This is a genomic window from Pseudarthrobacter sp. NPDC059871, from assembly GCF_042731175.1.
Taxonomy (GTDB): Bacteria; Actinomycetota; Actinomycetes; order Actinomycetales; family Micrococcaceae; genus Arthrobacter.
In genome coordinates this window covers 55,588-113,258 of sequence record NZ_JBHWJV010000011.1, presented here as the reverse complement: position 1 = coordinate 113,258, position 57,671 = coordinate 55,588, and the positions used below count along the sequence as shown (strand labels likewise).

General features: G+C 63.9%; 45 protein-coding genes, 1 tRNA gene and 1 pseudogene (1 of these 47 running past the window's edge). 21 read left to right on the top strand and 26 right to left on the bottom strand.

All coding sequences use genetic code 11. The annotated features are described in order from the left end of the window. Positions 1-209 precede the first annotated feature (209 nt). From ACFV4R_RS15565 to ACFV4R_RS15540, 6 genes are all read left to right on the top strand, one after another. Complete coding sequence (locus ACFV4R_RS15565; RefSeq protein WP_377203269.1) at positions 210-1,913, top strand: PucR family transcriptional regulator; 1,704 nt, start codon at positions 210-212, stop codon at positions 1,911-1,913. A 317-nt stretch (positions 1,914-2,230) separates the two neighbouring features. Beyond that, positions 2,231-3,097, top strand: coding sequence for a S1C family serine protease (locus ACFV4R_RS15560; protein ID WP_377203268.1), 867 nt, complete (start codon positions 2,231-2,233; stop codon positions 3,095-3,097). 74 nt (positions 3,098-3,171) lie between these two features. Then, a complete protein-coding gene (locus ACFV4R_RS15555) occupies positions 3,172-3,744 on the top strand; it encodes an HdeD family acid-resistance protein (RefSeq protein ID WP_377203267.1) in 573 nt (190 codons plus the stop codon). 34 nt (positions 3,745-3,778) lie between these two features. Next, positions 3,779-4,087, top strand: a complete 309-nt coding sequence (locus ACFV4R_RS15550) for a UBP-type zinc finger domain-containing protein (protein WP_377203266.1) — start codon at positions 3,779-3,781, stop codon at positions 4,085-4,087. Between the two features lie 24 nt (positions 4,088-4,111). After that, positions 4,112-5,842: an FAD-dependent oxidoreductase gene (locus ACFV4R_RS15545; protein WP_377203265.1), complete on the top strand. Its 1,731-nt coding sequence runs from the start codon at positions 4,112-4,114 to the stop codon at positions 5,840-5,842. Between the two features lie 101 nt (positions 5,843-5,943). Then, positions 5,944-7,053, top strand: coding sequence for a hypothetical protein (locus tag ACFV4R_RS15540; RefSeq protein ID WP_377203264.1), 1,110 nt, complete (start codon positions 5,944-5,946; stop codon positions 7,051-7,053). Positions 7,054-7,374: 321 nt separating this feature from the next. Here ACFV4R_RS15540 and ACFV4R_RS15535 read toward each other — a convergent pair whose 3' ends face one another. Then, positions 7,375-7,686 (bottom strand): putative quinol monooxygenase, encoded by a 312-nt coding sequence (locus ACFV4R_RS15535; RefSeq protein ID WP_377203263.1) that lies wholly within the window; start codon positions 7,684-7,686, stop codon positions 7,375-7,377. Between the two features lie 605 nt (positions 7,687-8,291). Between ACFV4R_RS15535 and ACFV4R_RS15530 the strand changes: the two genes are divergently transcribed. Beyond that, a complete protein-coding gene (locus tag ACFV4R_RS15530) occupies positions 8,292-9,455 on the top strand; it encodes a low temperature requirement protein A (RefSeq protein ID WP_377203262.1) in 1,164 nt (387 codons plus the stop codon). 1,022 nt (positions 9,456-10,477) lie between these two features. Here ACFV4R_RS15530 and ACFV4R_RS15525 read toward each other — a convergent pair. After that, a complete protein-coding gene (locus tag ACFV4R_RS15525; protein ID WP_377203261.1) occupies positions 10,478-11,383 on the bottom strand; it encodes a helix-turn-helix transcriptional regulator in 906 nt (301 codons plus the stop codon). A 148-nt stretch (positions 11,384-11,531) separates the two neighbouring features. Here ACFV4R_RS15525 and ACFV4R_RS15520 point away from each other — a divergent pair, with 148 nt between their 5' ends. From ACFV4R_RS15520 to ACFV4R_RS15510, 3 genes are all read left to right on the top strand, one after another. Further along, a complete protein-coding gene (locus ACFV4R_RS15520) occupies positions 11,532-12,371 on the top strand; it encodes an SDR family NAD(P)-dependent oxidoreductase (RefSeq protein ID WP_377203260.1) in 840 nt (279 codons plus the stop codon). A gap of 6 nt (positions 12,372-12,377) precedes the next feature. Further along, entirely contained in the window at positions 12,378-12,896 is a 519-nt protein-coding gene (locus ACFV4R_RS15515) for a cyclophilin-like fold protein (RefSeq protein WP_377203259.1), read from the top strand. Positions 12,897-13,047: 151 nt separating this feature from the next. Further along, positions 13,048-14,028 carry an aldo/keto reductase gene (locus tag ACFV4R_RS15510; protein WP_377203258.1) on the top strand — a complete coding sequence of 327 codons (981 nt, stop codon included), beginning with the start codon at positions 13,048-13,050 and terminating at the stop codon, positions 14,026-14,028. Positions 14,029-14,137: 109 nt separating this feature from the next. On the opposite strand, the gene ACFV4R_RS15505 is transcribed toward ACFV4R_RS15510, so the two are convergent. Further along, positions 14,138-15,022 carry a helix-turn-helix transcriptional regulator gene (locus ACFV4R_RS15505; RefSeq protein ID WP_377203257.1) on the bottom strand — a complete coding sequence of 295 codons (885 nt, stop codon included), beginning with the start codon at positions 15,020-15,022 and terminating at the stop codon, positions 14,138-14,140. A 151-nt stretch (positions 15,023-15,173) separates the two neighbouring features. Between ACFV4R_RS15505 and ACFV4R_RS15500 the strand changes: the two genes are divergently transcribed. The 5 genes and pseudogenes from ACFV4R_RS15500 to ACFV4R_RS15480 form a co-directional block, all read left to right on the top strand. Further along, a complete protein-coding gene (locus tag ACFV4R_RS15500; protein WP_377203256.1) occupies positions 15,174-16,676 on the top strand; it encodes an MFS transporter in 1,503 nt (500 codons plus the stop codon). 23 nt (positions 16,677-16,699) lie between these two features. Then, positions 16,700-17,095, top strand: a complete 396-nt coding sequence (locus ACFV4R_RS15495) for a nuclear transport factor 2 family protein (RefSeq protein ID WP_377203255.1) — start codon at positions 16,700-16,702, stop codon at positions 17,093-17,095. Between the two features lie 95 nt (positions 17,096-17,190). After that, complete coding sequence (locus tag ACFV4R_RS15490; protein ID WP_377203254.1) at positions 17,191-18,015, top strand: SDR family oxidoreductase; 825 nt, start codon at positions 17,191-17,193, stop codon at positions 18,013-18,015. 152 nt (positions 18,016-18,167) lie between these two features. Continuing rightward, the gene (locus ACFV4R_RS15485; protein WP_377203372.1) at positions 18,168-19,004 is read left to right on the top strand and encodes an aldo/keto reductase; all 837 of its coding nucleotides are present in this window, start codon (positions 18,168-18,170) and stop codon (positions 19,002-19,004) included. Positions 19,005-19,024: 20 nt separating this feature from the next. Next, positions 19,025-19,192, top strand: a pseudogene (locus ACFV4R_RS15480) (aldo/keto reductase); the annotation flags it as partial. A gap of 6 nt (positions 19,193-19,198) precedes the next feature. On the opposite strand, the gene ACFV4R_RS15475 reads toward ACFV4R_RS15480, so the two are convergent. The 3 genes from ACFV4R_RS15475 to ACFV4R_RS15465 form a co-directional block, all read right to left on the bottom strand. After that, positions 19,199-20,014, bottom strand: coding sequence for an alpha/beta fold hydrolase (locus tag ACFV4R_RS15475; RefSeq protein ID WP_377203253.1), 816 nt, complete (start codon positions 20,012-20,014; stop codon positions 19,199-19,201). A gap of 745 nt (positions 20,015-20,759) precedes the next feature. Continuing rightward, positions 20,760-20,897 carry a hypothetical protein gene (locus ACFV4R_RS15470; protein ID WP_377203252.1) on the bottom strand — a complete coding sequence of 46 codons (138 nt, stop codon included), beginning with the start codon at positions 20,895-20,897 and terminating at the stop codon, positions 20,760-20,762. Positions 20,898-20,972: 75 nt separating this feature from the next. Next, the gene (locus tag ACFV4R_RS15465; protein WP_377203251.1) at positions 20,973-21,227 is read right to left on the bottom strand and encodes a hypothetical protein; all 255 of its coding nucleotides are present in this window, start codon (positions 21,225-21,227) and stop codon (positions 20,973-20,975) included. Positions 21,228-21,642: 415 nt separating this feature from the next. Between ACFV4R_RS15465 and ACFV4R_RS15460 the strand changes: the two genes are divergently transcribed. Both ACFV4R_RS15460 and ACFV4R_RS15455 read left to right on the top strand, forming a co-directional pair. Further along, positions 21,643-22,353 carry a TetR/AcrR family transcriptional regulator C-terminal domain-containing protein gene (locus ACFV4R_RS15460; protein ID WP_377203250.1) on the top strand — a complete coding sequence of 237 codons (711 nt, stop codon included), beginning with the start codon at positions 21,643-21,645 and terminating at the stop codon, positions 22,351-22,353. A 1,479-nt stretch (positions 22,354-23,832) separates the two neighbouring features. Further along, positions 23,833-24,807: a DUF4192 domain-containing protein gene (locus ACFV4R_RS15455; protein WP_377203249.1), complete on the top strand. Its 975-nt coding sequence runs from the start codon at positions 23,833-23,835 to the stop codon at positions 24,805-24,807. Here the strand turns inward: ACFV4R_RS15455 and ACFV4R_RS15450 are convergent. Continuing rightward, positions 24,776-26,365 carry an aromatic amino acid ammonia-lyase gene (locus ACFV4R_RS15450; protein WP_377203248.1) on the bottom strand — a complete coding sequence of 530 codons (1,590 nt, stop codon included), beginning with the start codon at positions 26,363-26,365 and terminating at the stop codon, positions 24,776-24,778. The genes ACFV4R_RS15455 and ACFV4R_RS15450 overlap by 32 nt on opposite strands. A 2-nt stretch (positions 26,366-26,367) precedes the next feature. Beyond that, complete coding sequence (locus ACFV4R_RS15445; RefSeq protein WP_377203247.1) at positions 26,368-27,663, bottom strand: NtaA/DmoA family FMN-dependent monooxygenase; 1,296 nt, start codon at positions 27,661-27,663, stop codon at positions 26,368-26,370. Positions 27,664-27,875: 212 nt separating this feature from the next. Between ACFV4R_RS15445 and ACFV4R_RS15440 the strand changes: the two genes are divergently transcribed. After that, positions 27,876-28,898 (top strand): PLP-dependent cysteine synthase family protein, encoded by a 1,023-nt coding sequence (locus tag ACFV4R_RS15440; protein WP_377203246.1) that lies wholly within the window; start codon positions 27,876-27,878, stop codon positions 28,896-28,898. Between the two features lie 5 nt (positions 28,899-28,903). Here ACFV4R_RS15440 and ACFV4R_RS15435 read toward each other — a convergent pair whose 3' ends face one another. From ACFV4R_RS15435 to ACFV4R_RS15405, 7 genes are all read right to left on the bottom strand, one after another. Next, positions 28,904-29,149 carry a hypothetical protein gene (locus ACFV4R_RS15435; RefSeq protein WP_377203245.1) on the bottom strand — a complete coding sequence of 82 codons (246 nt, stop codon included), beginning with the start codon at positions 29,147-29,149 and terminating at the stop codon, positions 28,904-28,906. Between the two features lie 1,268 nt (positions 29,150-30,417). Next, positions 30,418-31,776 (bottom strand): LLM class flavin-dependent oxidoreductase, encoded by a 1,359-nt coding sequence (locus tag ACFV4R_RS15430; protein ID WP_377203244.1) that lies wholly within the window; start codon positions 31,774-31,776, stop codon positions 30,418-30,420. Beyond that, positions 31,773-32,531, bottom strand: a complete 759-nt coding sequence (locus ACFV4R_RS15425) for a class II aldolase/adducin family protein (protein WP_377203243.1) — start codon at positions 32,529-32,531, stop codon at positions 31,773-31,775. The genes ACFV4R_RS15430 and ACFV4R_RS15425 overlap by 4 nt, the downstream gene beginning before the upstream one ends. A 55-nt stretch (positions 32,532-32,586) precedes the next feature. After that, positions 32,587-34,128, bottom strand: coding sequence for an ABC transporter substrate-binding protein (locus ACFV4R_RS15420; RefSeq protein ID WP_377203242.1), 1,542 nt, complete (start codon positions 34,126-34,128; stop codon positions 32,587-32,589). Further along, positions 34,125-35,855 (bottom strand): dipeptide ABC transporter ATP-binding protein, encoded by a 1,731-nt coding sequence (locus ACFV4R_RS15415; protein WP_377203241.1) that lies wholly within the window; start codon positions 35,853-35,855, stop codon positions 34,125-34,127. Before ACFV4R_RS15415 ends, ACFV4R_RS15420 begins: the two co-directional genes overlap by 4 nt. Further along, the gene (locus ACFV4R_RS15410; protein WP_377203240.1) at positions 35,852-36,652 is read right to left on the bottom strand and encodes an ABC transporter permease; all 801 of its coding nucleotides are present in this window, start codon (positions 36,650-36,652) and stop codon (positions 35,852-35,854) included. Before ACFV4R_RS15410 ends, ACFV4R_RS15415 begins: the two co-directional genes overlap by 4 nt. 98 nt (positions 36,653-36,750) lie before the next feature. After that, complete coding sequence (locus ACFV4R_RS15405) at positions 36,751-37,737, bottom strand: ABC transporter permease (protein WP_377203239.1); 987 nt, start codon at positions 37,735-37,737, stop codon at positions 36,751-36,753. Positions 37,738-38,147: 410 nt separating this feature from the next. Between ACFV4R_RS15405 and ACFV4R_RS15400 the strand changes: the two genes are divergently transcribed. Both ACFV4R_RS15400 and ACFV4R_RS15395 read left to right on the top strand, forming a co-directional pair. Continuing rightward, positions 38,148-40,442 carry a molybdopterin-dependent oxidoreductase gene (locus tag ACFV4R_RS15400; protein ID WP_377203238.1) on the top strand — a complete coding sequence of 765 codons (2,295 nt, stop codon included), beginning with the start codon at positions 38,148-38,150 and terminating at the stop codon, positions 40,440-40,442. 95 nt (positions 40,443-40,537) lie between these two features. Further along, positions 40,538-41,362 carry an NADPH-dependent oxidoreductase gene (locus tag ACFV4R_RS15395; protein WP_377203237.1) on the top strand — a complete coding sequence of 275 codons (825 nt, stop codon included), beginning with the start codon at positions 40,538-40,540 and terminating at the stop codon, positions 41,360-41,362. A gap of 594 nt (positions 41,363-41,956) precedes the next feature. Here ACFV4R_RS15395 and ACFV4R_RS15390 read toward each other — a convergent pair. Next, positions 41,957-42,038 (bottom strand) — tRNA-Leu (locus ACFV4R_RS15390). Positions 42,039-42,242: 204 nt separating this feature from the next. Here ACFV4R_RS15390 and ACFV4R_RS15385 point away from each other — a divergent pair. Next, complete coding sequence (locus ACFV4R_RS15385; RefSeq protein WP_015936896.1) at positions 42,243-42,848, top strand: ANTAR domain-containing response regulator; 606 nt, start codon at positions 42,243-42,245, stop codon at positions 42,846-42,848. Between the two features lie 93 nt (positions 42,849-42,941). Here the strand turns inward: ACFV4R_RS15385 and pyk are convergent, their stop codons facing one another. The 10 genes from pyk to ACFV4R_RS15335 all read right to left on the bottom strand — a co-directional run. Then, positions 42,942-44,432, bottom strand: a complete 1,491-nt coding sequence (pyk, locus tag ACFV4R_RS15380; RefSeq protein ID WP_377203236.1) for a pyruvate kinase — start codon at positions 44,430-44,432, stop codon at positions 42,942-42,944. A 78-nt stretch (positions 44,433-44,510) separates the two neighbouring features. Further along, on the bottom strand, positions 44,511-45,968 hold the full coding sequence (locus tag ACFV4R_RS15375; RefSeq protein WP_091719669.1) for a glutamate synthase subunit beta: 1,458 nt from the start codon (positions 45,966-45,968) through the stop codon (positions 44,511-44,513). Then, the gene (gene gltB / locus ACFV4R_RS15370) at positions 45,961-50,574 is read right to left on the bottom strand and encodes a glutamate synthase large subunit (RefSeq protein WP_377203235.1); all 4,614 of its coding nucleotides are present in this window, start codon (positions 50,572-50,574) and stop codon (positions 45,961-45,963) included. Before gltB ends, ACFV4R_RS15375 begins: the two co-directional genes overlap by 8 nt. 263 nt (positions 50,575-50,837) lie before the next feature. After that, complete coding sequence (lgt, locus tag ACFV4R_RS15365) at positions 50,838-52,028, bottom strand: prolipoprotein diacylglyceryl transferase (RefSeq protein ID WP_377203234.1); 1,191 nt, start codon at positions 52,026-52,028, stop codon at positions 50,838-50,840. Positions 52,029-52,032: 4 nt separating this feature from the next. Continuing rightward, a complete protein-coding gene (trpA, locus tag ACFV4R_RS15360) occupies positions 52,033-52,878 on the bottom strand; it encodes a tryptophan synthase subunit alpha (protein WP_377203233.1) in 846 nt (281 codons plus the stop codon). Beyond that, positions 52,875-54,203, bottom strand: coding sequence for a tryptophan synthase subunit beta (gene trpB / locus ACFV4R_RS15355; protein WP_377203232.1), 1,329 nt, complete (start codon positions 54,201-54,203; stop codon positions 52,875-52,877). Before trpB ends, trpA begins: the two co-directional genes overlap by 4 nt. Before the next feature lie 122 nt (positions 54,204-54,325). Continuing rightward, positions 54,326-55,147 carry an indole-3-glycerol phosphate synthase TrpC gene (trpC, locus tag ACFV4R_RS15350; protein WP_377203231.1) on the bottom strand — a complete coding sequence of 274 codons (822 nt, stop codon included), beginning with the start codon at positions 55,145-55,147 and terminating at the stop codon, positions 54,326-54,328. Beyond that, the gene (locus ACFV4R_RS15345; protein ID WP_015936888.1) at positions 55,147-55,434 is read right to left on the bottom strand and encodes an HGxxPAAW family protein; all 288 of its coding nucleotides are present in this window, start codon (positions 55,432-55,434) and stop codon (positions 55,147-55,149) included. The genes trpC and ACFV4R_RS15345 overlap by 1 nt, the downstream gene beginning before the upstream one ends. Positions 55,435-55,540: 106 nt before the next feature. Beyond that, positions 55,541-56,170, bottom strand: coding sequence for a Trp biosynthesis-associated membrane protein (locus ACFV4R_RS15340; RefSeq protein ID WP_377203230.1), 630 nt, complete (start codon positions 56,168-56,170; stop codon positions 55,541-55,543). Continuing rightward, positions 56,170-57,671, bottom strand: partial view of an anthranilate synthase component I gene (locus tag ACFV4R_RS15335; protein WP_377203229.1) — the 3' portion only. It continues 58 nt past the right edge of the window; 1,502 of the gene's 1,560 nt are visible here — the last part of the coding sequence; its start codon lies off the right edge, out of view — the gene reads right to left on this strand; the stop codon is at positions 56,170-56,172. The genes ACFV4R_RS15340 and ACFV4R_RS15335 overlap by 1 nt, the downstream gene beginning before the upstream one ends.

The following is a 57,671-nucleotide window of genomic DNA, read 5'->3' as shown; positions in this document are numbered from 1 at the left end:
TTTAGTCATGTGGCCTTATAGGTCGAGTCTGCCCTGTAGAGGGAAACGGCGGCATGACCTCCCGGGTCCAATCTGCTCCAGGAAACTGACCTACCAGAATAGACTTCACAGGCGTAGTGTCGAAGATATCGGGATCGTAGTGGCGTCTGTTGCCACGCATCTCGGCACGGACGAGTCATAGCTGTGTGCAGAGGCGGCGGGTCAACTGAATGTTCGATCGAGGAGGGGCCGAGGAGATCCTCGGTAATGCCGTACGATCTGTTTCTGCTCTGGAATTCTGCTTCATAGCAGCCGCCTATCTCGTGGTGGACGGTCACCTGATCCCGAGCCCCAACCGGGCACCCACGATCCGCGACCATGATGCCAACCAACTCCAGGACGCGGATGACGCACCCTCCACCGCAGGGCCGGTGTGGCGATACGCGCTTTCTGTCTTTGGCGACAGCGGAGAACTGAACGGATGCCTCGTCCTACATGCGGGCGCTGTTCCAAGCCCGGCCCAGATGATCAAGCTCCGTGCAACGGCCCGGAGAACAGTCCCCGATCCAGATGAAGAAACGGCAGGAACACACCTGCAGGAGGACACGGCCCGGCTCTCCAATGCTCATGACGTTGCCAAACGATTGCGACTCCTCTCGGCAACGGTTATGCAACTCGAAACCCGAACGTCGGTCCAGAACGCCCTGGATGGAACACTTACCGCTTCCCTCGGACAAATGAAGTCGCGGAACTCCCTCTTGGCGGAAGTGCTGTCAGTAGTGACGGGGCGCTCCGTTTGTGTCGAGGACGGGTTCGGCAATATCCGGGCCGCGGCCGGGACCACACCCGGGCGCCCCTATCCCCGGCCCAGCGCTGCCGACAGGTCTCGCACGGCGCAACTCTGGGTCGCCTCCCGCTTACCGGTCCAGGAACCCCTAAGGCTCGTGGCTCTGGTGCTTCCGGACAGGGACGTGCTCGGGGCAATGTGCTTGCTGGAGAACGGCGTGCCCTACACCGCCGAAGACGTCTTCGCCTTGCAGTATGCAACACGGCTCCTGCAGGTCGAGTTGTCGCATCGGCACAGAATTGCACAGCTGGAACTGGAGTTGGGGCGCGACCTTGTGTATGAACTGGTGTCAGGAATGGATGAAGACGCCGCAGCCGCGCGTGCCGGGGCGTTGGGATACGACATCAGGGGTCCGCATCACGTGGTCGTCGCTCAGTGGCAGCCGCCAAGAACGGACGATACTGTGGTGATCGCCTTGCGCAGGGCACTGCGCGAACTCCAGATCCCTGCTCTCGTCTCGCGACGCGCGGACATAGCACTTGCCGTGGTTGCGGGAGATCCGCTGGATACAGAGCTCTTTACCGTTGTGGCAAGGACTCTGCGCAGCGCCACCGGAGCCGTGGGCATCGGGGGGCCGAGCCGAGACGTCACCCAACTCCCGCGCTCCTACGCGGAGGCAATGCGTGCGCTGCACATCAGCGTACACTCCATCGACCCCTACGGGTCCACGCGCTACGACCAGTTGGGGATCTACCGCATCCTTGACATGCCGGGCAGCGAAATCGACCTCTCGGGCTACGTCGCGGAGTGGCTGGGTGCGCTGCAGTACAATGACTCCCGGCGGGGATCAGATCTGGTGCATACGTTGGCCCAATATCTGGATCATGGCGGCAACTACGACGACACAGCGGACAGCCTGGCAATTCACCGGAGCACGCTGAGATACCGGCTCAAGTCCATCCGGCAAATCACCGGTTTTGACCTTGCTGACCCCGAAATTCGCCTCAATCTGCACGTTGCCACCCGAGCTTGGCGCCTACGTCCCCACGAACGCGCGGGACTATCTCACGGCTCAGGTCAAGTGCGACACGGGAACGCGCAGGTGCCTCGGGTTGACCTGGGGGACCCAAAACGGGACGCTTTTTAGGCGTCTCGGGGCCATGCGGCGGAGGTGACGGCGGAGGAGACTCGGACTGGTACATGTCGGCATAGACATCCATACGAGGCAACGGGGATCCAATGAGTGTGAGCAGACCAAGGGCCACCGAGTGCGAGGCCCCGCTCCAGTTGCCGGGACGCAGGAAGGCGTGGACCGCGGTTCTCGGAGCGGGCTTACTCATATTCGGGTCAGCATGCACAGGGTCGCCACCGGCTCCGGGATCACAATCACCCAGCACATCGGATTCCAGGGCAACAGGGGATCTTTCGACCGTTCCTGGAGTTGTCAGGGAAGTTGAGCCCTCGGTGGTCACGATCCGGACATCAGCCGGTATCGGCAGCGGAGTGGTCTACCGCAGCGACGGCACCATCGTTACGGACGCCCACGTGGTGGAGGACCAGCAGAAGGCGCCGTTCAAGAGCGTCAGCATCCACTTCGCGGACGGATCTCAGGCGGCGGCCACCGTCGTCGGGGTTGACGATCCAACCGACGTGGCAGTGCTGAAGGCGGACCGTGGCAACCTTCCGGCCGCCAAGTTCTCGACGGCTCTTCCGGAAGTTGGGCAACTGGCAGTTGTTATTGGCAGTCCTCTGGGGCTGGAACAGACCGTCACCGCGGGCATCGTTTCGGCGCTTCACCGCAACATGCCGCCGTCAGAGGGATCACCGCAAGGGCTCATCGACCTTATCCAGACGGACGCGCCCATCTCCCCGGGCAATTCAGGTGGAGCAGTGGTCAACAGCAATTCAGAGATCATCGGGCTCTCAGAAGCCTACTTGCCACCCAGCTCAGGGGCCGTGTCGATCGGGTTCGTAACTCCCGCGGCGACCGTGATCGACGTAGCGGAACAGATACTGACGAGCGGTGTGGCCGCGCACGCTGTCCTCGGTGTTATTCCGACCGATATCTCCCCTGAGATCGCAAGCCGTTTCGGCCTTCCCGGAACGTCAGGCGCGCTGATCATTGAAGTTGTCCAACGAGGACCAGCAGTCAAAGCGGGGCTGCAGCCGGGAGACATCATCACCCAGTTCGACGGGCAGAAGATCGCGGGCGTGACGGACCTTCTGGCCGCTCTACGTAAGAAGCAGCCGGGACAGCAGTCTGATGTGGAGTTCCGGAGAGGGCAAGATACAAAGTCAGTGAAAGTCACGCTGGAGAGCACTGCGAAGTAACAGTGCCGCCCGGATCAAATGCCCACGCCAGCAAGTATCCAATTGCACCACCTTCCAGAAACAGAGGTTTGGCTATGTCTGACGCACTGGGACAACAATTGGTCAAGGGATCAGGAACTGCGTTGATTGTCCGTGGCATTGCGGCCGTTCTCTTCGGCATCTTGGTTGTCGTCTGGCCCGGCGTATCCGTACTCGCACTGGTGATCCTCTTTGGAACTTTCGCGATTTTTGACGGCATGACGAACATCGTGCACTACGTAACGCGCAAGGGGCGCCGGTCCGGCTGGCAATTAGTTGGCGGCGTCATCTCCGTACTCGCGGGTCTTGCCGCGTTTACCTGGCCTGGAATCACGGCTCTTTCGTTGGCGCTGGTCATCGGCCTGTGGGCGGTTATTCTCGGTGTCTCTCAAATAGCACTCGCCTTCGAAGTAAAGAAGACTGTCCGCCAATGGTGGCTCTGGCTGATCACAGGTATCGTCACCACTGTTTTCGGCTTCTTCGTCGCCGTTCTTCCCGGTCCAGGCATCCTTAGTCTTCTAGGTCTGCTCTCGTCCTTCGCAATTCTCTTCGGGATACTCCTGATCGCCTCCGGAGCCGGACTTCGCAGACTGGGCGAAAGTCCCAATACACGGCTCTCGATGGGCTAAAGCCTGGCAACCCAGGGCATGACTCCGGGCTTGCATGAGGGCCCGAGCCCAGACGGACCGGACAGACATAGGAGCCATTATGATTTCCCCGATTCTAGATCCGCATCTGGCATGGGTTCGTCCGGTGCGGGCGCGAACACCACAGGGCTGCGAGGAGTGCCTGGTTTTGGGCACTCCGTGGGTTCACTTGCGTTTATGTCTCACCTGCGGCCACGTCGGGTGTTGTGACTCCTCCCCTATGCGGCACGCCAGAGCTCACGCCACCGAGTTGCACCCGATCGTTCGTTCCCTGGAGCCCGGCGAAGACTGGCGCTGGTGCTACCCCCATGAGGCATTTGTCTAGGACGCGGAGGGGTGCAGCCGACTGATGGAACCTGTCACAGACTCGACTCTGATCGAAACGCCGGATATCTCGGGCGCATATCCACGGCTCGGCCAGGCCCAGATCGAGATGCTTAGCCGTGCCGGCACCAGGCGGTCTGCCTCCGCCGGGGAGGTCCTCATACACGAGGGAAACATCGACGCTGACTTCTTCGTGATTCTGCAGGGTAAGGTACTGGTCGTGGAGGGGCCGCACGCCGCCGGTGAAGGACAGCCGGCTGGGCCGGGCCGCGGCACACGGATCCTCGAAGTTCACGGACCCGGGCGCTTCCTCGGCGAGCTGGGCCTGGTCGAGGGACAGCCTGCCTTTGTCAGCGCAGTGGTCGCCGAGGCCGGAGAAGTGCTCCACATCAGCGGCGACAATCTACGCCGAAATGTTTTCACGGACGCCACGGTGGGTGAGACCATCCTGCGGGCATATCTTCAGCGCCGGATCCTCCTGATCAGCGCAGGCGCGGGCGTCCGCATCGTAGGGTCCCGTTTCAGCCGTGACACGCTCCGGTTGTTGGATTTTACAGCTGCCAACCGCCTGCCCCACCGCCTTGTCGATCTGGAAGATGACGAGCAGGCACAGGCGATTCTGGACCGCGCGGGAATCCTCGCCAGTGACATGCCCGCCGTGGTGCTGAACGCTTCGAAGGTCCTCAAAAACCCGTCCAACGCGGAACTGGCCCTTGCCCTGGGCCTGCGGGCGGTGAAAGAGCATTCTGCCCCGTACGATCTCATGGTGATCGGTGCCGGTCCGGCCGGTCTGGCGGCCGCTGTGTACGCGGCGTCCGACGGTTTGTCGGTGGTCCTCAAGGAAGGCCATGCGATAGGTGGGCAGGCCGGCACGTCACCACGGATTGAGAACTTTCTCGGCTTTCCCTCCGGAATCTCGGGTGGGGAACTCACTGAAAGGGCGATCATGCAGGCCCGAAAATTCAAAGTCCAGGTCAACGTCGGGTGCCAGGCAAGCTCCATCACAGTGCGCGACGGTGAGTTCCGTGCCGATTTCGACGAGAGCGGCCCCGCCTTATCACGTGCCGCGCTCCTCGCCACCGGGGTTCACTACCGCCGCCTGCCAGTCCCCCGGCTGGAGGAATACGAGGGAATCAGCGTCTTCTACGCCGCCACTGTCCATGAGGCCAGGCTTTGTGGAACGCAACCAGTGGCCGTCGTCGGTGGCGGGAACTCCGCGGGCCAGGCCGCCCTTTTCCTGTCTGGTATGGGAACACAGGTGCGGCTGGTGGTGCGCGGGGAAATCCTTCGGGCGGACATGTCCGGCTACCTCGCGGATCGAATAGAAGAGCACCACGGCATAGAGGTACTGCTGGGGGCCAACATCGTGGGACTCGTTGGTTCAGGAGCCCTCGAACATATCGTCGTAGACCTGGAGGCCACGGGCGAACAACGCATTTTCCCCTCGCGATACCTCTTCGTTTTCATCGGAGCCAAGCCGCACACAGAATGGCTGCAGAATACCCTGGCCCTGGATGACCACGGCTTTATTCTCACAGGGGCTGACCTCGAAGACCTTCCTCCCGAGTTCAACCACCTGGGGCGGAGACGACTGCCCCTGGAAACCAGCGTGCCCGGCATCTTCGCAGCCGGCGATGTTCGGCATGGATCGGTGAAACGCGTAACGGCAGCCGCCGGGGAAGGCTCAACGGCAGTGGCAATGATCCACGAGCACCTGCGCCTCATCCGGGAAGGACCTTCCAGTGCGCGTCAGTGAGGGACAGCGTAGCCAGGCCCTGACCGGCCGAAAAGTTCAAATCGACGACGACATCCAGATTGCTGACAGAGAACCACGACACCGAACCATAGGAGGCCCGGGTGCTGGACAGTCCAGGTGATGCGAGCCCTTCCAGTGACCGAAAGTTAGGTGTGCTCGCAGAGCCGGAGGTCACCGCCGAGTTTGCCGAACGTAACGGCCGGGAGGTGGGCCATCTTCTGAACCTTGCCGATGAACGCCACAACTGGTCCGTGTCCATCGAGTACCGGGACTTTACGGCAGGCAACGGGTTGACCCCAATGTTGGATTCCTTGGCGAAACATCGGACCCACCGAGCATGGGATGTCATGGTCTGCCTGACCGATCTTCCGATTCGTCTTGAGGGCCGGACTGTTGTCGCGGAAGTCGCGCTCGGGGAGCCTATCTCCCTGGTTTCTTTGCCCGCGCTCGGCGCCGTCAACATTGATCGCCGAGTCCGCTCTGCCGTCACCGACCTCGGGTGGGCGATGCATCGCCATTTCGATCCCGAGGATGACTACGGGGATTTCGGTCCACCATCGCTGCACCAATCGCGGCGTATTGAGAGAGCAGTCCTTGGCGAGGGGCCGATCGGGTTCCGCTACCTTTCAGCAACCCGTCTCGGGCGGGGACGGTTGCTGGCGGGTATGCTGCGGGCGAACCGTCCTTGGCGTCTGGTCTTCGGATTGAGAAGCGCAATGGCTGCCGCCATTGCCACAGGTGCTTTCGCACTTGTCACGAACACCATCTGGCAACTCGCAGACTTGCTAGGGGCGCCGAGGTTGATTTTACTGATGATCCTTTCGATCAGTTCGATGGTGTTTTGGATCATCACCCAACACGACCTATGGGAAAGCCCCCGGCGAGACCATCCCCTCGAACGCTACAAGGCTTCCTTGTACAACACCTCCACGGTGTGGTCACTGGTGATCGGGGTCGTCATCAGCTACGTCCTTTTGTTCGTCGCCGTACTGCTGGCGGCGGCGTTCACCATCGACGGAGATCTCTTGGCGCAGACCCTGCAACATCCAGTGACGGTCTGGGACTTTGCCGAAGTCGCGTGGATGACGACGTCGGCGGCGCTCATCGGTGGGGCATTGGGCTCGGGATTCGAGTCAAAGGATGACATTCTTCGGGCGGCGTACGGCCAACGGGAGCGTCATCGTCGCCAGTCGGCCGAGGAAAGCGAATGATGCGTCGCGGGTGAAGCCCATCTGGCCGTGCGGGCTAGGGCGGGCGGCGGCTCACCCTGGCCGGGACCAGCATCTCGGCCTGGCGCAATTCGACGTATCATGAAACGACGATGGCGATAACAGGGTCACCGAACGCCTCGGGACGGCCGGTGCCTGCTCGTGTTGACTTCTGCTCCTATGCCTGAGGATAGTTGGGGCTCTCCTGCTGGTGCTTTAGCTGCCGGGCGACATCTGATGAAAGCGGTCACCGAATCTCGCTCCTGAGCCAAGGGCCATGGATGTGGGGAAACAGCCTCGCGTTGCTGTGACGCGGGAAGGCCTCTATCCGTCTTCCAACGGCAGCTTGTATGCGAGCACGTCGATGTTCTGTATGTTGGGTTCCGCGCTGAACAGCTCTGCTCCCTGAGCGGCAAGTGCTTGCCCGACTCCCCCTGCTAAGTGGGCCTGTCGGGCCTCGTCATCGGGGAATACGTCGAAGACGCCGAAGGTCGATTCGTCAAACTGGAGGGCGAACCAAGCGCGCGTATCTGGCTCCTCTTCGACGACGGCGCGGGCGGACCGAAGGAAATCCGCGACCTCCTTCTCCTTGCCAGGTATGGCCTTTAGGATCACCGACAACGCAACCTCAATCATGCTGACTCACCCAGCCCGAGCCCGTTGATTCCAGTCTGCATGACAGTTTTCATGGCGAGTCTCCTTGGAACGGAACTGCGTTGGGATGATGCGGACCGTAAAGGCCTCGTGGCACCTCCTCAACCTATCGAGGGAGCGGCGCGACGCCCTGCCCAGTCTCCCAGTGATCGCCAACCACCACAAGAGACGATTCCTTCTGCCAACGCACCCGTTGAAGGCGACAGTACGGACGTGCGGCAGAAGTGGGTAGCCGGATCTTCCATGTTTCGCGAATTCTCATGAAGCAGTCGACGCCGTTCCCTCCGGGCTACGTCCGATGAAACCACTGCAGCGCTTTCAATTTGCATCAGCTGCGTATTGTTGAGGTGGACGTTGCCATCGGCCTGCTCCCCATTGGGTGACCCGCCGGGTGGCGACAGCTTTTTTGCGTATTTTTCGGTGGGGTGAACTCAAAACAGTCACCGATGACCAGCGCGTAGCGCCTGCGGACGCTGCACCGTTCCACCTCTCCGGAAAGTTTTCCCTTGACTTCCTTGCTGACTGTCGTCAGTCTTTCCGTCAACAGGAGGGGCGTCCGTCTGCTCCTAGCCCAGTGGAGGATACCCATGATCCGTGCCAGGTCGCTGATGCGTTCCGCGACTTCCGGAGACCGGGTTACGCGCCTTGAGCTATTCTTCGATCTAGTCTTTGTTTTTGCGCTATCACAGCTGTCTCATCATCTGTTGGAGCACCCTTCGTGGGTGGGCGCCGGTGAGACATTCGTGCTTCTCCTTGCGGTCTATAAGGTGTGGGTGTACACAACCTGGGCAGCGTCACTGCTGGACACTTCGCGACTTGCAGTGCAGTGGATGCTGCTGGGCGTCATGTTGGTCACTCTATTCATGAACGCCTCAATCGACACAGCGTTTGGGGCCTTCGGCTGGCTCTTTGCCACGAGCTATCTCTTGGTCCAGTTGGGCCGGGGAGCGTGGATGCTCACTGTCGGACTCGACCGGACCACTCACAACCACTTCGTGCGCACGCTGATCTGGGGCTGTATGAGTGCGCCGTTTTGGATTGCCGGCGTCTTCTTCGGTCCGGGACAGCGTTTGATGTTCTGGGGCGTCGCTGCAGCGATCGATCTGGGCGGACATATGCTGGCGCACCGGTTGCCTGGCCGGAGTACGGAGGGAAGCCAGGTCCCGCTCCCGGGAGAAAGGATCTTTGAACGGTTCGGGTTGTTCTACCTCATTGCCCTCGGCGAGACGATCCTTTCGACCGGCTTGGCGATTGCGGGCAATCTGGACGACCCCATGATTTTCGTGACCGGGACCGTAGGTTTGGCCGGAAGTGTCGCGATCTGGTGGTGCTACTTCCATGGCCTCGAACGGGAGATTCTGGAAAAGCTTGCTTCTGTTGATGACCAGTTTCGGCCCGGCATTTTGGCGGGCAACACCTTGGTGGTGTTGCTGGCGGGGCTAATTCTGGTAGCGGTTGGTGATCAGCTCGTTATCAGTGATCCGGCAGTCCGGCCCGATTTGGCCACCGTTCTGCTTCTATTTGCTGGGCCGACTCTTTTTCTTGCTGGTCGAGGCCTCTTTGTTCGACGCGTACTGGGCCAACGCCAATCATCTGATCTCATGGGCATCGTTGCCTTGGTGCTGCTGGCCAATTTGAGCTTTCTCCTTCCCACTTTCGTGGCCGCTATGGGTGCCGTTCTTCCCCTTGTAGGCGTAGCAGTTTCCGACGCCGTACACCGCCGCCGCCGAATGCAACTGGGAAACCGCTGAAGGCGTAGTGAACCCGAGGGCCGAAGGCTACGCCGTCTCGTCGCATCCAACAGCAGCGAGGCCTTGCACCGGGCCACAGCCAATCCCCCGGATGCCCCTCGTCGTCGACCTCGGACTCCCTGACATCGACGGGGCAGACGTCATCCGGGGCATCCGCGGCTGGACCGAACTGCCGATCGTTGTGCTCTTAGCCCGGCGAGGATTAACAGACAAGGTCGATGCGCTCGACGCCGGCGCAGGCGATTACGGTACGCCACAAGAATCAAGCTCCGCGAATTCGGCGTCTCAATGATGAACAGCGACGCGGATGCTGCGACCCAGGTGCCGAGGCCCGCTACTTTCGACGAAAAATCAATCCTGGATGTCCAAGTGACTGAAACGGGAGGGATCAGCATTCTGGTAGGACGCGGTACCTCTATGTGGACCCCCGAGGAGTGGATCATCTGTGATGGGCTGGCTGTGGCATATGCCCAACGGTTGGTCTTCTGGACAAGCACTCTCAGTGAACGCTATGGATACCGCTCCCTGTGGACTCTCGGCCTGCGGATGAATGGCCTCAAGGGTCTACGCTCCCACATGACGACGGATGACTCGAGCAGTTTCGAACGTCGTAAATCCGTGCACAGTGATGTGTACACAAGCACGACCACGGTCAGTGCCGAGGCACTGGCCAGCTCACCCGAGGATGCAGTCGAGTCACTGGTCGGCCGTCTACTTAAGATGCTTGGAACCACTCAACATCATCTAGGCAACGTGCGTTAGGGACGCAGCCGCCGAGGTTCTGCTGGTGACAGGTGGCGCTTGTGACACCGCGTGGCTTGCCTTAGACAAAAACCAGGCGGACACACCTGCCCCAGCCGCCAAATCTGATTCCATGTGTCTCATAACCTCAGTGCCTTGAATCCCAAGGGGTGTGAGACGGCAAAACCTTCCGTCGACGGGATCTTTGGGCAAGTTCCGCCGCGCAAAAATGCTGGGGTTCGGCCGACCGTCGCTTGGGATGAAATTCTAGGATCTCAGCATCAATTTCCAGGGAGGTGGTTGGTGGCTGCTTCGTCTTTAACTTTCAGTTCGACGCTGTTTGTAGCTGCCCAGTTAGCCAGCAGCTGCAGTCCCTCCTGGGACGCGGAGCCTGGTTCCGCGGAAAACACGAGCATCTGGAGAGCCCTGTCGGAGGCCAGGTCCAGCCCGAGGTAGTTCAGGTCAAGGTCGCCGACGATGGGGTGGTGAACACTTTTGATGCCGCCGCGGTGTTCGCGGACATCGTGGGCTCCCCAGAGTTTCCGGAAGAGGTCGCTGCGGGTTGAGAGTTCGCCGACGAGGTCGCTGAGTTGACGGTCGTAGGGGGAACGGCCCGCTTCGACCCGGAGGAGGGCGACGATCTGGCGGGTGTTGGATTCCCAGTCCCGGTAGAAAGTCTGTGCCCTGGGATCGAGGAACACGAAGCGTGCCGCGTTCACCGGCTGCCGGGAGTCCTCGAGCATTTCCGAAAAGAGAGCCCGGCCAAGGCTGTTGGTGGTGACTGCGTCCAGCCGTCCGTTCTGTACGAACACCGGGACGGTGGACATCGCGTCGATGGTTTGCTGCAGGGCCAGGTTGATCTGCGTTTTGCGGGTCGGGCGCCTCCGCGTCGGGTGGGCGCTGGCGTTAGCTGAGCGGATGAGCTCGTAGAGATGTGAGTGCTCGGCCTCGTCCAGTTGCAGGGCGCGGCTGATCCCATCAATCACTGCCTCCGACGCCCCTTTGGCGTTGCCGCGTTCCAAGCGTTTGTAGTACTCGGAACTCATCCCGGCCAGGAGGGCGACTTCTTCCCGCCGCAGGCCAGGAACACGGCGCCGTCCGCCGAAGTCCGGCAGGCCCGCTTGCTGCAGGGTCAGCTTGGCCCGACGCGAGCTGAGGAACTGGCTGAGGTCGTCCTGGTTGTCCATGAAATCGAACGTACCCCGAATCGGGCGCCCTAGAGGGGCCCTGATGGGGAACCTCTACGTAGGGTCTCGCACGGTCCAGCGCTGGCCTGTTGACTTGAAACATTAGCCGCCCCGAACGGGCCGGCCAGGACTTTTGAAAGGCATCATCATGACCAACGTTTGGTTCATCACCGGAGCCGCCCGCGGCATGGGCATCGACCTGGCCAGGGCCGCCCTCGACGCCGGCCACCGCGTCGTCGGCACCGCCCGCGACGCCGCCAACGTCACCGCAGCCCTCGGCGAACACGAAAACCTCCTCGCTCTGTCCTTGGACATCACCGATGCCGCAGCTTCCGCTGCTGCCGCCGAAGCCGCCGTCGGACACTTCGGAAGCATTGACGTTCTGGTCAACAACGCCGGCAACTTCTACGCCGGCTACTTCGAAGAGATCAGTGACGCCCAGTTCCGGGCGCAGATGGAGACGAACTTTTTCGGCCCGCTGAACGTCACCCGTGCGATCCTGCCGGTGATGCGCAAGCAGCGCAGCGGCCACGTAATCACCATCAGCTCCGCCGCCGGCATCATCGGCCAGGAGTTCTGCGCCGCCTACGCCGCATCGAAGTTTGCCCTTGAGGGCTGGATGGAATCCCTCCAATACGACCTCGCGCCCTACGGGATCCACACCACGATCGTCGAACCCGGGTTCTTCCGCACCGAACTCCTCGTCGAGGGTGCGTCCTCCATCTGGCCTGCACTTTCCATCGAGGACTATGCCGAGCGCACCAGCCAAACTATCGCCGCGTGGAAGGCCATGAACGGCCAGCAGGGCGGAGACCCCGCCAAGCTCGGCGCAGCGCTCGTCACCATCGCCGCCCTGGAAACCCCGCCGCTGCGGTTCGTCGCCGGAGCAGACGTCGTCGCCGGCGTCGAACACAAGGCCCAACTGCTCCTGGACCAGGTCGACGCGCACCGCGAGCTGTCCTCCTCCATGGCGCTCGAAACCGATTAGGAACCAATGCAAAAGCCCCTGTCCCTCATTGCCATCGCCTTATCGGCCACGATCGCCCTCGCAGCCTGCTCGGCACCGGAAGCCGGGAACACCACCACCACGACCTCCCCCGCCCCGGCGACTACCGCGTCCGCCGCCGCCGAATCCTCCGCCCCGACCGATGCTCACGCGGTTGGGACGCCAATCATCATCACCGTCGGCGACGTGGTGATGACCGCGACCCTCAATGACACCCAAGTCGCCCAAGACTTCGCCGCCACCCTCCCGGTCACGCTGCCCTGGTTCCGGAACGCCGGCATCGAGTACATCACCGAGCTCTCCGCCCCGATGACCGAAACCGGTCCTTTCTACACGGACGTAAAACCAGGGGACATCGTCTACTACAACCCCCTTGATAGCATCACCATCATCTACGAGGAAACCAGCTCGGTCCCGACCCTCACCAAGATGGGAGAGATTACCTCGGACCTCAGCGTCTTCGGGAATTTCCCCAACGATGTGGACATGCGCATCGAGCGCGGCTAACACTCGGCCCGCCTGATTCAGCCTGCAGGCGTTCCATGCCTCAGGCAGCGCCTGCCCAAAAATCGACACCGCCCTGGCCGATCCTTCACAACGGTGCTTCTCAAACCACGCCCACGCAGCTGGAAAGCCATACCGAAAAGGAAATACAACCATGAAGAACGCACGCCTTGGAGACCTCGAAGTCTCCGCCATCGGACTGGGCGCCATGACCATGGCCGGCACCTACACCAGCGAAGGCGCCCTGGATCACGACGAGTCGATCCGCACCATCCGCCGCGCACTCGATCTCGGGGTCACCCACATCGACACGGCAGAAATCTATGGGCCGTTCCTGAGCGAAGAAATCGTCGGCCAGGCCATCAACGGACGCCGCGACCAAGTCAAGATCGCAACAAAGTTCGGGCTGGTCTCCCATTCCGGCGGCGGCCCCGGCGTGGTCGACAGCAGCGCGGCGAACGTGAAGGCCGCCGTCGAAGGTTCGCTTCAGCGCCTGGGCACTGACCACATTGACCTGTACTACCAGCACCGGGTGGACCCCAAAACTCCAATCGAGGAAACCGCCGGTGCCGTCGCGGACCTGATAGCTGAGGGCAAAGTACTGCACTTCGGACTCTCCGAGGCCTCCCCGGAGACGATCCGTCGCGCACATGCAGTACAGCCAGTCACCGCCCTGCAGACCGAGTACTCTCTCTGGACCCGAGACGTCGAGGAGGAGATCCTTCCGCTCCTGCGAGGACTCGGCATCGGCTTCGTCCCGTACTCACCGCTCGGACACGGTCTGCTTACCGGTCAAATCCGCACCATGGATGACTTCGCCGACGACGACTGGCGCAAGACCAACCCGCGGTTCACTGGCGAGAAATTCCGCCGGAACCTCGCGATCGTCGACGAGGTAAAGGCGATCGGCGCCGAGATCGGCGCGACTCCCGCACAGACAGCCCTCGCCTGGTTGTTGACCCGTGGGAACGACATCGCCCCGATCCCCGGCACCCGCCGAGTCTCCCGCGTTGAGGAGAATACAGCTGCGAGCGGCATCCAACTCACCGTCGACCAACTGGACCGGCTTAACACCCTGCAGCCGGCAGCGGGTGAACGCCACGACGAAGCCAACATGGCATCAATCGACCGCTGATCCCTGGCTGTGGTGTCCCGCCTAGCACGTCCCGGTTCCACAAAAGGGGACAAACAATGCTCATTCAATGAGACGCCGTGTATCTCAAGGGTTGCAAGACACAGTTGTTTCAGGCGTTGTAGTCGACGGCACTGAGTTTGGCCTCGTTGCGGAGTGTCGCGGCCCAGGTGGCGAGGAGGTTGAGCGCGTCGTGACCGGGAGTGCCCGGCTCGGCGCTGTAGGCGATGAGCGTGAGGCCTTCGTCGCCGGGGAGCTGCATGGCCTGGTAGTTGAGCTCGAAGTCGCCGACCACGGGGTGGTGGAACTGTTTCATCCCGGTGCGGTGGAGTTTGACGTTCTGTGCGGCCCACATCGTGCGGAAGTCTTCGCTCTGAGTGGACAGCTCGCCGACGAGGTCTGAGAGATCCCGGTTGTGGGCGTCCCGGGCGGCCTCCTGCCGGAGGATGGCGACGACATCGTGGGCCATTGCTTCCCAGTCGGGCAGCTGATCCCGTGCCCCTGGGTCCAGGAAGACGAAACGCGCGAAATTTCCCTCCCGGGCGGAGTCCTGCCCGTCGGGGTAGTAGAGCGCGCGGGCGAGGTCGTTCATGCCGAGGACGTCGAGGCGTCCGTTTTGAACGAAGGCGGGGATGCCTGACATGCCGTCGAGCAGATGCTGGAGGCTGGGGTTGAGCTTCTGCGGCCCGCGCCGGCGTTGCCGGGGGCGCTTTACGTTCGCTGCGCGGGCAAGATCAAACAAGTAGGTGCGTTCGGCTTCATCGAGTTTAAGGGCCCGCACTAACGATTCGAGGATGCTGTCGGAGACGCCGGTGAGGTTCCCGCGCTCGAGCCTGTTGTAGTAGTCAACGCTCATCCCGGAGACTGCCGCGAGTTCTTCACGGCGGAGACCCGGCACGCGGCGCAGCCCTCCGTAGACCGGAAGCCCTGCCATCTCCGGGGTGATCCTGGCGCGGCGGGACTTCAGGAAGTCGCTCACTTCGCGGTTGTTCGTCATGATCTCCACCGTACGCGCGGGTCCATGCCTGGTGGGAGGTACTGCTATTACATGGAACAGCAGCCACTACCTCACGTTCCTTCAGGACGGTTGACTTGATGAAGAAGAAAGGCCCACGGGCCTCAAGACAAGACTTTTTCGGAGAACCTGAATGATTGAATCATCCCCCATGCAGGCAACGGACCCCGCGAGCAGGCGCCGTTGGATCGCGCTGGCCTTCATCTCGATCGCTCAGCTCATGGTGATTTTTGATGCATCCATCATGAATATTGCCCTGCCCAAGGCCCAGCTCGATCTCGCGTTCAGCGACGCGGACCGCCAGTGGGTTATCACCGCCTACAGCCTCGCATTCGGTGCCCTGCTTCTGCTGGGAGGACGTATTTCTGACCAGTGGGGCCGGAAGCGCGCGTTCATTACCGGTCTCGTGGGATTCAGCCTCGCCTCGGTGCTGGGAGGTGTCGCGGCCAACATTGAGATGCTCTTGGCCGCACGCGTCCTGCAGGGAGTATTCGCCGCTCTTCTCGCGCCGGCCGCGATGTCGCTTCTCTCGGTAACTTTCCCCAGCGGCACGGAACGGGCGACCGCGTTCGGCGTGTTCAGCGCCGTCGCAGGTGCCGGCGGGGCGATCGGTCTGCTGCTCGGAGGTGTCCTCACCGAGTTCGCGAGCTGGCGGTGGACCCTGCTGGTAAACATTGTCTTCGGGGCGGTCGCCGTCATCGGTGCACTTGCTTATGTCGGCGAGGAAAGCAATGGCCGGCACCGGGAACGGCTCGACGTCCTGGGCACCCTGCTCGCCTCGGCCGGGCTGGCAACCCTGGTGTTCGGGCTCAACCGGGCCGAAACCGGGGGATGGGGCGCCCCGGCAACGATCACGTCGCTGGTGGCCGCCGTCGTACTTTTGGCCCTGTTTATCCTCGTTGAGACCCGCGCCGGGGCCCCGTTGCTGCCCCTGCGCGTGATCCTGCACCGGAACCGTGGAGGCGCTTATCTCAGCGCGGCACTCGCCATGGCCGGGAACTTCACCCAGTTCCTCTTCCTGACCTACTACATGCAGACAATCCTCGGCTTCTCGCCTCTGCTGACCGGCGTCGCCTTCCTGCCCCTCGTGGCCTGTCTGATTGTGGGCTCTACGCAGCTCGGAACCCGTCTGATCGCACGGTTCCCGGCACGCTGGCTGATGGGCGCCGGCTACCTGGTCGGCGCTACCGGGATGTTCTGGCTCACCCGTCTCACCATCGAGAACGCCTACTGGCCCGTCGTGTTCCCCGCCAGCATCGTGATGGGCCTGGGACTGGGAACCGCGTTCATATGCTCGATGGTGGTTGCCACCTCCGGCCTCCAGCCGGACGATACAGGAGTGGCCTCAGCGATGGTAAACACCTCACAGCAAGTCGGCGGTGCCGTCGGCACAGCCCTGATGAGCACCATCGCCGCCGGAGCAACCGCCACCCGGATGGCCTCGGCACGGGAAACCGATACAGCGCTGGCCATGCAGCAGGCCGCCGTCGAGGGCTACGTCACCGCGTTCTGGTGGGCTGCCGGGAGCATCGTCCTTGCCGCCCTTGTCTCCCTGGGCCTCATCCGCTCCGGCGGTGTCGGCGATGCCGAACCCGCAGCCGCCGGCGCTGATGCCGCCCCGGCCCTCATCCACTAAGAATCCAGCCAAGGAGCCACACTATGCCCGCCCACAATCACAGCCACAGCGACCGCGAATCTGCCGTCCTGAAGGTCGAGAGGGAACGGAGCCATCTGCTCCTGGAGCAGCGGACCGATGAACTCAATGAACTGCTCCATCCCGACTTCATTGCCGTCCACATCACCGGCTATGAACAAACGAAAGCCGAGTGGCTGGCCCAGATCCGTTCCGGGCAGATGGCCTACCACGACGTCCAGGAGCTCTCCGCCACCGTCACCCTCGGGAGCGAGAACACCACGGCCGTGGTGGTCACCAAAAACCTGGTGACCGCCACCATCTACGGTGCCCGCGGAACCTGGCCGCTGGAATCGACCACGACTTACACCTATGACGGCGGCGCCTGGAACGACATTCGCTCCACGGCGACCACCTTCTAGTAACCGCACCAACCGCGCCCGGGTCCCGGCGAAACCCGGCGTAAAGGCCTTCTGGCACACCTGATGAACCACAACGAAAGTAAAAGGAACGAACCATGGCAACAACAGAAGTAGCAGTCATCATCGGCTCCGGCAGCATCGGCGTCGCTATCGGCCGCGTCGCCGGCATCGGGCGGTCCGTCCTGCTCGCGGACTACAACGAGGAAACCATGAACGCCGTCGCCGCGCAGCTCCGAGGCGAAGGCTACGACGTCACCACCCACCCGGTCGACATCTCCGACCACGCCGCCGTCGCCGCGCTGGCCAACAAGGCAGCCACCATGGGCGAGGTCACCCGCGTCGTTATCGCCGCCGGAGTATCTCCGGTTCAGGCACCCACCGAACGGGTGCACCACGTCGATCTGCTTGGCACCGCCTACGTGCTTGAAGAATTCGGCCGCGTCATCGCCGCGGGCGGTTCCGGGATCGTCATCTCCAGCATGGCCGGCCACATGGGCGAGGGCTTCCCGCGCGAGGTTGAACACGCACTGGCCTACACCCCCACCGCTGAGCTTCTGGACCTGCCGTTCCTCGCCACCGACAAGGTCGGCGACTCAGGCGCCGCCTACACCCTGGCCAAGCGCGCCAACGCCCTGCGCGTCCAGGCAGCAGCCACCACCTGGGGCGCACGCGGGGCACGCATCAACTCTCTGAGCCCGGGCATCATCTCCACGCCCCTGGCTCAGGACGAAATGTCCGGGCCGTTCGCCGAAGGCTACCGCACCATGATCAACACCTCAGCGGCAGGCCGGATGGGCACCCCCGCCGAAGTCGGGGCGGTAGCAGGATTCCTCATGGGCCCCGAAGGCGCCTTCATCACCGGCTCCGACCTGCTCATGGACGGCGGCGTCATCGCCGCGATGCGCGCCGGGCAGCTCTAACAAGACGCTTCGGTACCCCGTCGAAAAGGGGTACGGAAGCCCACCGCCGACCGGCCCCACTCCCACCAACTCTGTCCCCACCTCCGGGCGCAGCCCGCTAGAAGGAGAAACTCCCCGTGGTTGATCTCATCACTTTGAACAACAGCGTCACGATGCCCGCCGTCGGGCTCGGCGTCTTCCAGACTCCTCCCGCGGAAACCGTGGCAGCCGTGCAGGCCGCCCTCGAAGTCGGCTACCGCCACATCGACACCGCGGCCTCGTACGGCAACGAACGCGAGGTCGGTGAGGGCCTGCGCCGCTCCGGCATCCCGCGTGAAGACGTCTTCCTGGAAACAAAAGTCTGGGTCAGCGACTACGGCTACGACAACACCCTTCACGCCTTTGAAAAGAGCGCCAAGAAACTCGGTGTCGACCAGATCGATCTACTCATTCTTCACCAGGCCCAGCCCAGCACCTTCGATAAGACAATCCAGGCATACAAGGCACTCGAAAAGCTCCTCGCCGACGGTGCGGTCCGCTCCATCGGCGTCAGTAACTTCAAGCCCATCCGGCTCGAGACGCTCATGGACGAAACAAATGTCCTGCCGGCCGTGAACCAGATCGAACTGCACCCCTACAACACCCAGCCCGAACTGCAGGCCGCAGACGACGCACACGGGATCCTCACGCAGGCCTGGTCACCCATCGGCGGGATCCGCCACTACAGGGGAAACACCACCACACCCCTGACCGATCCCACCATCCAGGCCATCGGGGACTCCCACAGTAAGACGACCGCGCAGGTCATGATCCGCTGGCACATCCAACAGGGCCGGTCCGCAATCCCCAAGTCTGTGCGCCCGGACCGGATCGCCGAGAACTTTGACGTGTTCGACTTCGAACTCACCACCGACGAACTGGCCCGCATCGATGCCCTGAACATCGGAGACACCATGGACCCCGACCAATTCGACTTCGACAGCCTCGGCTACACCATCCCCGAAGCCTGACAGGCAAGAAAGAAGGAACGATGGACTACCGCAATCTCGGACGCACCGGCGTATCGGTCACCCCCCTGTGCCTGGGCACCATGATGTTCGGGCCCTGGGGCAACCAGGACAAACAGGACTCGATCCGCGTTATCCACCGCGCCCTCGACGCCGGGATCAACTTTGTTGACACCGCGGACGTGTACTCGGGCCGGTCAGTTGCTGGTGCTGAAAGCGCGGGTGCCGACCGCGGCGCCGGCGGCGCCCGTGCGTGTGAGGTGTCCTGCGCCGGGTAGTTCGAGGAGGCGGCCGTTGGGGGCGGTTGCTATGAGTTTTTGACACCAGGTGCGGGGTGTGGTGATTTCCCGGGTACCTCGGATGACCAGTACCGGTTGGTTGACCAGGGCAAGCCGTGATTGGAGATCATAAGGCATCGCGAGAGGTGATGTTGAGCGGTACCGGCGCATCAGGTGTTCCGCCCTGCCGCTTTGGCCAGGGGCCTTGGGGAGGTCTTTCCGGAGAGCCCGCAGACCGAGTGCAGTGATCTGCCTGAAAGTCGGTGGGCGTTCGTCTTCTCCTACCGGTCCCAGAAGGACCAGGTGGGTAATGAGATCGGGTTTTTGGGCTGCGAGTTCTGCCGCGATCTCGGCACCGCCTCTGGAGTGGCCCACTACTATGGCGCTGTTCACGCCCATTTTCGCCAGGACCGCGGCGGCGTGGGAGGCGTACTGGGCAGCGTTGAGTTGATGTTCCGGGGCGGGCGCTTGGCCGAATCCTGGCAGATCGATGGTGAGGCAGTTCGCGTGCTCAGACAGGAGTGCCTGCAGGTTTGTGTAGTGGTGATGCGGAATGCCGATTCCGGGGAGCAGTACGTAGGCGGGGCGAGGGCGGCCGCCAGGCCCGGCAAGGACGTGGACGTGGGAGGTCAGTGAGGCCGTGGTTACGAGTCGGGGAACGCTTCGCCGGCGGACCGCTCTTGAGGCGGTTGGAGGCTGCTCGGGGGTGGTGTTGTCGTCGTTGTCGGCTTGCACCGGTTTCCTTTCAGGGTCAGCTCTGTGAGCTGACTGCGGAGTTAATTTAGCTACTGGTTGCCGGGGCGGGCAACGTGGGCGCCGTGGTGGCTTTGGGGGTGACTTCGAGGATCCAAAACTTCACGCCATGACAGTGTTCTCGGGTGATGCCGTCGCATTTTGACTTGAAAAGTCCCTCATTATATGGTTTTGGCAAGCGCCCCCGATGTATCCCCCAATAGCATCGGGGGCGCCTCCATGTCCCGCTTAGGAGCGACTTTGGAGCCGCCGATCATCACGGATGGACAGTGGTCTCCGTGAGAAAGAGGACGGCGCAGACAGTATGGTGGCCGATTTCTTCGGTTAGCCCGCCGAGCACTTGCGCTGAGAGGCCGGCCATCAGAACCGAAAAATAGGGGGCGGGCAAGGAGTGCATGAAGCTGCCCTCAACTTGCCTACCCCGCGTTACAGGTGATGCGCTGGCCGTCTCAAACTGTCCGACGACCAGGTACTGCTGATGTTGCGCTGGCCGTCTCAAGCTGTCCGACGACCAGGTGTTACTGCATCGGTGCTTCCCCTCAACAGGCCACGACATCTACTTCAGGCCGGGTGAACTTCCGTTCTCTTTTCCGTACGACAAAAAATATAAGCAGCCTTTGTAACCTCGTCAGATCGCCGTGGGGCGCCCCGGTTTTGCTCGCCGTTTCCGGCCAGCCCCGGGGTGCAGCCCCACGGCGGCGGCTGCACCTGCGGCGGAGTTGGCGGGTTAGCTGTTCCCGGTGTGGACGATGCTTTCCTGGTCCTCTTCGTGGGCCGGGGCGCCTGCGAGGCCATCGGGGGTGAAGTCATGATCATCAATGCCGTCAGGGGAAGTTTCGGGGGTGTCAGGATTCGTGTTGGTCATGTCGGCCTGCCTCAGGTTCTGCGGTGGTTGTACTGGGTGCGGTGCCCGCGGCGGAATGCACGGGCTGCGGTTGGATCAGACTAAGGCGGGGTAGCTGGCGAGAATGTAGTCGGCGGCTGCGGGGCATTTCGTCATGTGGAGGTATTCCCCTGCACTGAGCCGCTCCCGGATCGCGGCCCAGAAGACGTGCTCGGTCTGCGGTTCCTGGCCGGACACGCAGCACCAGCTGGTGTACAGGCCATAGAGGGAGTCCTTGTCCAAGTGTTGACCCGGCTCGCGGTCGCGGTAGGTGGCTTCCTGAAGGAACTGGTCGAACTGTGATTGCGCCATCGTGGCTCTTTTCAACAGGTGCAGGTGTCCACCATCAGGCTCAAGGCCTCATAACCAGTGTCCTGCACGGGGCAGATGGTCGGGCTACAACAAAAAAATGAGGGAAAGAATTCAGACAGCTGCCCCTGCTGGGGATTCCGCGCTGAAGTGTTCCGTTCCTGGTCCGAAGCCAGGAACGCGGCTGGCGTCAGCGTGGACGCGGCGCCCATGGGGGCTCGTTCAGGTCTGAGCAGTCATGCGTTTCTCCCAAGGTTTACGTGAGCAGCCTGGACGGCTATGCAAACTGTGGTCCCTTGGCTGAAACCGTGTCGACAACTTCTCTACACTGTAGACTTTACGCGTAGACTACACAGTAAGCAAGCTCGCGCATCAGTACCGCGTCGAGGTACCGCGCGATGAACAGGACGACTCTTCCATGGCCACTCCCGAAAGCACCCCCAACAGCTCCGGCCCCAAGAAGGTGCGTCTGAGCAGGGACGTTGTACTTTCCACTGCGTTGGCACTCGTAGATTCCGAAGGCCTGGATGCCCTCACGATGCGCCGGCTCGGGCAGGAGCTCGGGCGGGACCCGATGAGCCTCTACCGCTATGCGGCCAACCGGGCCGCCCTGCTCGACGGGGTCACCGAAATCGTCCTGAATGAACTCACAATCTTCGCCGATGAACCCGACTGGCAGGCACAGCTGCGCCGGATAGCGCACGATCTGCGGCTCCTGGCCCTCCGGCACCCCAACATCGTGCCCCTGCTGGTCACCAGACCCCTGTCCACACCCCTTGGCCTGCGCCCCCTGGGCACCCTGCGCCCCCTCGAACAGATTCTGGGACTGCTCATTGGTGCCGGCTTCAACCCCAGCGACGCCCTCCACGTCTACCGGGCCTACTACGGATTCCTCTACGGGCACATCCTCAACGAACTCCAGGAATACATCGTGGACCCGGAAGAAAACGAAGCAATCCTCCGCCTCGGACTGCACCGACTGCCCCCCAAGGAATTCCCCCACCTCCGGGCACTCGGCCCAGTCCTCGTCGACTACGACGGCGACGCCGAACTCGACCAAGGACTCACCATCCTTCTCAGCGGACTGAGCACCCAACTCGCCCGCCACAACCCACAACCAGGCCACTGAGGCAACACCGAAGCAGGCTCCATCGCTTCGCCCCCTCATTCGCACCGCAAGCAGGCGCTCAGCGTTAAACCCCGCACGGGCCCTTCAGGGGTTTGGTCTCCGGAGGCCAGCGGCGCTGGTGGCCTCCGGAAGGCCGGAAAACGCGATATGCCCCCCGAATCTGATGCTCCCGGGCCACATCCCGTCGGTCACGGTGGCGTGCCCAAAGAGCCCCGGCTGCCCGGCGTTGACACGCCGGACCGAGAGCGCAGTTCCTCCCCAATACGGCCTGCGAGGTCGCGGACGCCTTCCAAGTCTGTCCAGTCCTGGAAGCGTTGAAGGGTTCCCGGCCCAAAGAAGAGAGATTCAGCAGGTACGAGAGGCCACTTCCTGGACGTCCGCAGCAACCGGCCTGACCGACCGGCAACAACAGGCGTTCGTCCAAGTGCAGCCCGAACCGAGGAAAGATGAGTACCCCACGCACCCCGGGGCGTGGGTCCCCCAGGGCTTTGCGTGTGGGGGGCGGATCATGGGGCACTCCTTAACGGCTGTGAGCGTCCGCCTCCTGACCCACCGCCAATGTAAGCACCGCACACAGCCGGTGGGAAGACAAACATAAGGCCCACCCCTTCCAACGGCCAGGGCGAATGACGCACTCACCGCCAGCAAACAGTGGGCCGAACAACACACCTAAACACCGCCCGACAGCGGTCTCGGTGTGGCAACATGGCAAGTGGCTCCAGCAGCGGCGGCAACAGTGAAAGAAAAAGCGCCGCGCTCAACGCGCTGGCCTGGAAAGTTGGGGGACAATCCATGACGGAAGATCCGCGAGTCACAGCACTAAATCTCATTCACTAAGACAAGAACTACCTCGACGAACTCTGGCTAAAATACTGGGCCCAAGGCGGCAGCGCCGCATCAGTCGAGTTCGAGGGATACCTGCACGGCCGAGGTCAACGCGAGAGCTACGACCTGGAATTACTCCGCTGGGCGATTGACGACGTGCGGGCCTCCGCACATCACGATAAATCCTGGCCGCCACTCAACGCCGAGATTGCCCGGCTTGAAGACAAGGTCAGCCTCCACCGCCAGAGACTGACGCGTTCCCCGAGCTGCGGATGCAAGCCTTTCTAAAACGTTCGGTTAGCGATCCCCTTGCGGGCTGCTGAATTCGACAAATCCGCCGTGAAAAAGCCGACATTTACTGCCGAAAGTCACAAGCGACCGCTCAGTTCAGATGTCTCTCCGCGGAAACGGGACATCCTACTTCCCAAGGGTTTTGAGACGCCAGGAGTCAGATGGCTGCGAGGTCAGAGCCGAGGCCGCATGGGTGTTTGTCGGCTGATGAGTCTCTAGCTCTCTCCGGATGTCGCTCCTTTGCGCGCAACGGATCGCTAAGGCCAAACCATCCTCTGTTCGTAGATCATGCCGCTGAACCCGCGTACGCCGATGAATGAATGGAAGCTACCGAGCAACACCAAGGGTGAAGGAATCAGGACCATGGAAAAGCTCACGATCACAACACAATCGGACATCCTCAGCTTCATCGGGCACACCCTCGGCTTCTGGCCCAAGGAAAGCCTCGTCTGCATCACCTTGAACGCGAACAGTATCGGCGCCACACTCAGGATTGACCTTCCCCGACAGGCCGGCCAGGAACTCGACTACGCACGGACTGTCGCCCACTACCTCACCAGCGACAGCACCGCCAGATCCGTCCTGTTCGCCGTCTACACCAGCGAAACCACCCAGCACGGGTCGGCCAAGCCCCACGCCGCAACCATCGCCGCGCTCACCGGCGTCCTCGCCGAACAAGGGATCACCATCCAGAACGGCCTCATCGTCGGAGACACCACCTTCTCCCCCTACGACGACGAACCCGGCACCAGCATCGCCCTACCCGTTAGCTCCACCCAAACCAGCACCATCAACGCCGAATTCATCTACCGCGGCAGCTACATCCAACCCACCGACCGCATCACCCTCCCCACCACCAGCCAGGCACAAACCAAAGCGGCCGCCGTCGAACAGCACATGGAAACCATTAGGTTTCAGCAAGGCGACACCGCGCTCGAGCAAGGCAGGAAACTCTGGTCCGAGATGCTCGATTCCAAGAGCTTTCCCAGCGACGATGACTGCCACGCCCTGGTCGCGAACCTCCAGTTCCCCGCAATCCGCGACCGGCTCATCGCAGACATCCCCGGCGTCGACGAACCCCTGCAGCACATCCTCTTCGCCCAAACCGACACCGCCCCCAAATGGTCACGCATCGAATGGGCACAACAACTATTACTCCACGCATACACCCGCGCCAGCGCCGAACACGCAGCACCAGTCCTCACAGCCATCGGCTACATCAACTGGTGGGAAGGCAAAGGCAGCAAAGCCCATCAATTCCTCCAACTCGCCCTCGACAACGACCCCACCTACCGCCTCGCCCGCCTCAGCGCTGCTGCGGGGTTTTGGTGTTGCTGAGCCCTTTTAAGCTGTCGATTGCTTCTTCTAACGCGGCCCGTGCGTCGTTCACGAGTACTGCTGCCGGGAGCTGTTTGGCGAGCAGTGTCCCAAGATGCCCGGCGACGGCGCCCGTCCCCTGTCCAAGCTTCCTCCCGTCCGCTTCGTCATCCGCTGCAGATTCCATCAGCAGGTATGTGGCTGTCAGCGCTTCGATGGTCATGAGCTTTTCCGCGGCATCGAGCGAACGCTCCAGTTGCTGCAGGGCCAGCGGGGCGAGGGTGGAGTGGTCCTCGACGTCGGCAGATAACGTTGGCGCGCCCAGGGTCGCAGGGGCGGCGAGCACCTTCAGCTCAGCCAGGAGGCTTGCGGCGGAGTACCACAGCAGGCCGGGGAGTTCCTCGCCTGCCAGTGCTTCCGAACCGCCTTGCGCCTGTTCGAGGTGCCGGTGCCGGATGGTGCGCTGGGGCGGGTAGAGCTTGGCGATCCGCCGCTCACTTGAGATTCCCACGTGGGCCAAGGCAAGCCGGGCGCTTTCGAATACAAGGGCCAGCTGCATGGGCTGAAAATTCCCGCCGGAAACCATCCGGCCGGAGTCAACGTCGCTCAGCGGGTTATCACCCCGGCCGTTGAGCTCCACGCCCAGGGCGGCCTCCAACTGCTCCGCGACAGCACGGAACGCCCCATGGGTCTGCGGCGCGGCCCGGAAGGACAGCGGATCCTGCACGGAGACCTCAGGACGGATGTCCTCCAGCCAACCGCCACTCAGCAGGCCCCGGACTGCCGCCGCTGATGCGCGCTGGCCGTCCACCGCCTTGGCCGCCTGGATAACGGGAGAAAACGGGCTAAGGTTCCCGCCGCCGTCGTACCTCGCGGTCGCTTCGAGCGACAAGGCCAGGGCGACGTCGGCCAGTTCGGCAAGCCGGTACAGGCGCCGAAGTGCCAGCGCACCGCTGCCGATGGAGTAGGAGTTGGCACTGATGAGCGCGAGTGCCTCCCCGGGTCCGAGACGCAAAGGCTCCAGACCGGCGTCGGCCAGTGCCTCCGCGCCGGGGGCCAGGACGCCGTCGGCGCCAATGGCCTGTCCTTCACCAATGGCCACGGCTGCGACGGCGGCAAGCTGGGTCAGGTCGGAGGACCCGACGGACCCCTCGCGGGGGACGGCCGGAACAATGTCGCGGTTGAGCATTTCGGCGTAGAAGCGGGCGGTATCCTGGCGAACGCCGGAGCCGCCCCGGCTGAAGCCGATGAGGCGGGTAAGGATGAGTGCCCGCACGTTGGGGCGGTCGAGGAACCCGCCCACGCCACTGTGGTGGTAGCGAACTACCTGGACCTGGTACGCGAGGATGGACTCCTCCGCCACGGCCGTGTCCCGGCCCGAGCCCAGCAAGGTGTTCAGCCCGTAGACGCGTTCGCCGGAGGCTGCTGTGCGTTCCAGCACGTACCGTGACTGCCCGATCAGGTCCAAGGATTCGTCACTGAGCACCACCCTGGTTGAGGGATCGATGGCCGCCCCGGCCAGCCGCTGGACGTCGACGGGTGCGTTGGTGATCAGTAGCGTCGGCGGGACCGCGGTCATGGTCAGAAGTCCAGGAGGTTCTGGCGGAATCCACCGCTGCCGTAGCTCGACCTCAGCAGTCCGCGGCGGCGGAGTTCGGGGGTGAGCCTGTCCAGGACAGTGTGCACGGTGACCGGGTCAACGAAGCCGGAGAAGAGGAAGCCATCGCCGCCGACGGCTTCGCCGGTTTCTTCGAGGTAATCGGCGATCTCCTCGGCGGTACCGATGATGCTGTCGCCGGCTCCGCCGCTGCGCGCCTGCAGAATTTCGCGGAGCGTGGCCCCTGGCGGGGCCGCTTTGGCGAAGTGTTCCAGGGTGCCCTGATTACTGTTGGTGCTCAATTCCGGCAGGGGGGCGTCGAGGTCGAACTGCTTGAAGTCAATCACGGACAGGTAGGAAATGGAGTTCAGCTGGCTGTCGATGTCGCGCTGGGTGAGTTCCCTGCGCCGGGCACGCAGTTCCTCGGCCTCTGCCTTGGAACCCACCACGGTGGGCTTGAGGACAAACAGCACCTTGACGTCATCGGGGTTGCGGCCGGCTTTGGCTGCCTCGGCGCGGATGGAATCGCGGTAGGCCTTCATGCCGTTCGTGCCGCGGGCGAGGGCGATCGCGACGTCGGCATTGCCGCCGGCGAATGCCTTGCCGCGGGGTGAGGCACCCGCCTGGACCAGGACGGGTTCTTCCGGCAGGGGCGCGGTGTTGAGCGGACCTCGGACCTTGAAGAAGTCCCCGGCGTGGTTGATGGGGTGGACCTTGGTATGGTCTGCGAACACGCCTGCGGTGGCATCCTCAAGGATCGCGTCAGGTTCCCAGCTCCGCCAAAGCCGGCGGACGACGTCGACGAATTCTTCAGCCTTCTCATACCGCAGGTCATGCTCGATTTGCTGGTCCAGCCCGTAATTCTGGGCCGCAAGATCACTGCCCGAGGTCACCACGTTCCAGCCCAGCTGGCCATCGGAGAAGTGCTGCAGTGTGGCGAGCAGCCGCGCGGCAGTGAAGGGCGGGTAGAAGGAGGCGCTCACCGTCGGCACGATACCCAGGTGCTCGGTGGCGGAGAGCAGGTAAGGGACCAGCGCCAGCGGATCGTGCTTAGGGGCAAAGGAGGCATGGGCAAGCGATACCTCAGCCGTGCCGCCGTAGGTGTCCGGGACCGTGAGGGAATCCTCGATGATGAATAAGTCCAGGCCGGAACGCTCAAAGGCCCGCACGGCCTCCTGGTACAGCGCGGGTTTCTTCCAGTCGTAACCCAGGCCGTAGCCAGGGGTGCCCCAGCCCTGGACACCGAAACCATGACCGACAAACCAACCGAAATGAAGCATGGCCCCGACTGTAGACCGTTTGTGGGCCCTGATGACCCGAAATTACCTGATATGTATGCCAGTTACCCCACATGAACCCAACCGTTTTCACCGGAAGCCGCGTGATCTATGGTCGGATGCATTCCTGAACCGCCTCCGAGCGTGAAGGTAAGCACCCTGGTAACCACCCGCGTTCAGTGAACGCCAAGCCCAACTAAGAGAAGAGAACCAAAGTGGCCACGACAAGTCCTGCGGCACCGCGTGTTGAAGCCCGCGCAACGTCCCCCATAGGTCTGGTCGGCAACACACCCCTGGTTCGGCTGGAGGCCCTGGGAGCAGGACTGCCGTCGGAAATCTACGTGAAACTGGAATCGGCGAACCCCGGAGGATCGGTCAAGGACCGGACGGCCCTGAGCATGATCCGTGGAGCCGAACAGGCAGGGGTCCTCCAACCGGGAGCCACAATCGTCGAAAGCTCCTCCGGCAACACCGGCATCGGACTGGCACTCATCGGGGCTCTGACGGGGCATCCGGTGATTGTGGTCGCCGGAGACACCACTTCCGAGGAGAAACTTGCGGTACTCAGGAGCCTCAACGCCGAAGTGGTGCTGACCGACTGGACCGCTCCGGCGGACTCGCCGGACAATGCCCGCAATGTTGCAGCCCGGCTCGCCGCCGAAATTCCCGGTTCCTGGAGGCCACAGCAGTTCGACAACCCGGCAAATCCCCAGGCCCACTACACCTCAACCGGCCCGGAAATCTGGGATCAAACATCGGGAGCGGTCACCCACTTCGTCGCCAGCATCGGTACAGGCGGAACCATCAGCGGAACGGGCGCGTACCTGAAGGATCGCAGCCTGGGCACAGTGAAAGTGCTCGGCGCAGATCCGGCAGGCTCCGTCTACAGCGGCGGAGAACCCGGCGAAATCATCGTGGACGGCGTCGGAAACACCTGGGGCAGAGCCGAGTGGCCAACCACATTCAATTCACACATCGTGGACGAGTTCATCCGCGTACCCAACGACCTGGTCTATTCCACTGTCCACCGCCTCGCTACCGAAGAAGGACTCATCCTCGGCCCTTCCTCCGGTCTTGCCATCGCGGCAGCACTCCAAACCGCACAATCGGCGCCTGCAGGATCGACCATCGTCGCGATCGCACCCGACGCGGGCACCAACTACCTCAGCAAAGCATTCAACCGCTCCTGGCTGGCAGAGAACGGCATCACTTTGGACTCACTGGCGCACAGCCGATAGCCCTGTCAGGCTAGGGACGCCGCACTGCGCGATTCGGGGTTTGGGACGCGACGGACCAGCAGCGCCTCGAAGTCGACCAGCTTCCGGGTTCCGGTGCCGGAGTCCAGCAACCAAAACATTCCCATGGAAGGCACGGTCTGCAACACCCTGCCCCGGTTGTGGCGTCGTCCCTCATGCCAAGCTTCAATGACATCCCCGACGGTCAGATCACCCAGAGCCTGCACGACGTCGCCCGCTAGATCCTTGGACATCGCCCCTCCTTTGCTTGCGGCAGCAGGGACACCCCCGCTCTTTTAGGGTAGATGTCGCATTTTTCTCTGATGTTTCCTGGCGATGACGTCCCATGAACATGGATGGAAACCGCTTGTGGAACGAACTGCGTTTGACCACTGTGAGGGTAAGGAATCCGAAGAATTAGTGAGGTAATCACGGTTGCAGGGCAGACGTCTTCAGAGGCATCGAACTGCTGCACTGCTTAGGGGCCCCGCAACACAGCCAGGGGAACGGGCAGAAGACTCCGCACGTCGTGCAGCCCGGGCCACGCCTTCCACGTCCCGAGATCATTGGCAACAGACGTAACGAGTTCTCTGCGCTGCTGGTCATTCTCAGGTGTCGGGTACAACTCCCAGCACAGCTCATTCAAGGCCGCCAACTGTCGAATGTGCGCCCGCATCCCCTCCCGAGCCCAAGCGACCTGAACGGTCCTGTACATTGCCGCGCCGGCGTTATCCCACCACACGCGCGCCAGGGCGGCGGTCCACGCCCGGGAAGCCGGAGGCCATCCGCGTGCCAGAGCGAAGTACTCAATCAGGGTCCATGCCGCATACCCATGTACCTCTGCCACGTCCTCGGGTATGAGCCTTGCCTTAGCAATCACGTGCTGCGTGTAAGGGTGCATGAGGGCCCTTCAACTGCGTGGTCCGGGCGTAATCTCCTGAGCTGGAATGCACCACAGTTTATTGAGCCGCTGAGGTGCCGGCCAGCATCATTTCTGATTACTACTCCAGCTGCAGTCAGCACCAAAAGCCCGGTACGTTCGGGTCCGGACGCTCCGGACAGCGGAGGGGGCATCTGGCAAGTCCGGCTAGGGCACATCCCAACCTGATGTTAGGCCGCCGGGCCGTTGGTGATTGGTCGGCTGGGGTCTGCGGCCCCCGCGGAGAAGGAGCCGACGAAGAGCCGTGGTTTGGCACCGGCCTCGTAGAGTGCAAGTTTTGCCAGTGCTGCGGCCACGCCGCCGCACTAGATGCTCACTGTGTCCCCGGGTCACACGCCGTGCCGGGCAAAATGCTCTTGGAACACGTGTTGGGACCGCAGTTCACCGGTTTCTTGGAGGAGTGTTGAAGCGGGGACGCTGACGGTGCCTGGGATGTGGGCTGACCGGTCGGTGCCGTCTCCTTCAAAGGGCCATCCCCGGAGACAGACTATTGCGAAATTATCGAGGAGCTAGATGACGGTGGGCCGGCCGTAGAGGCCAGCCCACCGTGTCGAGGCGAAGGCGGCTCGTAACCGCGTTCCATCATGCCGTCAGCTGCGCCCCGTTCCGGATGGTGCCCGCAACCGGGTCGAGCCCGAGGTTTTCGCGAAGCGTTGATCCGGCGTACTCGCGTTGGAAGAGGCCACGGTCCTGGAGGATGGGTACGACGGCGTCGGTCAGGAGCTGGAAGCCTTCGGGGACGTAGGAGGGCAGCAGGATGAAGCCATCGGCAGCGCCGTTCTCGAACCGGTCCTGCAGCAGGTTAGCGATCTGTTCAGGGTCGCCGACGGGGACGTAGTGCCCTGCTGAGCTGACCTCGTACTCGATGAGTTGGCGCAGTGTGTAGTGCTCTTTCACGATGAGTTCCCGGAAGACCTCGTACCGGGACCGGCGGCCCTGGACTTCGTTGACGGCGGGTAGCCGCTCCGCGGGTATCCGGTCCGTCAGTTCCAGCCCGGACAAGTCGGTCCCGGCGAGTTGCTTGGCGAGGCGGGTCCGGCCGGACTCGAAGTCGATGTAGCCGTTGAGCTCCCGTTGCAGGGCTTTGGCTTCGGTCTCGGTCTGCCCAATGATGGGGGAAATGCCGGGCAGGATCTTGAGCTGACCCGGGTCCCGGCCAGCAGCGGATACCCGGGCTTTCAGGTCCGTATAAAAGGCTTGGGAATCGGCCAGTGATTGCCGGCCTGTGGTGAACACGATGTCCGCGTACCCGGCCGCGAAGGTCTTCCCGGATTCCGAGGACCCGGCCTGGGCGATCAGCGGCCTGCCCTGGGGAGGCCGTGCGATGTTCAGCGGTCCTTGGATGGTGAAGTGTTTGCTGCGGTGGTTGATTTCCCGGACGAGGTCTTTGTCCGCGTAGAAGCCCTGTTCCCGGTCGAGTCTGATGGCATCGGCGTCCCAGCTGTCCCATAAAGCGAGGGCTGCCCGGAGGTACTCCTCGGCCAGTGCGTAGCGGTCGGCGTGTGCCGGGAGTTCACGGCCGAAGTTCTCCTCGCCCCATGCGGAGGTCACGATGTTCCAGCCGGCCCGTCCGTTGGAGAGGTGGTCCAGGGACGCCAGCTGCCGTGCAACGTTGAATGGTTCAGAGAAGGTAGTGGAGATGCTGCCGATCAGGCCGATGTTCGTCGTTTGAGCCGCAAGGGCGCTGAGCAGAGTTACCGGTTCAAGTCCGGCATGCGGTTGGCTCCGCAGGGTGCTCCGGTCAAGGTTGAGTCCGTCTGCGAGGAACACGGCGTGCAGTTTGGCGTCCTCGGCCCAGCGGACCAGGTCGCTGAAAAGGCTCAGCGAGTACTTCTCCTCGATGCGGCTTCCGGGCCGCCGCCAGGCGCCGACGTGGTTCCCTACCCCGCCGATGAGGATTCCCAGGACAAGCTGGTCCTTGCGGTTACCTGTCCCTGTCATTGGGCCACATCTGGCTGGTCGTGCAGGATCTGCTCCAGCAGCGGGGCGAAGTGCTCCTCAGCCAGTTCCGGGGTCAGGACGAATTTTTCCAGGGCAGGGCTTGCCACGAGCTGTGGTGCTTGTCCGGCGGCCTCGATCACCAGCTGCGCTTTCGCGGCGCGCTCGGCAGCCAGGAAGTAGAAGGCTGCTTCTTCCACGGAGGCACCGATGGTGATGAAGCCGTGGTTTTTTTGGATCAGCACCTTGGCGGTGGCGCCGAGGGAGTCGGCGGTCGTGTTGGGTTTGGGGCTCTCCACCTGGTCTTTGCCGAAGTCGTGGTGGATCGCTTGGAGTCCGTGGATCAGCGCGGAATCGGTGTTGATCGGGTCGAGGAGGCGCGGCGCGGCGGAAAAGGCGAACCCGTAGGGCGAGTGCACGTGGACAACCGCCTCGGCATCCGGGCGTGCGTCGTGGAGGATCTTCTGGCTCGCGAATCCGGAAACCTGGGCGCCGGGGTGGTCGCTGATGATGGCTCCGGCGCTGGTCACGAGCAGCAGGTCTGAGGCTTTTACCCGGCCGAACGGCAATTTCCAGGGGTTGGCCCAGTACAGGTCCGGGTGCTCGGGATCTCGGACGGTGAGGTGGCCGTTGAAGCCGAATTCGTAGCCGTTGGCCGCGAACAGCCGCAAGGTCGCGGCGAGGGCCACTTTCCTGCGGTGCCGTTCGGTGTCGAACGCGCCACTCAGCTGCGGGGTGTCAACAGTGCTTTGTGTCATGGTCTTGCCTTTCGTATTGCGGGGCGGTGTGCGTGGGTTGTTGCTTGCGGTGCGGTCAGGACGCGGGGCTGAATTCCTGTGGGACCAGCCAGTGCTCGGCGCGTGGCTTCCAGCTGACGTCCTTTTTGACTACGTAGGTCAGGGGCTGCGGCCAGAGGAACGCGGCATGCGCCTGGTCGCGGAACAATTCCGTGGCCTCGTTGACCAGGGCCTGCTGGTCGACCGGGGTGGCTGCCACGGTCAGTTTCTTGATGAGGTCGTCGTATTCGGGTGAGGCGTAGTGGGATTGGGAGCCGGTGGACGTGAAGATGCGGAGCCGCTCGGCCGGTGCTTTGTAGCCGCTGGTGTAGCCGATGTAGTAGAGCGCCGGTGCGTCCTTTTCTGAGTACGTCCGGGTAACCCACGCAGGGAAGGGCTGGTTGGTGATCTTCAGTGTGACGCCGACGTTTTTGAGTTGGTCTGCGATGACCTGGGCGATCGGATCCTGCGCCACGTAGGTTCCTGTGGACAGTCCGAGTTCGAGTTCCAGCCCGTCTGCGTGTCCCGCGGCGGCCAACAGTTCCTTGGCCTTGGCGGGATCAAATTCGTAAGGCTTAAGCTCGGGATTTATGGCGTCGAATGGCTCGGAGATCAGCTGGCCCTTGAGGGGTTCAATATCGGCACCAAAAATGCTCCGGATAATGGCTTTCTTATCGATGGCGTAATTCAGTGCCTGCCTGACCCTGACGTCGTCAAGGGGTTTCACGGTTTCGTTGAAGCGGAGGCTCATGTTCCAGGTGCTCCACTGGTTTCCGGTGGTGTAGTCGGTGCTGTCGCTGAACTGTTTCAGGTCGCTGGGTTCGAACTGGATGGCCGCGTCGACGGTTCCTGCCTGGATGGCCTGCACGCGGGCCGTTTCGGTGGACAGGACGACGTATTCGGCTTTGTTGAACGCCGGCTTGTCACCGAAGTAGTTGGGGTTGGCGGTGAGCTTGGCGCCGTTTTCCAGGTCCACGCTGTCCAGCACGTAGGGGCCCGTGCCCAGGGTTTCGGTTTTGGTGTTGTGGGACGCGGCGAACTTTTGCTCCGTGAACAGGAAGTTGGAAAGCCTGTCGGGGAGGTCGATGTAGCTGCCCTTGGTGTGGATGACCAGGGTGGTGGCGTCCGGTGCCTCAACTTCGTCGATCACGGGGCGCAGCGACCCGCCCTGGCCGAACTTTGCGGCTGGGTCCAGGACCCGGTCGAAGTTCCATTTGGCCACGGGGGCGTCAAACGCTTCTCCGTTGGAGAACTTGACGCCGCTGCGTAGGGTGAAGGTCCATTGCGTGGGTGAATCCTGGGCCCATTTCTCAGCCAATTCGCCATGGAGGACGAAGTCCGCGTCGTAGCGGGTCAGGCCGGAGAAGATGGCCTTCTGAACGCTGGCGTCAGAGTCCAGGGAGCCCGCGTCTCCCGGGTCGAGGCTGGTGATCTGGCGTGAGATGCCCAGGGTGATCTTGTCACTGGTGGTGCCGGCGTCGGCCGGTGTGCCGAGCGCGTTGCTGCAGCCGGCGATGGCCAGCATGGCCGCGACGGAGAGGAAGCCTGTCAGGGTCCGCAGGCGGGGGTGGATGGTCATTGGGGTCCTTTCAGGGCCTGGGTTTTAAGGGTGGTGAGGGAGCTCCTGGCGCCGGGGACAGCGTCGAGGAGTTCCTGGGTGTAGGGGTGCTGGGGGCTACGGAAGACCTCGTCAGCGGCCCCCTGTTCCACGATGCGGCCCAGCTGCATCACGGCGATGTGGGTCGAGACCGTCTTGATGACGGCGAGGTCGTGGGAGATCACCAAGTAGCTCAGTCCGAACTCAGCCCGCAGGTCGCGCAGGAGGTCCAGAATGGTGGCCTGGACGGAGAGGTCGAGTGCGGAGACGGGTTCGTCGGCGACCAGGATCCGCGGATTCAGCGCCAGGGCCCGGCCGATGACCACGCGCTGGCGCTGTCCGCCTGAGAGTTCGGAGGGGCGCCTTGAGGCGAAACTTTGGGGCAGGCGGACGGCATCCAAAAGTTCGGTGACACGCGCATGTCTCCGTGATTTTTCCTCGGCCGTGCCGCTGAGCTCTATGGGTTCGGACAGTGACTGTGCAACGGTCAGCCGCGGGTCCAACGAGGCGTACGGGTCTTGGAAGACGTACTGGATGCTGCGGCGCCATGCCGTTGCCTGGGTGCGCGTCATCGTGCGGTGCGGGACCCTGCCGAAGGTGATGTCGCCGTCGTAATCCTTGTCCAGGCCTACGAGGATCCGGGCGAGCGTGGTTTTGCCCGACCCTGACTCCCCCACAATTCCCAGGGACTGTCCCCGCAATAGCGTCAGGTTCACGCCGTCCACAGCCTTGACGGAGGAGGACAGTTTCCGTGGAAAGGTCCGGGTGTGGAATGTCCGGCGGAGGTTCCGTGCTTCCAGGACAGCTTTTGACTCTGACTCCTCACCTGCATCCGCTGTGCCGGCCGGGGTGGGCGCTGCCAGGCTGGGGACGCTGCTGAGCAGTTCCCTCGTGTAGGCATGCCGCGGTGAACCGATGACCTGGGCTGTGGGCCCGGATTCGACGATGGAGCCCTGGGACATGACCAGTACACGGTCGGCGCGGTCGGCGATGACGCCCATGTCGTGGCTGACCAGGAGGACGCCAAGACCGAAGTCCCTTTTGATGGTGTCGATGAGGTCCAGGATCTGGGCCTGTACCCGGACGTCGAGTGCGGTGGTGGGTTCATCGGCGATCAGGATTTTGGGTTTGCGGGCGATGGCGATGGCGATCACGGCGCGCTGGTTCAGGCCGCCGGAGAGTTCGTGCGGGAAAGCCGAAAAGACCCGCTGCGGGGCGGGGACGCCCACCTGCGCCAGCAGCTCGATGGCGCGCCCACGCGCCTGCCGGCGTGCCGCACCCAAGGACAGGGCACCGAATGACAAAGCTTCCACCAGTTGCTGCCCAATGGTCAGGCGCGGGTTAAGCGATTCGGACGGGTTTTGGAAGATCACGCCGAAGTGTTCACGCAGGAGCCTGCGGCGCAGTGCAGGGTCCCGGTCCGTGATGTCCTGGTTCCCGAGCCGGATGGACCCGTCAATGACCCGCAGGCCTGCGGGTTGCAGGTCTGCGATGCTCATGGCAGTGACGGTCTTTCCCGATCCGGATTCGCCCACAATCCCCACCGTCTCGCCCGCTGCGAGGGTAAAGGTGATGTCGGAGACGAGGGCCGCGATGCCGGCGAACCCGGCCACGCCGATGCCCAGCCCTTCGACCGCCAGCAGCGGTGCACCTGGTTCGCCCGCGGACGGCCTGGGTGTGGTTGCCACGGTGTCGACAATGGCGGTCATGATGGATTCCTTTCCGGGCTGGTGGAGAGACGGTCGCTGAGCCAGTCGCCGATGATTTGGACGCCGACCACGAGGGCTACGATCACGGCTCCGGGGAAGAGGGAGATCCACCATGCGGTGGCTAGCTGGGCCTGCCCGGACGCGACCATCTGCCCCCAGTCCGGGACGGGCGGCTGAATACCCAGGCCGAGGTAGCCGAGGCTGGATTCGAGGACCAGGATGGCTGAGAAGTTCAGCGTGGTGGCGACGACAATCAGCGGCAGGGACGCCGGGCCCACGTGCCGCAGGAGCAGCGCCAGCCTGCCCGCACCTGCTACTCGTGCAGCGTCCACGAACGGCCGGTCGATGGTCCCTGCCGCCTTGGCGCGGACGATGCGGAAGCTGAGGACCCAGCCGCCCAGGCTCAGGACGATAACGAGCTGCAGCGCTCCGCTTCCTGCGAAGGCAAGGATGGTCAGGGCCAACAGGATGGTCGGAATGGACAGTTGGATATCCGCAAGCCGGCCCACGATGGTTTCCCAGATCCTGCCCAGCACCACGCTGGACAGTGCTGCAGCCACCCCGGCGGCCGTGGCAATGAGGGTGGCTAAGACGGTTACCGACAGTGCCGCGCGTCCGCCGTACAGCACCCGGGCCAGTACGTCCCGGCCCAATTCATCCGTGCCGAGCAAGTGGGCGGCCGACGGCGGCGCGAACCTGTTCGGCAGGTCCTGCAGGTCGTAGCCCCCCGGAGCCAGGAGGGGTGCAGCGAGCGTACCGAGGACGATGACCCCCACGACGGCAATGGCGGCCGTCACGGGCAGCGGCGGAGAGTTTCTGCGGAGGCTCGGCCTCGCGGCGGCCGCAGTTGGAGCCCCGGTTGCCTTCCTGGGCGTTCTCAGAGTGATTCCCATGGTCAGATCCGGTCCTTTGCTCGGGGGTCGAATACCGCAACGGCGATGTCTACTGCCAGGTTCACCAGCACGAAGCCGACGGCGATGACCGTTACTGAGGCCAGAACCAGCGGGTAGTCGCGGCCGTTCAGGGCGGAGACGGCCAGCTGGCCGACGCCGGGCCAGGCAAAAAGCGTTTCGGTCACCACGGCACCGCCCAGAGCGACGCCGGCCTGAATGCCGATGGTGTTCAGCACCGGCGGCAGGGAATTCAGGACCACGTGCCGGACCGCCAACTGGTGCTGCCCGATGCCCTTCGCCCTGGCCAGGACAACGTGATCCCGGCCCAGCGTCTCCAGCAGGGTCGCCCTGAAAATCCTTGCAACGGGAGCGGCGATGGCCAAGGCAATCACGAGAGAGGGCAGGACCAGGTGCGCCAGGGAACCGCCGCCGCTGAGCGGAAACCAACGCAGGGTGATGCTAAACAGCAGGATCAACAGGATGCCGAGGAAAAAACTCGGGATCGATTCGAGGGCCGTCAGCACGGTAACCGGCAGTGTGCGCCCGTTACCCCTGGACACGGCCGACTTGTAACCGATCACCAGCCCCAACGCCGATCCCGCACCCAGCCCGGTCAAGCCCAGCGTCAGGGTGGCCGGGAAGCGGAGGGCCACCAGATCCATGGCGGGCTGGCCATACCGGATGGACTCAGGAAAATTGCCGGTGCCAGCCTGGACCAGGAAGCTCAGGTACTGCTCGGGAAGCGGCCTGTCAAAGCCCATCAGCGCCGTCAGCCGTGCCAGTTCTTCAGGCGGCGCGTCCGGCGGCAGCAGCAGAACAGCGGGGTTGCCGGTGAGGTGCAGACTGAAAAACACCACGCTGAGGACGGCTATCACCGCCACAGCGGCGCTGCCCAGCCGCCGCAACAGGAAAGCGACACTGACCGGGGCACGGAACCTGGTCCGCACTGACACCGGCGGGTTCGCCGAAGCGGGTACTGAAATGGCCATGGCATGGTCTTTCCGGACGGGAATCGAAGGCGGAAGGCACCCCCCCATAACGGCGGATACCGGACGGGCCGGCGCTCCGGTCAAAGCGGGATTTGCTGGGGTGTTGCCACAAATAGACCACACCAAATGCGCCCATGCATTCCCGCTATTCACGTGCAGACGCCAAGTGTCACGGCCGGAAATTCCTCGTCACGCTGCGTCATTGGACTCTTCGAATAATGTCGATTTATCTCATCGCATATCCGAATGTGATCTTTCGTGATGCGTGTACTGAAACAAATAGTTCCGTTGTCCTGGCATCCGGATAGTGTCTGCTCACAGAACTTGTTCTCGCATGACCCAACACCCGGATATATGAGGAGTGCATTCGTGCCCGCTGCCATCCGCGGCCGACGATTGGCGGCTGCACTATGAGAACGCAACTCACCTCTTCCCACTGGGGCACCTACTGGGTGGACACCTCTGCGGACGGTCAACGCATCACCGCGGCCAGGCCTCGCGATGATGACCCAGCCGCGCCGGCCATCGGAAACGTCGCCACCAGCCAGCACCACCGGTCCCGGATTACGGCCCCCGCGGTCCGCCGCAGCTGGCTGGACAATGGACCTGGACCGTCGGACCGGCGCGGCCGCCATGGCGAGGAATTCCTGCAGGTCGGCTGGGACGCCACGCTGGACCTGCTCGCGGCCGAACTGGACCGTGTCCGGAAGGAATACGGGAACCAGGCCATCTACGGCGGATCCTACGGCTGGGGCTCAGCCGGCCGGTTCCACCATCCACAAAGCCAGGTCCACCGGTTCCTCAACTCGATCGGCGGTTATACGCGCTCGGTCAATTCCTACAGCCGGGGCACCTCCCTGGTCAGCATCCCCTACCTGCTGGGCTCAGCCGGCGACATTGAGCTTCGAAACCGGCCCGCGTCCTGGGACAGCGTCCGCCGCAACACCGACATCCTGCTGACCTTCGGCGGGTTGCGCCCCTCCAACGCCTGGGTGACAGGGGGCGGACGGGACCGGCACACCTACGCCGGGGAGATGGCACACGCGGCTCGGACCACCCGCATCATCTCAGTATCACCACTTCGGGATGACACGCAGGAGGACCTTGGAATCGCATGGCAGCCCATCCGGCCATCCACCGATGTCGCGCTGATCCTGTCGCTGCTGCATGTGTTGGTCAGTGAGGACCTCGCGGACTGGGATTTCCTGGCCACGTACACGCTAGGCCACCGCGAGGTGGTTTCCTACGTACTTGGCGAGGACGACGGCGTCCCCAAAGACCCGCGCTGGGGCGCCACGATCACGGGCATCAAAGCCGAGGACATCGTGGAGCTGGCGCGGACACTCGCCGGCGGGCGCACCCTCGTCAACGTGGGATGGTCGCTACAGCGAAGCCGGTTCGGCGAACAGCCCGTGGCCGCCGGCATCACTCTGGCTGCCTTCCTGGGACAGATCGGCCTACCAGGCGGTGGGTTCGGTCACGGCTACGGTTCAATGGGCGATTACGCCGGAGGCACCGCCCCCGACAAACTGCCCACCCTTCCGCAAGGCATTAACCCAGTGTCCGATTTCATCCCCTGCGCCCGGATCTCCGACCTTCTGCTGTCCCCCGGGAAAACCTTCCCGTACAACGGACAGTTCCTTCAATACCCTGACATCAGGCTGGCTTACTGGGCAGGCGGAAACCCCTTCCACCACCACCAGGACCTCCTGAAACTCCAACGGGCCTTCGGAAACCTGGACACCCTGGTAGTCCACGAAACGCATTGGACGCCAACAGCCAAGCACGCCGATATCGTGATTCCGGCCAGCACCACCCTGGAGCGCGAGGACATAGCCGCAGGGCCAGGTGACACCAGCCTGCGCCCCATGCACCGGATCGTCCCGCCCCCACCAGGTGTGCGGGACGAGTACGACACGTTCGCCGCCCTTTCCACCCGGCTGGGCACCGCGGACTCGTTCACGGAAGGCCGCAGCTCCGGCGGCTGGATCGAGCACCTCTACAGCAGGTGGAAATCAGCCAGCGACCCGGCCTTCGAGGATTTCTGGCAAGGCGATGGCCTTCCGCTTCCGGCGCCGGTGTTCGCCGAGGCAGCCTTCCAGGCCTTCCGCAACGACCCGATCGCCAACCCCCTCGATACTCCCAGCGGAAAGATCGAACTGTTCAGCCAACAGCTGGCCGGATATGGCCTGGCGGACTGCCCGCCAAGGGTCACATGGCTGGACAGCAACACCGAACCTGGCGCCAAGCCCGGGGTTTCCGAGCTGCACCTGATGTGCAACCAGCCCGCCACTCGGCTCCACTCCCAGCACGACATGGGAGACGCCAGCCAGGCAACGAAAATCCGCGACCGGGAACCTATCCTCATCCACCCAGACGACGCATCGGAACGCGGCATCTCGGACGGAGACATCGTCCGCGTATCATCTGCCCGCGGCAGCATCCTGGCCGGTGCCCGCCTATCCACGGACCCGGTCCCGGGCGTGGTCCAGATGCACACCGGCGCGTGGTTTGATAACTCAGCTCCGGACGTCGCAGACTGCATCGCCGGCAACGTCAACGTCCTCACGGGCGACTGGGCCAGCTCCTCGCTCTCCCAAGGCAGTGTCGGCGCAAACTGCCGGGTCATCATTGAACGCTACGACGGTCCCGTCCCGGCGGTGCACGCCTACGAACAACCCCACCTGACGCAACCGGCCCATTAGGACTCCCGGCGAACGAACAAGAGAGTTCAGCGCCGGAAACGCCCGGCCGATCCAACAGAACGGCCAAAGCCCCACAACCCCGCCATGGAGTGCACATGACAATCACACCAACCGCCGAGGGCCTCATCGCTGCCCGATACGGAGAAACTGACACTGTTGGGTATTCGGCGCCCTTCAATAAAACCTTGGCTGTTCTCTACGGCCACCGGTCCATCCGCAGTTTCACCGGCGCCAACATCGACGAACCAACTATTGCTGCACTGATCGCCGCGGGGCAGTCCGCTGCAACGTCCTCGAACTTCCAGTCCTGGAGCGTCATCGAAATACGGGACCCCTCCCACAAGGACAGGATCGCCAGCCTCTCTGGTGATCAGGACTTCATACGCCAAGCGCCGGTCTTCCTCGTTTTCGTCGCCGACTGGGCCCGCAACCGACTCATCGCTGAGCGGCACGGAAGTCCGACCGAAGGGATCAACTACATCGACACGACGTTCGTCGGATTCGTCGATGCGGCACTTGCTGCGCAAAACACCGTGATCGCAGCCGAGTCGCTCGGACTCGGAACTGTCTACGTAGGCGCCGTCCGCAACCATGCGGAGAAACTCTCCAAAGCACTTGAACTACCGCCCTCGGCATTCCCGGTCGTCGGACTGGCTCTGGGATACCCCGACGCGTCAGCAACGGGCGGAATCAAACCAAGACTTCCCCAGGACATCGTTCGGCACCGTGAACGCTACACGCAACCCACCGATGAAGCCGTCGCCAGATACGACCAAAGAATAGCCGCCTACTACGCATCGCAAGACCAACCACGGGGATGGGTAGAGTCGGTGCTACGACGCGTTCGTGACCGTGCCAGCCTGCACGGCCGCGACCGCATCCGTGATGCGCTAAGGCGCCGCGGGTTCCCCTCCCTATGACCGACGGCCGCTCCTGATCAAAGTGCATATTCGACTTCGACTAATCGTGCTTTAACGCGCGAGATTGTCCGGCTGGGGCACACCCCAACCTGACGTCAGAGAACTTCGGAATACGCCGTCGGGTTAGGGCCCGAAACTCACTTCCCCCGCATGCCCAGAGAGCAGCCTCAGATACAAACCTGACACCAGGCCCAATGATCACGTCCTCGAAAAAGCAGATGTAAGTGTGGACAATGTCCACACCCTCTTTCGCAGGACAAACGGCGGCACCGAGCACTCGCGCACAGGCCCTGACACAGCTTCTGGGATCCCCTGCACGCAATCACGGCGAGTCATGTTGTTCCCGCTCCCCCGGCACATGAAGAGGTGTGGCCACCAACGGCCCACCCAACAAACCCGGAACGAGGAAACACAAGAACCCAGTCACAGCAGGCGGAGTGCCCACCAGCCAGGGCATCGACCCCGCCACCCCACACACCTGCATAGGCTTCGCGGCAGCCAGGCCCAAGCCCGCACCCACAGCGTCAGAAGCGCCCCAGCGCAAGCTTTGTCCACACGTTAAAGCAAAAAACCCTCTGACGAGGGAATATGCTGTGCCCGAGGTGGGACTCGAACCCACACACCTTTCGATACCGCATTTTGAGTGCGGCGCGTCTGCCAATTCCGCCACTCGGGCGCGGAATACGTGAAGTCCAACGGGTACGCCCACAGCTGATTGTGAGCAACGCGATCGCTTCACGTACGCGGAATTACTCTACATGCAGATAGGCTGAAGTCCAGAATCGCGCCGCCGTTGCCGCACCTGACCATGCAGTCCAAGTAACAACCGCGGTGGCACCTAAGATAGTGATGTCCCGCCGTACCCCTCCAAGGAGATCCCGTGACTGAACAGACGGAGTCCAAATCCACATCCCAGCCCGCGCGCCGCGTCATTGTGGCTGAGGATGAAACCCTCATCCGCCTCGACATCATCGAGATCCTGCGCGGCGAAGGCTACGACGTTATCGGTGAGGCGGACAACGGCGAAAAGGCCGTACAGCTGGCCGAGGAACTCAAGCCGGACCTGGTCCTGATGGACGTCAAGATGCCCGTCATGGACGGAATCTCAGCTGCGGAGAAGATCGTCAAGGCACGCATCGCCCCGGTGGTACTGCTGACCGCCTTCAGCCAGAAGGAACTGGTTGAGCGTGCCCGCGACGCCGGCGCCATGGCCTACGTCGTCAAGCCCTTCACGCCCGCGGACCTCATCCCCGCCCTCGAGATCGCTCTCTCCCGCCACGAGGAAATCAAGGCCCTCGAAAGCGAGGTGTCCGACCTCCAGGAGCAGTTCGCCACCCGCAAGCTCGTGGAACGCGCCAAGAGCCTGCTCACCACCAAGATGGGCCTCACCGAGCCCGAGGCCTTCCGCTGGATCCAGAAGACCTCCATGGACCGCCGCCTCAGCATGCGCGAGGTCGCCGAGACCATCATCAACCAGGTCAACTAGCCGGACCAGGCCCGGAGCGATATCTACGACGGGCCGCACCAAAGCGAAAAGGACCCCTGCCAGCCGGCAGGGGTCCTTTTCCGTTCAGAAGTACTAGGCCTTCTTCTTCTTTTCCGGCCAGGGGCCGAGCTTTTCCTTGTTGCTGATGAGTTCGCCCGCGCGGGTGGAGTCGGCGAGGTCGCCCACCTTGTGCACCTTCAGCGAGTTCGTCGAACCCGCTTTTCCGGGAGGGGAACCGGCGGCGATGACCACCAGGTCACCGTCCTCAACGAGTCCCATGTCGGAGAGGCTGCGGTCCACCTGCGCGGTCATGGCGTCGGTGTGGTCCACCATCTGCACCAGCACCGGCTGGATACCCCAGGTCAGGGCCATCTGGTTCCAGACCTGCTCCACCGGGGTGAACGCGAAGACCGGCTTGATGGGACGCAGGCGGGACAGGCGACGGGCCGAGTCACCGGACTGCGTGAACGCACAGATGTACTTGGCGTCCAGCTGATCGGCGATTTCGACGGCGGCACGGGTGATGGCGCCGCCACGGGTCTTGGGCTTGGTCCCCAGCGGGGGAACGCGCTCCAAACCGTGGACCTCGGTGGATTCGATGATCCGGGCCATGGTCTTGACGGTTTCGATCGGGTACTTGCCCACACTGGTCTCACCGGAGAGCATGACGGCGTCGGCACCATCGAGTACGGCGTTGGCGCAGTCGGAGGCCTCGGCGCGGGTGGGGCGCGGGTTGTCGATCATGGATTCGAGCACCTGGGTGGCCACGATGACCGGCTTTGCCCAGCGGCGGGCCAACTCAACGGCGCGCTTCTGCACGATGGGAACTTCCTCGAGCGGCAGTTCCACGCCAAGGTCGCCACGGGCCACCATGATGGCATCGAACGCGTCGATGATCTCGGAAAGCTGGTCTACGGCCTGCGGCTTCTCGATCTTGGCGATCACCGGTACGCGGCGGCCTTCTTCGTCCATGATCTCGTGCACACGGACAATGTCCTGCGCGTCGCGGACGAACGACAGGGCGATCAGGTCGGCACCGCGGCGCATAGCCCAGCGGAGGTCCTCCTCGTCCTTTTCGCTCAGTGCAGGAACGTTGACGGCAACGCCGGGCAGATTGATGCCCTTGTTGTTGGACACCATGCCGCCCACAGTTACCTCGGCCACGACCTTAACGTCGTCCACCTCAATGGCGCGCAGCGCCACCTTGCCGTCGTCGATCAGGAGGGCATCGCCCACCTTGACGTCTTCGGTCAGGGTCTTCAGAGTCGTGGAGCAGATCTCCTGCGTACCGGGAACGTCCTCGGTGGTGATCGTGAAAATGTCACCCACGGCCAGGGCGTGCGGGCCATCGACAAAGCGGCCCAGGCGGATCTTGGGACCCTGCAGGTCGGCCATGATGGCAACCGGCTTACCCAGGTCCGAAGCGGCCTTGCGGACGTTCTCGTAGGTGTTGTCGTGCACGGTGTAGTCGCCGTGGCTCATGTTCATGCGGGCAACGTCAACGCCGGCTTCCAGCACCGCCAGGGTGTTCTCGTAACTGGCGATGGCCGGACCGAATGTCGCCACAATTTTTGCGCGTCTCATATACCTACCCTATTGGTCACTTGCATTGGTTAAGTTGTCGAGGAGGTGAACCCTCCATGCACCGCTGGAGGACGGCGGCTAGAGGACAGCGATGGCGCGGTCCGTCGGCGCGACCGGCGCCGGCAGGATAGTGCTGCCCATCAGGTACTTGTCCACGGCCGCAGCGGCGGCGCGGCCTTCCGCGATCGCCCAGACGATCAGGGACTGGCCACGTCCGGCGTCGCCGGCAACGAAGACGCCCTCGGTGTTCGTCATGTAGTAGCCGTCGCGGGACACGTTGCCGCGGCCGTCGAATTCGGCCTTCACTTGTTCGGTGATGTTCGCGGGCTCTGCGCCGGTGAAGCCCAGCGACAGGAACACCAGGTCCGCGGGGATAACCCGCTCGGTGCCGGCCTTGGGCAGACGCTTGCCGTCAACAAACTCGGTTTCGGCAACCTTGACGCCGGTCAGCTTGCCGTTTTCGCCAACGAACCCGATGGTGGAGGCAAGGTAGGTACGCTCGCCGCCTTCTTCGTGGGCGCTGGCAACTTCGAACAGGGTGGGGAACGTGGGCCACGGCTGGTGGCCGGCACGCTCGGCCGGCGGTTGCTTGCCGATGGCCAGCGTGGTCACTGATGCGGCGCCGTGGCGGTGCGCAGTGCCGAGGCAGTCCGCACCGGTGTCGCCGCCGCCGAGGATCACCACATGCTTGCCCTGTGCGTGGATCTGGTTCTCGATGGACTCCCCTGCCACTGCGCGGTTGGCCGGAACCAGGTAATCCATGGCGAAGTGCACGCCGTCGAGGTCGCGGCCCGGGATGGGCAGGTCGCGCGGCACGGTGGCACCGGTGGCGATGACCACCGCGTCGTACCGGCGGCGCAGCTGTTCCCAGGTGACGTCGGTACCAACAGCAACACCTGTGCGGAAGCGGGTGCCCTCGGCCTTCATCTGCTCGAGCCTGCGGTCCACCTGCTCTTTTTCCATCTTGAAGTCGGGGATGCCGTACCGCAGCAGGCCGCCGATCTTGTCGTCCCGTTCGTAGACGGCAACGGTGTGGCCCACGCGGGTGAGCTGCTGGGCAGCGGCCAGCCCGGCAGGGCCGGACCCGACGACTGCCACGGTCTTGCCGGTGAGCCGGTGCGGCGGCAGCGGGTTGACCCAGCCGTTGTCGAAAGCCTCATCAATGATGGAGACCTCAACCTGCTTGATGGTCACTGCGGGCTGGTTGATGCCCAGCACGCAGGACGCTTCGCAGGGGGCAGGGCAAAGCCGGCCGGTCCATTCCGGGAAGTTGTTCGTGGCGTGCAGGCGCTCGATGGCCTCCTCGCCCTTGTCCCGCCACGTGAGGTCGTTCCATTCGGGAATGAGGTTGCCCAGGGGGCAGCCCTGGTGGCAGAACGGAACACCGCAGTCCATGCAGCGGCCCGCCTGGGCCTTCAGCGTGCCCTTCTCCTGGGCCTCGTAGACCTCTTTCCAGTCCATGATGCGGACGGGAACAGGACGGCGCGGCTGGGTTTCACGCTGGCGTACTTTCAGAAATCCGCGTGGGTCAGCCACCGGTCACCTCCAGGATTCGAGACCAAACTTCTTCGCCGTCGGGGTCAAGGCCCTCTTCGATGGCGTCAAGACGGGTTTGCAGCACGGCCGCGTAGTCGCGCGGCAGCACCTTGGTAATGCGGGCAACGGTGTCATCGAAGTTCTCCAGCAGGCGCGCGGCCAGCTGAGAGTCGGTCTCCTCGATGTGCTTCACCAACAGCCCGTGGACGATATCGCGGTCCTCGGCGTCCAGTTCGCGCAGCTGCAACTCGCCGGATTCGAGGGCCTGCTTGTTGACCCGGGTGGTCCGCAGGTCAAGGACGTACGCGGTTCCGCCGGACATGCCGGCACCGAAGTTGCGTCCCGTGCGGCCCAGGATCAGCGTCTGGCCGCCGGTCATGTACTCGCAGCCGTGGTCGCCAATGCCTTCGACGACGGCGGTGGCCCCGGAGTTGCGCACCAGGAAGCGTTCGCCCACCTGGCCGCGCAGGAACATCTCACCGCTGGTGGCGCCGTACCCGATGACGTTGCCGGCGATGACGTTGGTCTCCGCCTTGAACACGTTGGTGCGGTCCGGGCGGACGATGATCCGGCCGCCGGAAAGGCCCTTGCCCACGTAGTCGTTGGAATCACCGTAGAGCCGCAGCGTGATACCTGCCGGCAGGAAGGCGCCCAGCGACTGGCCGGCGGTGCCGTTCAGGGTGATGTCGATCGTGTCCGTGGCCAGCACATCGGTGCCGAACGCCTTGGTGACGGTGTGGCCCAGCATCGTGCCCACCGACCGGTCGGTGTTGATGACGTCCACGGTGATCTTCACCGGGCTGCGGTCAGTGAGCGCTTCGGTGGCCATGGTGATCAGGCGCTGGTCGAAGTGCTTGTCCAGCTCGTGGTTCTGGCCGGTCATGTTGCGCAGCGGTGCGTCGTCGTCGAACTCGAGGCCGTGCAGGATCGGATCCAGGTCCAGCCCGTCGGCCTTCCAGTGGTCAACAGCTTCGCGGGTGTCCAGGACCTCGGCGTGGCCGATGGCCTCTTCGAGGCTGCGGAAACCAAGCTCGGCCAGGATCTCGCGGACTTCCTCGGCCAGGAACTCGAAGAAGTTGACCACGAACTCAGGCTTGCCGCTGAAGCGGGCCCGCAGTTCGGGGTTCTGGGTGGCGACGCCCACCGGGCAGGTGTCCAGGTGGCAGACGCGCATCATGATGCAGCCTTCCACCACCAGCGGAGCGGTGGCGAAACCGAACTCCTCGCCGCCCAGCAGCGCAGCGATGACAACGTCGCGGCCGGTCTTGAGCTGGCCGTCCACCTGGACAACAACGCGGTCGCGCAGCCCGTTGAGCATCAGGGTCTGCTGGGTTTCGGCAAGGCCGAGCTCCCAGGGAACACCTGCGTGCTTCAGCGAGTTCAGCGGCGAGGCGCCGGTGCCGCCGTCGTGTCCGGAGACGAGTACGACGTCGGCCTTCGCCTTGGTCACGCCGGACGCCACGGTGCCGATCCCGACTTCCGAGACGAGCTTCACGTGCACACGGGCCGAGGGATTTGCACGCTTGGCATCGTAGATGAGCTGCGCCAGGTCCTCGATCGAGTAGATGTCGTGGTGCGGGGGCGGCGAGATGAGTCCCACGCCGGGGGTTGAGTGGCGGGTCCGGGCCACCCAGGGGTAGACCTTCTGCGCCATCAGCTGGCCGCCTTCGCCGGGCTTGGCACCCTGGGCCATCTTGATCTGGATATCGTCGGCGTTGGTCAGGTAGAGGCTGGTCACGCCGAACCGTCCGGAGGCGATCTGCTTGACCGCGGAGCGGCGCTCCGGATCCAACAGACGGTCCACGTCCTCGCCGCCTTCACCGGTGTTGGACTTGCCGCCCAGCCGGTTCATGGCGATGGCCAGGGTTTCGTGCGCTTCCTTGGAGATGGAGCCGTAGCTCATGGCTCCGGTGGAGAACCGCTTGACGATGCTGGAGACGGGCTCCACTTCCTCGAGCGGAACGGCGGGGCGCCCGTCCTTGAACTTGAGCAGGCCGCGCAGGGTCATCAGGTTGGTGGACTGGTCGTCCACGCCTTTGGTGTAGGCCTTGAAGATGTCGTAGCGGCGTTCGCGGGTGGCGTGCTGCAGCCGGAAGACCGTCTCCGGGTTGAACAGGTGCGGTTCGCCGTCGCGGCGCCACTGGTATTCGCCACCACCCAGCAGCGGGCGGTGCGGCTGCTCGATGCCGCCCTCGGGGTAGGCCATCTGGTGCCGCGCGGAAACCTCGGCTGCGATGACGTCGAGGCCGACGCCGCCGAGCTGGGAGTGGGTGCCGGCGAAGAATTCGTCCACCAGGTCCTGGCCCAGGCCGAGGGCCTCGAACGTCTGCGCACCCGTGTAGGAGGCCACGGTGGAGATGCCCATCTTGGACATGATCTTGAGGACGCCCTTGCCGAGGCCCTTGATCAGGTTGTAGACGCCGTCCTGCGGGGTCACGCCGGTGACGTCGCCTGCCGCAATGAGCTGCTCCACGGATTCCATGGCCAGGTACGGGTTCACAGCGGACGCGCCGTAGCCGATCAGGACTGCAACGTGGTGCGTCTCGCGGACGTCGCCGGCCTCGACCACCAGTGCGGTCTTGGTGCGGTTGGCGCTGCGCAGCAGGTGGTGGTGCACGGCGCTGACCAGCAGCAGCGACGGGATAGGCGCCCACTGGGCGTTGGAGTCACGGTCGGACAGCACGATGTACTGCACGCCGCGGTTGATCGCACCGGAAACCTGCTCGCAGATTTCGGTGAGGCGGGCGCGGAGCGCGTTCTCGCCGCCTTCAGGGCGGTAGAGGCCGCGGACCTTCATGGACAAGCGGTCGCCTTCGGGGCTTTCGATGTTGGCGATCTTGGCGAGCTGGTCGTTGTTGATCACCGGGAACGGCAGCTGGACCTGGGGCTGGCGGACCTGCTTGGTGTCCAGCAGGTTGCCGTTGGGGCCGATCGCACAGGTCAGCGAGGTGACCAGTTCTTCGCGGATGGCGTCCAGCGGCGGGTTGGTGACCTGCGCGAACGACTGGACGAAGTAGTCGAACAGCAGGCGCGGGCGCTTGGACAGCACGGCCACCGGGGTGTCGGAACCCATGGCGCCGAGCGGCTCGGCACCGGTGCGGGCCATCGGGCCCAGCAGGATCTTCAGTTCCTCGGTGGTGTAGCCGAAGGTCCGCTGGCGGATGTTCACGGACGCGGCCGTGTGCACCACGTGCTCGCGCTCGGGCAGTTCGTTGAGGTCGATCAGGTTGTCCTTGACCCACTCGGCCCACGGGTTGGCGGCGGCCACCTCGGCCTTGACCTCTTCGTCATCGATGATGCGGCCGGCGTCGGTGTCCACCAGGAACATCTTGCCCGGGGACACACGGCCCTTCTTGACCACGCGGGAAGGCTCGACGTCGATGACGCCCACCTCGGACGCGAAGACGATCAGGCCGTCTTCGGTGATCCAGAAACGCCCTGGGCGCAGGCCATTGCGGTCCAGCGTGGCACCCACAAGGTTGCCGTCCGTGAACGACACTGCAGCGGGGCCGTCCCATGGCTCCATCAGCAGCGAGTGGTACTCGTAGAACGCGCGGCGGGCCGGATCCATGGTGGCGTGGTTTTCCCAGGCCTCAGGGATCATCATCATGATCGAGTGCGTGATGGGGCGGCCGGAAAGCCACAGCAGCTCGGCCACCTCGTCGAAGGACGCGGAATCAGAGGCGCCGGGGGTGCAGATGGGGTACAGCTCTTCCGGCGAGTCACCGAGCAGCGGGTTGGCCAGCTGCGACTGCCGGGCGCGCATCCAGTTGCGGTTGCCCTTGACGGTGTTGATCTCGCCGTTGTGGGCAATGGTGCGGAACGGCTGCGCGAGCGGCCAGGACGGGAACGTGTTCGTGGAGAACCGCGAGTGGACGATCGCCAGCTTGGTCTTGAAGCGCTTGTCCGAGAGGTCCGGGTAGAACGGCTCCAGCTGGGCGGTGGTGAGCATGCCCTTGTAGACGATGGTCCGGGAGGACAGCGACGGGAAGTAGACGCCGAACTTGTTCTGGGCACGCTTGCGGATCCGCCAGGCTCGGGAATCGAGCTCGTTGCGCTCAAGGGTCTCGCCGGTGGCGGACGCAAAGAACGGCTGGGAGAAGTACGGCATGCAGGCGCGGGCCATGGCTCCGACGAGGTCGGCGACCACCGGCACTTCGCGCCAGCCGAGGACGGTGAGGCCCTCGTCAGCGGCCAGGCCCTCGATACCGGCCTTGGCGGCGTCGGCCTCGCGCTGTTCAGCCGGAAGGAAAGCGGTACCGGCGACGTACTGGCCGGGTGCCGGCAGTTCGAATTCGGTGACGGCCCGGAAGAACTCGTCCGGGATCTGCATCAGCAGGCCCGCGCCGTCACCGGTGCCCTCGTCGGCGCCGACAGCGCCGCGGTGCTCGAGGTTGCGCAGCGCCGTGAGCGCGGCATCGACGATGTCATACCCGGGTTCGCCGCGGAGGGTGGCGATAATCGCAAGACCGCAGGCATCCTTCTCCTGCTCCGGGTTGTACAGCCCGGCGGCCTCCGGCAGGGCCGCGAAGCGCTTAAACGGCGACATGGCGGCCTCGGGCTGATCCGGTTCGGACCAGCTGGGAGTGTGAAGAGTTTGGGTCATGGGAGACGTCCTTCCTCCTGATCGTGCGTATGGAAGGGACACCGTTGGCCCCACTCGTCGGCGCCACTGTGATGGGCACAACAAAGTGTTATTTACTGGAAATTGTAGGTCAGCCCGGCCTGCTGAACTAACAGTTACGCAGGCCCCTGCCCAGGGCCTCACCGGACGGCAGCTCTATGCTGTCCAAGTTCGGCCCCATGCCACGACGTTGTGGTTTCGGGCCCTTCGAGCGGTGGCTCTGCTGCCCTGCCTTGGCCGGCGCCCTACTTGCTGCTGCCGGTTTCCGGTGCCGTTCCGGTGGCCGTGCTGCCGGAGTGTCCGGAAGCCGCTGCGTCCGTGCTCGGCTTGCCGCCGGCCGGTGCTGCCTGGGCCTTCTCCGCGGGGACGGAAGCAGGCCTGGAACCGCTTTGGTTATCAGGGAGATTATCACGCGATTCACTATCTGAGACAACAGAGTCCGCATCACGGACCTCTTCATCTGTGCGCGTGACGCGTTCCGGCGCATCCGCGTCCGCTGGCGTTTCCACCGCTTTGTCCGCGGGCTTCCGTCCCGGAAGGTACACCGTGTCCGGCTCCGTGCGCTTCTTCAGGCCCAGCAGGATGAAGGCCGCCAGCGCCACAACGAAGACCAGGATGCTGGTCCAGACGTTCAGCCGCGTGGTGATCCCGAACAGCGACACCTGCTCGGCATCGTCAATGCGCATCGCCTCGATCCACACACGCCCCAGCGTGTAGTACATCGCGTAAAGCCAGAAGAGCCGGCTGCGGCGGAAGTTGAAGCGGCGGTCCAGGGCGAGCAGGATCACGACGCCGGCAATGTTCCACAGCGATTCGTAAAGGAAGGTGGGGTGGAACAGGGTGTCCGCCGGGACGCCGGCGGGGAAGTTCGGGTTGTCCGCGTCAATCTGCAGTCCCCAGGGCAGGGTGGTGGGTCCACCGAAGAGTTCCTGGTTGAACCAGTTGCCCCAACGGCCCAGGGCCTGGGCCAGCAGCAGACCCGGTGCTGCGGCGTCCAGGAAGGCGGAGAGTTTGACGCCGCTGCGCCGGCAGCCGATCCAGGCACCGACAACTCCGAGCACCACGGCACCCCAGATGCCCAGTCCGCCGCGCTGGATCTGCGGAATTAGCGAGAGGTCTCCGGTGCCGTCGAAACCCGGGCCGAAGTAGGCGTCCGGGGAAGAGAACACGTGGTAGAGCCTGCCGCCGATGATGCCAAAGGGGATGGCCCAGATGACAATGTCCCAGACGCTGCCTTCCGGGGCTCCGCGCTTTGCCCAGCGGACGGACGTAAGCCAGAGGCCCGCGATGATGCCGGCCAGGATGCACAGGGCATAGGCGTGGATGCGGAGGGAACCCCACGGCAGGGGGATGTCGAATCCGGACCAGCCGGGGCTGGGGATGCTGGCGGGAACGAGGGTGGGCGCCAGTTCAACGGCGGCGAGGAGGGCCTGCATCCGCTTAGGCTTCTTCCCCGGCGTTGCCGGTTTCCCGCGCCAGGCCGGTGCTGAGGTCCTTGGTGAGGGCCGCGACGGCGTCAACACCGCCGTCGCGCACGGCTGCCACCAGTGCGGTGCCCACGATGACGCCTTCGGCGTACGCAGCGATCTCGCGGACCTGGTCGGCGGTGGAGACACCCAGTCCGACGCAGACCCGCTCGGCGCCGGCGGCGTGGGCGGCCGACACGACGTCCTTGGCGGCGGAGCTCACGGAGGTGCGCGCTCCGGTGACGCCCATGATGGACACGGCGTAGACGAAGCCGCGGCTGGCGTCGACGGTGCGCTGCATACGCTCGGCGGTGGACGACGGCGCTACCAGGAACACCCGGTCCAGGCCGTACTTGTCGGACGCTTCAAACCATTCGGCGGCTTCGTCCGGAATCAGGTCCGGCGTGATGAGCCCTGCTCCCCCGGCCTCGGCGAGGCGCCGGGAGAATTCGTCCACGCCCATCCGGACCACTGGGTTCCAGTAGGTCATGACCAGGACGGCGGCATCGGTCTTGCTGGTGATGCCTTCCACGACGTCGAAGACCTGCCGGACGTGGAAGCCGTTGGCCAGGGCCTCGGTGGTGGCGGCCTGGATGACCTGGCCGTCCATGACGGGGTCCGAGTACGGGATGCCGATCTCGATCAGGTCCGCGCCGTTATCGGCCAGCGCGATGCCGGCGGCAATGGTCTGCTCCACGGTGGGGTACCCGGCGGGGAGGTAGCCGATCAGTGCGGCGCGGCCTTCGGCGCGGGCCTTGTCGATGGCTGCTGCGGACTTGCTGGTGGTCTGTGCCTTGTTGGCCGCCTGTGCGCTGCTCACAGCTGTTCCCCTTCTTTGCCGATTTCCGATTCGGCGGAATCCTTGTCCAGCAGGTCGAACCATTCAGCCGCGGTGGCCACGTCCTTGTCACCGCGTCCGGAGAGGTTGATGATGATGATCTTGTCCGCGGCAGATTCGCCGGCTTCAGCCGCTTCGGCGGCGAGACGCTGGCCCACCTTGATGCCGCCGGCCAGGGCATGGGCCGACTCGATGGCGGGGATGATGCCCTCGGTGCGGCACAGGACGCGGAACGCTTCCATTGCCTCACTGTCGGTGATGGGCTCGTAGCTGACCCGGCCAATGTCGGACAGGTAGGAGTGCTCCGGTCCGACGCCGGGGTAGTCCAGTCCGGCGGAGATGGAGTGGGACTCGATGGTCTGGCCGTCGTCGTCCTGCATGAGGTAGGAACGGGCGCCGTGCAGGACGCCGGGCTTGCCGAGCGTGATGGTGGCGGCGTGCCGTCCGGTTTCGACGCCGTCGCCGCCGGCTTCGAAGCCATAGATCCTGACGGACGGGTCGTCGAGGAAGCCATGGAAAATGCCGATGGCGTTGGAACCGCCGCCGATGCAGGCGCAGACGGCGTCCGGAAGGCGGCCGGTCTGCTCAAGGATCTGGGCGCGGGCTTCCTCGCCAATGACCTCGTGGAAGTAGCGGACCATGGCGGGGAACGGGTGGGCGCCCGCGGCGGTGCCCAGCAGGTAGTGGGTGTTTGCCACGTTGGCCACCCAGTCGCGGAGGGCCTCGTTAATGGCGTCCTTCAGGGTCTGCGAGCCGCTGGTGACGGGGATGACCGTTGCGCCGAGCAGCTCCATGCGGGCCACGTTGAGCGCCTGGCGGCGGCAGTCCTCGGCGCCCATGTAAACGACGCACTCGAGTCCCAGCAGGGCTGCGGCCGTCGCGCTGGCAACGCCGTGCTGCCCCGCGCCGGTCTCGGCGATGATGCGGGTCTTGCCCATCCGCTTGGCCAGCAGCGCCTGCCCCAGGACGTTGTTGATCTTGTGCGAACCGGTGTGGTTCAGGTCTTCGCGCTTGAGGAAGACGCGGACTCCCCCAGCGTGCTCTGAGAAGCGCTTCGCTTCGGTGAGCAGCGAGGGCCGGCCGGAGTAGTTCTTGTTCAGGTCTGCGATCTGCGCCCTGAAATCTGGATCGTTCCTGGCCTTGTCGAAGGTTTCCTCGAGCTCGTCCAGGGCAGCGATGAGCGATTCAGGCATCCAGCGTCCGCCGAAGGACCCGAAGTACGGCCCCGGGGCGTGCCGGAGGGAGCCGTCCTGCAGGAATGCTTCTGCGGCTTTGTTGTCAGCGTTTCCTGAAGGTGCGTCGGCCATCAGTCCCGTCCTGTTCCAGTAGTTCGATCAAAGTATGGGTCCGGGCTGGGCCGCCCGGACCGTTGTACCGCGCCCACGGACCGGCTGCGGCAGCCCCGCGGGCGCCGTCAGTCGTGTGCCGGTCAGCCCCGGGCCGCGATGGCGGCGGCACCGGCGGCGGTGAACTCCGCGATGCGCTCCAACGGCGTGGAATGGCTGACCAGGGCCTCGCCCACCAGGATGGCGTTGGCGCCGCTGGCCGCGTAGTGCGTGACGTCATCCACGTCGCGGACCCCGGACTCGGCCACCACCACTGCGCCGGCCGGAATCCGGCCCGTAAGTGAGGCGAAAACGGACCGGTCGACGTCGAGCGTCTTCAGGTTGCGCACGTTGACGCCGATGATGCGGGCGTTTGCCGCGGCGGCACGGTCGATTTCCTCTTCCGTGTGCGTTTCCACGAGGACGTTCATGCCGAGCTCGTGGCTGAGCGCGCTGAAATCAGCCAGTTGGGCGTCGGACAGCGCTGCGACGATCAGGAGGATCAGGTCCGCACCGTGCGCCCGGGCTTCCCAGATCTGGTACTCATCCAGGGTGAAGTCCTTGCGCAGCAGCGGGATGTCGACGGCGGCGCGGACGGCATCAAGGTCGGCAAGGGAGCCATTGAACCGGCGCTGTTCGGTGAGGACACTGATGACGGCGGCACCGCCCTCGGCGTACTGCCGTGCGAGGGAGGCCGGATCGCCGATACTGGCGAGGTCCCCCTTAGAGGGGCTCCGCCGCTTGATTTCGGCGATGACCTTGAGTTGGTCGCGCGACGGTGAGGGTCCGCCCAGTGCCGCCCATGCGTCACGGGCGGGCGCAGCAGCCTGCGCGAGGTCCTTCAGTTCAGCCAGGGAAACGAGCCGCTTCCTGGCCTCCATATCCTCCCGGACACCGGCGTTGATGTCGTCGAGAACAGTTGCCATCAGTGGCCGGAGTTCTTGAGCTTGCTGCCCTCGACGCCGTAACCTGCCTTGCGCATGACGTAACCGAGGAGCAGGCCCACCACCATGACCACGCCACCTGCAATGAAGATGGGGGTGTTGGCGATGACGAAGGCGATGGACATGATGAGTGCACCGACGAGCATGACGATGACGCAGGTCCATGCGGCGGGGCTGTTGCCGTGGCCCAGCTCCTGGCTGTGGTCAATGGCGCCCGGGGCTACCTGGCGGGTGCCGGACTTGGAAACGGACGCAGGTGCTTTGCTCATGGAAAATCTCCTCAGGGTGGATACTGCTTACATTCTGCCATTTTTTGGCCGGTGATCCGGAACCGGCCCGCTGCCCTGCGGCCCGGACCGACGGCCATCTGCCGGATCAGGTGGGGTCGTCGCCGCGCGAGAGCCTGTCCCAGCTGTCGATCTCATCCACGGGGCCGCTGGCCGCCGCGGTTCCGGCCACGGCGCGGGCGTCATATTTGGTCCGTGCGGCCCAGTGGCGGGACGCAGGAAGGATCAGCAGCCCGCCCAGGGCAAGGAGGCAACCGGCCACGACGGCGAGCACCGGGAAAGCGGTGACCGCCACCTGGGCCTGGGTGCCGGTGACGCCCGTCGCCGCGCCGATGGATCCCTGCGAAGCTGCCAGCGGGTCGGCCAGAACCGTCCCCGCCGCAGCGACGATGCCGGCCGAGGCCAGGAGGATGATGGCGGCAATGATCCAGCGGGCGATCCTGCCGGCGATGGATGCGGCGAGCCCGCCTGCCAGGGCCACCAGGGCCAGGGCTGTCACCGCGGTGGCAGCCTGGCTGCCTTGGACCTGCAACGGCTCCTGCCCCGCGCCGGCCTGGCTGGGGTCCAGGGCGACGGTCATCCACGTCTGGGTGGTGGTGCCGAAGACAGCCAGCGCAAGGACGGCGATGAGCAGCACCACAGTGGACTTGCGCGCCCACGCCGGAGCTGCCTTCCGGGTTTTCACTGCCTGGTCCGGTACGGGGCTCGGGTCAGGCATCAGGAATCGCCGCCGGGCAGGGAGTCGGCCGTGATGTCATGAAGGGAACCGGCGGTGTGCACTGCCCGCAGTGGGGCGGCAGCCTTGTTGACGGTCTCGAGTGCTTCGGTGGGGTTCACGGAGTCTGCCACGATGCCGCCGCCGGCCTGGACATAGGCCCGGCCTTCCCTGACCAGGGCGGAGCGGATGGCGATGGCCATGTCCATGTCCCCGGCGAAGTCCAGGTAGCCCACCACACCGCCGTAGATGCCGCGGCGGTGCGGTTCCAGCTCGTCGAGCAGGCGCAGCGCCCGCGGCTTGGGGGCGCCGGAAAGCGTACCGGCCGGGAATGTCGCCTTCAGGACGTCGTAGGCTTTCGCAACCGGTGACAGCTGGCCCACCACGGTGGATACCAGGTGCATGATGTGGCTGAAGCGCTCCACTTCCATGAACTGGGTGACGTCAACGGTTCCGGCAACGCAGACCTTGGAGAGGTCATTGCGCGAGAGGTCCACCAGCATGAGGTGTTCGGCGCGTTCCTTCTGGTCCGCGAGCAGTTCCTCCGCCAGGGCCTTATCAGCCTCGACCGTCTTACCTCGGGGCCGGGACCCGGCGATGGGGTGCGTGATGACCTCTTCGCCGGTGACCGTCACCAGGGCTTCGGGTGAGGACCCCACGATGGAGTACTCCCGGCCGTCGGCGTCTTCGAGGCTGAAGATATACATGTACGGGCTGGGGTTGGTGTTGCGCAGCACGCGGTACACATCCAGCGCGGAGGCCTTGCACTCCATTTCGAACCGGCGCGAGATGACCACCTGGAACACTTCGCCGTCAACGATAGCTTCCTTGCCCCGGTCAAGCGCCGCCAGGTAGTCGTTTTCATCCCAGCGTTCCTGGACACTGGAGGCAAAGTCCAGGGCGGCGGGGGCAAGCACCGAGACCGGCTGCACCACGGGGGTGCTGACCTTGGCCAGGAGCGCCTTGACCCGTGCCACGGCATCGTGCCAGGCCTCGTCCACGCGCTCGGTGCTGTTGTCGAAGTTGATGGCGTTGGCGATCAGCAGGACAGTACCGTCCACGTTGTCGTGCACGGCCATGTCGGTGACCAGGTTGAGCGCCATCTCCGGCAGGTGGAGGTCATCCTCGGGAGGGCTCACCAGCCGCTCCCAGTGCCGCACGGTTTCCCAACCGAGGAAGCCCACCAGCCCGGACGTGAAGGGGGGCAAGCGGTCGAACCGGTCCGTGCGGAGGGCATCGATGGTGTCACGGATGGCGTCCACGGGGCTGCCGTCCACGGGTACGCCTGCCGGCGGTTCGCCCAGCCAGTGCGCCTGGCCGTCCATGGTGGTGAGGGTGGCACGGGAATTCGCGCCGATGAAGGAGTAGCGGGACCACGTGCCGCCCACGGCAGCGGATTCCATCAGGAACGTGCCGGGCTGGCCCTGCGCCAGCTTGCGGTACAGGCCGATGGGGGTTTCGGCGTCCGCCAGCACCTTCAGTCGTACCGGAATGACCCGGCTGT

Bases quoted from the DNA above. Each gene is read 5' to 3' on its own strand.
- gltB (WP_377203235.1), bottom strand. From the start codon at position 50,574: ATGACCCAAACTCTTCACACTCCCAGCTGGTCCGAACCGGATCAGCCC.
- ACFV4R_RS15435 (WP_377203245.1), bottom strand. From the start codon at position 29,149: ATGTCCAAGGATCTAGCGGGCGACGTCGTGCAGGCTCTGGGTGATCTG.
- ACFV4R_RS15520 (WP_377203260.1), top strand. From the start codon at position 11,532: ATGACCAACGTTTGGTTCATCACCGGAGCCGCCCGCGGCATGGGCATC.
- trpB (WP_377203232.1), bottom strand. From the start codon at position 54,203: ATGGCCGACGCACCTTCAGGAAACGCTGACAACAAAGCCGCAGAAGCA.
- ACFV4R_RS15405 (WP_377203239.1), bottom strand. From the start codon at position 37,737: ATGGCCATTTCAGTACCCGCTTCGGCGAACCCGCCGGTGTCAGTGCGG.
- ACFV4R_RS15420 (WP_377203242.1), bottom strand. From the start codon at position 34,128: ATGACCATCCACCCCCGCCTGCGGACCCTGACAGGCTTCCTCTCCGTC.
- ACFV4R_RS15455 (WP_377203249.1), top strand. From the start codon at position 23,833: ATGGAAAAGCTCACGATCACAACACAATCGGACATCCTCAGCTTCATC.
- ACFV4R_RS15505 (WP_377203257.1), bottom strand. From the start codon at position 15,022: ATGACGAACAACCGCGAAGTGAGCGACTTCCTGAAGTCCCGCCGCGCC.
- ACFV4R_RS15400 (WP_377203238.1), top strand. From the start codon at position 38,148: ATGAGAACGCAACTCACCTCTTCCCACTGGGGCACCTACTGGGTGGAC.
- ACFV4R_RS15340 (WP_377203230.1), bottom strand. From the start codon at position 56,170: ATGCCTGACCCGAGCCCCGTACCGGACCAGGCAGTGAAAACCCGGAAG.
- ACFV4R_RS15530 (WP_377203262.1), top strand. From the start codon at position 8,292: ATGATCCGTGCCAGGTCGCTGATGCGTTCCGCGACTTCCGGAGACCGG.
- ACFV4R_RS15345 (WP_015936888.1), bottom strand. From the start codon at position 55,434: ATGAGCAAAGCACCTGCGTCCGTTTCCAAGTCCGGCACCCGCCAGGTA.
- ACFV4R_RS15500 (WP_377203256.1), top strand. From the start codon at position 15,174: ATGATTGAATCATCCCCCATGCAGGCAACGGACCCCGCGAGCAGGCGC.
- ACFV4R_RS15430 (WP_377203244.1), bottom strand. From the start codon at position 31,776: ATGACAGGGACAGGTAACCGCAAGGACCAGCTTGTCCTGGGAATCCTC.
- ACFV4R_RS15485 (WP_377203372.1), top strand. From the start codon at position 18,168: ATGCCCGCCGTCGGGCTCGGCGTCTTCCAGACTCCTCCCGCGGAAACC.
- ACFV4R_RS15555 (WP_377203267.1), top strand. From the start codon at position 3,172: ATGTCTGACGCACTGGGACAACAATTGGTCAAGGGATCAGGAACTGCG.
- ACFV4R_RS15490 (WP_377203254.1), top strand. From the start codon at position 17,191: ATGGCAACAACAGAAGTAGCAGTCATCATCGGCTCCGGCAGCATCGGC.
- ACFV4R_RS15445 (WP_377203247.1), bottom strand. From the start codon at position 27,663: ATGCTTCATTTCGGTTGGTTTGTCGGTCATGGTTTCGGTGTCCAGGGC.
- ACFV4R_RS15510 (WP_377203258.1), top strand. From the start codon at position 13,048: ATGAAGAACGCACGCCTTGGAGACCTCGAAGTCTCCGCCATCGGACTG.
- ACFV4R_RS15565 (WP_377203269.1), top strand. From the start codon at position 210: ATGTTCGATCGAGGAGGGGCCGAGGAGATCCTCGGTAATGCCGTACGA.
- trpC (WP_377203231.1), bottom strand. From the start codon at position 55,147: ATGGCAACTGTTCTCGACGACATCAACGCCGGTGTCCGGGAGGATATG.
- ACFV4R_RS15545 (WP_377203265.1), top strand. From the start codon at position 4,112: ATGGAACCTGTCACAGACTCGACTCTGATCGAAACGCCGGATATCTCG.
- pyk (WP_377203236.1), bottom strand. From the start codon at position 44,432: ATGAGACGCGCAAAAATTGTGGCGACATTCGGTCCGGCCATCGCCAGT.
- ACFV4R_RS15415 (WP_377203241.1), bottom strand. From the start codon at position 35,855: ATGACCGCCATTGTCGACACCGTGGCAACCACACCCAGGCCGTCCGCG.
- ACFV4R_RS15525 (WP_377203261.1), bottom strand. From the start codon at position 11,383: ATGGACAACCAGGACGACCTCAGCCAGTTCCTCAGCTCGCGTCGGGCC.
- ACFV4R_RS15425 (WP_377203243.1), bottom strand. From the start codon at position 32,531: ATGACACAAAGCACTGTTGACACCCCGCAGCTGAGTGGCGCGTTCGAC.
- ACFV4R_RS15495 (WP_377203255.1), top strand. From the start codon at position 16,700: ATGCCCGCCCACAATCACAGCCACAGCGACCGCGAATCTGCCGTCCTG.
- ACFV4R_RS15395 (WP_377203237.1), top strand. From the start codon at position 40,538: ATGACAATCACACCAACCGCCGAGGGCCTCATCGCTGCCCGATACGGA.
- ACFV4R_RS15465 (WP_377203251.1), bottom strand. From the start codon at position 21,227: ATGGCGCAATCACAGTTCGACCAGTTCCTTCAGGAAGCCACCTACCGC.
- ACFV4R_RS15535 (WP_377203263.1), bottom strand. From the start codon at position 7,686: ATGATTGAGGTTGCGTTGTCGGTGATCCTAAAGGCCATACCTGGCAAG.
- ACFV4R_RS15515 (WP_377203259.1), top strand. From the start codon at position 12,378: ATGCAAAAGCCCCTGTCCCTCATTGCCATCGCCTTATCGGCCACGATC.
- ACFV4R_RS15550 (WP_377203266.1), top strand. From the start codon at position 3,779: ATGAGGGCCCGAGCCCAGACGGACCGGACAGACATAGGAGCCATTATG.
- lgt (WP_377203234.1), bottom strand. From the start codon at position 52,028: ATGCAGGCCCTCCTCGCCGCCGTTGAACTGGCGCCCACCCTCGTTCCC.
- ACFV4R_RS15450 (WP_377203248.1), bottom strand. From the start codon at position 26,365: ATGACCGCGGTCCCGCCGACGCTACTGATCACCAACGCACCCGTCGAC.
- ACFV4R_RS15460 (WP_377203250.1), top strand. From the start codon at position 21,643: ATGGCCACTCCCGAAAGCACCCCCAACAGCTCCGGCCCCAAGAAGGTG.
- ACFV4R_RS15470 (WP_377203252.1), bottom strand. From the start codon at position 20,897: ATGACCAACACGAATCCTGACACCCCCGAAACTTCCCCTGACGGCATT.